Here is a 57,671-nt window from a genome sequence, read left to right on the forward strand (position 1 = left end):
GCGGCGGGCCCGGGCAACCGCGAGCACGACTGGCGGACCACGAATCGGCTGCTGCGCGACTATCCCGGCGCGGTGGGGATCAAGACCGGATCCACCGACGCCGCGGGCACCTGCCTGCTGTTCGAGACGGTCAGGGGCGGGCTGCCGCTGATCGGCGTGGTCCTGCACAGCTCCCCGACCAGCGGCGTCGTCGCGGAGGCCGACGCCGCCCACATGCTGAACTGGGTCTACGACCCGATCCTGAGCGCGCTGCCGATACCGCAGTAGCGGCGACGAGGTGCGCGCAGCGGCACGCCGCCTCCGCACACCTCGTTCCGGGCGCCGGGTTTCCTCTACAGCCGGTACTCCCGCAGCAGGCCCTTGCTGATGATGGTCTTCTGGATCTCGCTGGTGCCTTCGCCGATGAGCAGGAACGGGGCCTCGCGCATGAGGCGCTCGATCTCGTATTCCTTGGAGTAGCCGTAGCCGCCGTGGATGCGGAAGGCCTCGCGGGTGACGTCGGCGCAGTATTCGCTGGCGATGAGTTTCGCCATGCCGGCGGAGATGTCCTGGCGTTCGCCGGAGTCCTTCAGGCGGGCGGCGTTCACCATCATCAGGTGGGCCGCTTCGACTTTGGTGCCCATCTCGGCGAGTTTGAAGGCGATCGCCTGGTGTTCGGCGATCACTTTGCCGAAGGTGCTGCGCTGCTGGGCGTAGGCGATGGCCAGTTCGAAGGAGCGGATGGCGATGCCGCAGGCGCGGGCCGCCACGTTCACCCGGCCGACCTCGACGCCGTCCATCATGTGGCCGAAGCCCTTGCCGGGGGCGCCGCCGAGGACCGCGGTCGCGGGGATGCGGAAGCCGTCGAAGTGCGCGCCGGTGGTGTCGACGCCCTTGTAGCCCATCTTGTCGATCTTGTTCGTGATGGTCAGGCCGGGCAGCACCTCGCCGAATCCGGTGGGCTTCTCCACCAGCAGCGTGGTGAGATTCCGATGTGCCTTCGGCGCGCCTTCGTCGGTGCGCACCAGCAGCGCGGTCAGATTCGAACTCGCGCCGTTGGTCAGCCACATCTTCTCGCCGTCGACGACGTAGTCGTCGCCGTCGCGGCGGGCCCGGGTCTTGATCGCGGCGACATCGGAGCCCAGATCGGGTTCGGACATCGAGAAGGAGCCGCGGACCTCGCCGGTCGCCATGCGCGGCAGGAAGTGCCGCTTCTGGTCCTCGGTGCCGTGCCGGGCGATCATGTGCGCCACGATGAAATGGGTGTTGATCACACCGGACACGCTCATCCAGCCGCGGGCGATCTCCTCGACCGCGAGCGCGTAGGTGAGCAGCGATTCGCCGAGGCCGCCGTACTCCTCGGGAATCGTGATGCCGAACAGGCCCATGTCCCGCATGCCCGCGACGATCTCGGTGGGGTAGGTGTCGGAGTGCTCGAGTTCCTGGGCCTGCGGGATGATCTGCTTGTCCACGAAAGCCCGCACGGTGGCGAGGATCTCGGTCTGCACCTCGGTCAGGCCGTGGGTCTGTGCGAGTCTGGTCATGCGGCAATCCGTTCGAAGATCGCGGCCAGGCCCTGCCCGCCGCCGATGCACATGGTCACCAGGCCGTACCGGGCCTGTCGCCGGGCCATCTCCCGGGTCAGGGTCGCGAGTATCCGGGTGCCGGTGGCTCCGACCGGGTGGCCGAGCGAGATGCCCGAGCCGTGCACGTTGGTGCGCTCGAAATCGGCTGCGCCGAAACCCCATTCGCGGGTGCAGGCCAGGGCCTGGGCGGCGAACGCCTCGTTCAGCTCGATCAGGTCGATGTCGGCCAGGGTCAGGCCCGCGCGTTCGAGCGCGGCGGCGGTCGCCGGCACCGCGCCGATACCCATGATCTTCGGCTGCACGCCCGCCGAACCCCAGGAGACCAGCCGGGCCAGCGGCCGCAGCCCCAGGGCGTCGGCGCGCTCGCGCGAGGTCACCAGACACAGTGCGGCGGCGTCGTTCTGGCCGCTGGCGTTGCCGGCGGTGACGGTCGCGTCGGGATCGTCGTGGCGCAGCATCGGCCGCAGCTTCGCCAGCGTCTGCGCGGTGGTGTCGGCGCGCGGGTGCTCGTCGGTGTCCACCACCGTCTCACCCTTGCGGCCGCGCACGGTGACCGGCACGATCTCCTCGGCGAAGATCCCGTTCTGCTGCGCGGCGACGGCGCGCTGGTGCGAGGTCGCCGACAGTTCGTCCTGCTCGGCCCGGGAGATGCCGTAGTCGCGGCGCAGGTTCTCCGCGGTCTCGATCATGCCGCCGGGCACCGGATAGTCACGGCCACCGGCGGTCACCCGTCCACGCGCCAGGCCGTCCTGTAGCGTGACGCCCGAACCCTTGATGCCCCAGCGCATTTCGGTGCTGTAGAAGGCCACGTTGCTCATCGACTCCAGGCCGCCGGCGATCACGGCCTCGCTCAGGCCGGCCGCGACCTGCAGCCCCGCCTGCACCACCGACTGCAAGCCGGAACCGCAGCGCCGGTCCACCTGCATACCCGGAACCGTCACCGGCAGACCGGCATTCAATCCGACCACGCGGCCGATCGCGGGGGCGTCGCTGTTCGGGTAGCACTGGCCCAGGATCACGTCGTCGATGATCGACGGGTCGATGGCGGTGCGGGACAACAGCTCCCGCAGCACCGTCTCGCCCAGGTCGACCGCCGTGCAGTCCCGGAACACGCCGCCGTAGCGGCCGATCGGGGTTCGCAGCGGCTCACAGATCACCACATCACGCATCACGGGAACCTTCCGTCGATCACTTCGAGTACAAGGCGGGCTGCTGCGCCGCCCTCCGGCACGGTCACTGGCCGGCTCCTTCCGTATGAGTGGGATGCGGTGCGGCCACGCCGAATTCGGCCAGGACCGCGTCGGTGTCCCGGCCCAGTGCCGGGATGTCGCCCATGACGAGTTCCACGTCCGCGAAGGTCATCGGCGGCAGCAGCGCCTCGACGGGCCCGGATTCGGTGCCCACCGTCCGCCAGCGATCGCGGGCGGCGAGTTGCGGATGCGCGACGACGTCGGTGACGGTGTTGATCCGAGCGGCGGGGACACCGGCCGCGTTCAGGCGTTCGATCAGTGCCTCGGTGGTCCACTGCCGGGTGAGGCCGGCGACGACCGCCTCACAGTCGGCGCGGTGCGCGACGCGGTCCGGATTGGTCCGGAAGCGCGGGTCGTCGACATATCCGGGCGCGCCGAGCACCTCGGACATCAGTGCGCGCCAGCCGCGTTCGTTCTGCACGCCGATGAGCACCTCACCGGAGGCGGTGGGGAAGCCGCCGTAGGGCGCGATCGAGGCGTGGCCGAGCCCCATCCGCGGCACCTCCACCCCGGCGTACATCTGCATGTAGAGGGCGTGGCCCATCCATTCGACCGCCGCGTCGAACATGGAGACGTCGACGGTGGCGCCGGCGCCGGTCCGCTCCCGCCGCAGCAGCGCCGATGTGATCGACAGCGCGGTGTAGAGCCCGGCGGCGATATCCGCGTTGGGCACACCGGTTTTCGCGCGGTGCTCGGCGGTGCCGGTGACCGCGATCATGCCCGCCTCGGCCTGCACCAGCATGTCGTACGCCTTGTGCTCGCGTTTCGGCCCGGAGGTGCCGTAACCGGAGATGTTCGCGACGATCAGGCCGGGCCGGGTGGCGCGCAGGGTCGCCGCGTCCAGGCCCAGGCGCTCCACCACGCCGGGGGCGCAGTTCTGCACGAAGACGTCGGCGGCGTCCAGCAGGGTGTGCACGATCTGTTGTCCGCGTTCGGTTTTCAGGTCGACGCAGACCGACTCCTTGCCACGGTTGAGCCATACGAAATGCGAGGCCAGACCGTGCACCGCGGTGTCGTACCCGCGGGCGAAGTCCCCGCCGTCGGGGCGCTCCAGCTTGATCACCCGGGCGCCGAGATCGGCCAGATGCCGGGTCGCCATGGGAGCGGCGACGGCCTGCTCCAGGGCGACCACGAGACATCCGGCCAGGGGCAGTGCTTCGCCGGTCACGACAGCTCTTTCCGGCGACGGGCGATCAGCCCGCCGCCGATGATCAGGCGCTGGATCTCGCTGGTGCCCTCGTAGAGTCGCAGCAACCGGACCTCGCGGTAGATGCGTTCCACCGCCACCCCGCGCATGTAGCCGGTGCCGCCGTGGATCTGCACCGCGAGATCGGCCACCCGCCCGGCCATCTCGGTGCAGAACAGCTTCGCCACCGACGGTGGGATCCGGGTGTCGGCGCCGGACACGTACGCGTCGGCGGCGTCGCGGACCAGCGCGCGACCGGCCTGGATCTGGGTGTGCTGGTCGGCGATCATCGCCTGTACCAGTTGATGATTCCCGATCGGCACGCCACCCTGGGTGCTCACCGCGGCGTAGTCGACCGATTCGTCGAGCGCGCGCTGGGCGGCGCCGACGGCCAGCGCCGCGATGTGCACACGGCCGCGGGCCAGCGAGCTCATCGCCGCCTTGTACCCGACCTGTTCCGAACCGCCGACGAGCGCGTCGGCGGGCACCCGCACGGCATCGAGGTACACCTCGGCCGTCCACGCGCCCTCCTGGCCCATCTTCGCGTCCTTCGGGCCGACCGTCAGGCCGGGTGTGCCGGCGGGCACCAGGAACACCGCGATGCCGGGATCGCCGTCCTGGGCCGGGCGGGTGCGGGCGAACACGATGAACAGGCCGGCGAGCGGGGCGTTGGTGATGAACCGTTTGCTCCCGTCGAGCACCCAGTCGTCGCCGTCGCGGCGCGCGGTGGTGCGCAGCCCGGCGGGGTTGGAGCCGGCGCCGGGCTCGGTGAGCGCGAACGAGGCGACCACCTCACCGGAGGCGATCTTCTCCAGCCACTGCGCGCGCTGCACGTCGGTGCCGTAGTTCACCAGCACCTGCCCGGCGATGCCGTTGTTGGTGCCGAACATGGACCGCAGTGCCAGCGAGGTGTAGCCGAATTCCATCGCCAGTTCCACGTCCTGGCGCAGGTCGAGCCCGAGCCCGCCCCAGCGCTGCGGGATGGCGTAGCCGAACAGGCCCATGTCCGCCGCGGCGCGGCGGATGTCGTCCGGGACGGCGTCCGCCGCCATGATCTCCGCCTCGCGCGGCACCACGTACTCGCGGACGAACCGGCGCACCGCGGCGAGGATGTCGGCGAAGTCGTCATCGGTCACGTGGTCGTCGGCGACCTGCATCTCAGCCATGTCCAGTATCTTCGGCCGGAATCTGATGCAAATCAAATACCGAATACGGGCCGATTATTGCAGAAATGGATATAGTCCGCTGATGGAGGTCGCACAGTTGGAGGCGTTCCGCACGGTCGCCGAGGAACTGCACTTCGGGCGCGCCGCGGCCCGCATCCACGTCGCGCAGCCCTACCTGAGCCGGCAGATCCGCGCCCTCGAGGCCGACCTCGGCGCACCCCTGTTCGACCGCACCACCCGCCGCGTCGAACTGACACCCGCCGGGCAGGCGCTCGCGGACGCGGTGGGGGAGTTGCTCGATCTCGATGCCGCGGTGCGGGCCGCCGTCCTCGCCGCGCACCGCGGCGAGCACGGGCGGATCCGGTGCAGTTTCGCCGGTCCGTCCTCACAGGGCATGATCGGGCGCCTGGCCCGCGCGGTCCGGGAACGTCACGAGCACATCGACCTCGTCTTCCGGGCGGGCCGATACGGGACGAGCGTCGTCCAGGACCTGCTCGGCGGCACCACCGACCTGGTGATCGCCCGGCTCGATCACCCCTACACCGGGATCGCCAACCGCCCGATCGGCCACGAGCGCGGCGTGCTGGCGGTGCCGTCCGACCACCCGCTGGCCGGCGCCGGGGCCGTCGCCTTCGCCGATCTGCGCGAGGAGGCCTTCGTCACGCTGCCGGAGTCGGTGGGCTCGATCGTCCGCGACCAGTTCGTGGCGCTGTGCCGCCGCAACGGGTTCGTGCCGAACATCGTTCAGGCCGCCCCCGATTCGTGGACGGCCATGGCGCTGGTCGCCGCCGGTGTCGGCCTGCACTACACCACCGACGCCGCGAGCGAGAACGTCTCCCTGGACGGGGTGCGGATCGTGCCGATCGCCGACGAGCCCGAGCCGATCTTCGTCCATCTCGCCTGGCGGGCCGACGACCGCAGCCCGCTGCTCGCCCGGGTCCTGGAGATCTCCGAAGACACCCTCCCGACCTGCGATCGACCGAGCCGTGGCTGAGCCAGGGCTGCCGTCAGGCGCGTCCGGGGCTTCCCACCAGCGCCGCGGTGAGGCGCAGATGATGGTCGGCCGCCTCGTGCGGCCACGGTGCGTGATCGGGACGAATGTCGTTGTGCTCCCACCGATCCAGCAGTGACCGCTCGGTCGCCGGGTCGAAGGCCTCCTCGCGGCGCAGGGCCGTCCATTCGCGCAGCGCGGCCTCGAAGACCGAGGTGGAGGCGAAGCGGGGGACCTCGGTGCCCGCCTCGCCGCCGAAGCGGACGACCAGCAGATCCTCGTGGGCGCGGGAGCGGATCAGCTGAGCGGCGAGGTGGTGCGCTCCCAGCCTGGGATCGGTGCCGCCCGTGCCGCCGCCGAGGTGACCGGCGCTCGCGTCGGTGTCGTGGATCATGATGTCGATCGGGCCCGCCAGCCACGACGCGGTTTTCGAGAACATATCGACGGAAGCGATATCCGTGAGATCGAGTTGCGCGCCGAATACCGCGGCGCCCCGCGCGCGCAGACCTTCGGCGGCGTGTTCGGCCGCTGCCGCCCGCGGTGCGCCGGCGACGACGACATGACCCGCGAGGGCGAATTGTGCCGCGGTGTCCCAGGCCTTCCCGGGGCGAACGGTGGTGACCACCACGGTGACTTGTTCGCCGTCGGCCGGCGGGATCGTGGATATTGCCATCGTGAACCACCTTGTCGTCGAGCACCAACTGGTGTGGGCGAGGGCCGGGTCGTGAATTCGATTGATTCGTATCGAGGAGCCGTCGCTCACCCGGCGGTGCTGCCGGGTCGAGCCTAACACGCCGGACGGCGAGCGCTCCCGAAATCAGTGCTAGATTATGGTTCTGGAAGTTGACGGTTTGTGTTGCACCGGAAGCCGACTCGAAACCGTAAGGCGCTCGGCGGATTCACGATTGGGAGGACGATCTGTCAGGCAGCAGCGGTCGCGAGGCTTCGGCCAGGACGCAGACGGCCGGGCCGGCGCAGGCCCGTACGTCGTCACAACGTGCACGTCGCGCCCGGATCGTGGCGTCGGCGATACGGCTCCTCACGGAGCGCGAATACGATCAGATTCAGATTCGCGAGGTCGCCGACGACGCGGAGGTGGCGTTGGCGACCGTTTATCGATACTTTCCGTCGAAAGAGTTGTTGTACGCCCACGCACTGGTGATGTGGGGCAATGAATTCGAGGCGGAGGTGCTCGGGCGCGATCGGAACCGCGGCGACGATTCGGCCCGTGTGAAGGCGGTGCTCCGCCGTACCGCCCGCGCCTATGCGCGCTATCCGAACTTCTACAAGCTGACGACTTTGCTCGAGGTCACCACCGATACGTCCGCGCGGGAAATATTCGAGGGTTACTCGGGGCAATTCGAACAGATCGTCGGCGGCGTGCTGCTGGATACCGTCGGTCGTGATCGGGAGATCATCGTGATGCTGGCGACGTCGATGCTGGGTGGTCAATTGCGCCAGTGGTCACGGGGAAAGAGCAATTTGCCCGCCGTGCTCCGCACCCTCGACGACGCGGTGACCATCATCTTCGAAGGACGGTGACGGTCCGGCTATTTCTCGTGCCGAGGATGAGGATGCTGCTGGTGTCGTACCGGCGGAGCTGCGGCGATCCGGCGACCCGGGGCGCGGGCGCCCCCAGCGCCATCCTGGCCGCGGCCCCCTGGAACATGTTGACCTGGGCGAATCCGACGACCGACCGATGCGAGAGGGTGACCGCCTTCGCCCGGCCGGTGGTGCCGCTGGTGAACAGGATCAGTCCGGGATCGTCCTCGGCGATGCCGGCGAGTTCCGGTACCGCTCCGTCGAATCGCCGCGTCGGTGGTCCGAAGTCGTTGTCCAGGTTCAGGATTCGGAAATTCCGGCCGGATCCGGCGAGGCGCTCCAGCCGGGGCCCGTCGCCGATCACCAGCAGACGGTGCCGGAACACCGTGACCGGGTGGCCGTTCACGGTCTCGAGGCCGAGTTCGAATCTGCCGCCGGGGCCGGTCAGCGCCGCGCCGATCCGTTCCCTGTCCATGGTCGTCATCGAACCTCCAGTGGAGGTTTTCGGCGACCATGACCCCGAAGCAGCCGAGATCGCCGAGCTTCCGCCACAACTGCGGACTGGTGGGACCGTCCCGCTCGGCCGCCGCGCGGACGGTCTCCAGCGGACATTCGGAGTCGGAGGAGCCGGACCACCACCTCGAGCGTCATGCGCTGCTCGTCGGTGGCCTCCGGGAAGAGGCCGATGCTCATGGCTGTGTGCGTTCCTGCTCGATCGCGCCGTCAGAACCCGATGAAGACCGGATCCCGCCGCTCCCGGAACGCGGCGATCCCCTCGTGCATGTCCTTCGTGGTGAACGCGATGTGCTGGGCGCGGGCCTCGTCCTCCACGGCCTGCTCGAAGCTCGCCTGGGAGCTGTGGTCGATCAGGCGCTTGATCAGGCTCAGCGCCGTCGTCGGCGATGAGGCCAGGCGGCGGGCCCACCGATCGCCCTCCTGCTGGAGTTGCTCGGCGGGCACGATCTCGTTGAGCAGCCCCCACTCCATCGCGGTCGCCGCGTCGATCGGATCGCCGAAGAAGGCCAGTTGCTTGGCGCGGCGCACGCCGACCGCGCGGGGCAGCGTCCAGGAGGTGCCGCCGTCGAGCGCCAGGCCGCGCTTGACGAAGATCTCGGAGAACCGGGCCCGATCGCTGGCGAGGATCAGATCACATGCCAGCACCAGGCCCAGCGCCACCCCGACGGCGACGCCGTCGACCACGGCCAGCGTCGGCTTCGGCAGCCGCTGCAATCGGCTGACGATCTCGCCGACCGCCCGCATCTCGTGCAGGATGGGCTGGGTCTCCCGGCCGGTCAGCCCGGTCTGCTTCGCGCCGTTGGCGCCGCCGGAGAGTCCGCCGGACAGGTCGGCGCCCGCGGAGAACGCGCCGCCCGCGCCGGTCAGCACCAGCGCCCGGTCGGCGGGGTTCTTGCTCACCTCGTCCAGGACGTGCTCGAGATCGCGCCAGTTGTTCGCGTTCAGCGCGTTCTTCTTCTCCGGGCGGTTGAAGGTCACCTTCACCACGCCGTCGAACCGCTCGATCAGGGTGTCGCTCATACTGTTTCCCTCTCCGTCCGGCGCTCAGTAGGGCAGTCCGAGCAGATCCAGCGCGTTGGTGCGCATGATCCGGTCGGTCTCGGCGTCGCTGAACCCGTGCAGTTCCGTGGTGAAGTCGAGCGGAGCGGCCAGGCCCTCGCCGTGCGGCCAGTCCGAGCCGAAAAGTACGTGATCGGCGCCGATCAGATCGGCGAGCTTCCGGATGTCCTCCTCGTAATACGGTGTCACCCAGAGGTGTTCGCGGATGACGTCCAGCGGATCCGACGGGAACAGCCACGGGGTCTGGTTCGCCTGCTTCGCCAGCCGCTTGGCCAGCAGTGCCACCCAGTCCGAGCCGTTCTCGATGCTGGCCACCCGCAGCGTGGGGTGGCGGGTGAAGACCCCGTCGACGATCAGGCTGGCCATCGTGTCGTGGATGGCCCGGTCCGCCACCACGATCGAGGCGAGCGCGTTCGGATTGCGGAACGGCACGAACCGATCCGGCGCACCCCAGGCCGAGGCGATGAATCCGTTGTAACCGCTGTCGGACAGGTGGAAGACGACCGCGATGCCGGCCGCGGCGAGCGCGGTCCACACCTTGTCGTAGCTCGGATCCCCGAAGGACTTCGAACGGTTGCCGCCCGCGGGCACCGGCGCGGGCCGCACCGAGACCGCCCGCACGTCGCGGGCGAGCAGCCGCTCGATCTCGGCGACCGCCCCGTCCGGGTCGGCGAACGACAGCATCGGCGCCGCGACGATGCGGCCGCGGTAGGCGTAGCCCCAGTCCTCGTCGAGCCAGCGGTTGAAGGCCGTGACGCTGGCCATGGTGGCCGGAATGTCGTGCTTCAGCGCCTCTTCGACGCCGCAGGCCAGGGTCGGCAGCAGCAGCACCCCGGACAGGCCCTGTTTGTCGATCTCGGCCAGCCGGATGTCGCGATCCTGGTAGGCCGGATTCAGCGGTTCGACCTTGCTGAGGCTGCGCGGGTGCACGCCCTCGGGAATCCGGCCGCGGAACAGCAGGTCCATACAGCCGGGGACGATCACCGGGTCGAAGGTCGGGTTCGGGACGAACTCGAAAAGCCTTCCGCCCGCGAGCAGTTCGGTGTGCGTACCACGCGTGATCACCTCGATGCCGCGGCGGCGATACGCGGGATCGAGATACCGGGTGAAGGCATCGATCTTCTCGTAGTAGTGGTGGTCGCTGTCGAACGGCTGCGCGTAACCCGGCGGCTGCGCGGCGGGGCCGGACTGGTCGGCGGTATCGCGTTCCACGGTGGTCATGGACCTCTTCCCTCAGGATTGCGCCTTTTCCATAACCGTAGTCTGATTCTGGTTATTGCGCGGGTGAATACTCGAAGATGCGGGGACGGCATCGTCGTGAGCGGTCGGCCGGTGATGGTGAGGGGGACCGGAACCCCGGTGAACTCGACACCGGGGGTCCCCCGGCGCGGACAGCTGTTCGATGCGCACGAATCGGCGCTGCCGCGAGCGGCGGCAAATCGGCCCGTAACCCTCACTATCGGTGCTACGGTTCGTATTACCGGATGTCTTTCTGTCCAGTCGGGCCGGTGCGGTGCCGCACCGCTGATCCGCGCATGCGCACGACCGAGGAGTCGCAGTGTCCCAGTCCGCGGCCGATGTCGATTCCGCGACATCGCAATTCACCATCACGGCGGCGGCCGACGCGGTAGCGGCGGTGGTCGGGGAACGAACCCTGGTCGTCCAGGGCGACCGCCGGATCTCCTACGGGCGGATCGCCGAACGGTCGCGGCGGCTGGCGGCCTATCTGCACGCGCAGGGGCTCGGGTGCCGGGTGGAGCGCGCGGATCTCGGCGGCCACGAGGTGGGGCAGGATCTGCTCGGCTTCTACGCCTACAACGGACCGGAATTCGTCGAGGGGCTGCTGGGCGCCTTCCGGGCCCGGGTCGCGCCGTTCAACGTCAACTACCGGTACGTCGAGGGCGAATTGCAGTACCTGTTGCAGGATGCCGGGGCGACCGCGCTGATCTATCACGCGGCCTTCGCGCCGCGGGTGGCGAAGGTATTGCCGGAGCTGCCCGGCATCCGGGTGCTGATCCAGATCGCGGACGAGTCCGGCAACGCCCTGCTGCCGGGTGCGGTCGACTACGAAAGCGTCCTCGCCGCAACCGAACCGGAGCAGTTGCCGCAGCGGCCGAGCCCGGACGATCTGTACGTGCTCTACACCGGCGGCACCACCGGGATGCCGAAGGGTGTGCTGTGGCGGCAGCACGACCTGTTCGTGGCCGCGTGCGGCGCCCGGGACAACACGACCGGGACCCTGGTCGGCTCGTACGCGGAGATCGCGGGCCGCGCGGAGGCCAATCCCGGTGTCGCGCTGATGGTGTTGCCGCCGCTGATCCACGGCGCCGCGCAGTGGGCGGTGCTGACGGCCCTGACGACGGGGCAGACGATCGTCTTCGCGCCGACGGTGGACCACGCCGACGCGCCGGAGATCCTGCGCACCATCGAGCGGGAGCGGGTCGCGGTGGTGATGGTGGTCGGCGACGCGGTCGCGCGGCCGCTGCTGAGCGCGATCGAATCCGCTGCGGCCCGGCCGGATTCGCTGGTGGCGCTGGCCAACGGCGGCGCGGTGCTCAGTCCCGCGATCAAGCAGCGCTTCATCGACGCGCTGCCGGGACTGGTCGTCATCGACGGCGTCGGCTCGTCGGAAACCGGCGCGCAGATGACACATCTGTCGGTCTCGGGACTGGTGTCGTCGGGCACGTTCACCCCCGGTCCGGACACCCGGGTGATCGCGGAGGACCTGTCGGCGGTGCTCGTGCCCGGCCACGACGGCATCGGCTGGCTCGCGCAGCGGGGTTACGCGCCGCTGGGTTACAAGGGCGACAGTGCCAAGACGGCAACGACATTCCCGGTGATCGACGGCGTCCGCTACGCCCTGCCCGGCGACCGGGCGCGGCTGCTGGCCGACGGCGCGGTGGAACTGCTGGGCCGCGACGCGGTCACCATCAATTCCGGCGGGGAGAAGGTGTTCGCCGAGGAGGTCGAGGTGGCGATCTCCTCGCATCCGGCGGTGGCGGACGTGGTCGTCGCGGCCCGGCCCAGCGAACGCTGGGGCCAGGAGGTCGTGGCCGTCGTCGCGCTGCTCGACGGTGCGACCGCCACCGCGGCGGAACTCGTCGACCACGCCGCGCAGCGCCTCGCCCGCTACAAACTGCCCAAGGCCGTCGTCTTCCGGCCGGAGATCCTGCGCAGCCCGGCAGGAAAGGCCGACTACCGCTGGGCCCGCGAGCAGGCTGCCGCGGGCTGAGCGCGTGCCGCCGGTGCCCGGCGGAGCCGATGCTAGCCGGTGGTGGTGTCGGTGCCGTCGGTCAGCAGGCGGCGCAGGCCCGCGGCGTCGACCTTGCCCGTCGAGCCGCGGGGGATGCTGTCGTCGGCGTCGAGCAGCCGCCAGACGGTGGGAACTTTGAACGAGCTCAACACTTTTCGGGCGGCGGTGCGCAGCGACTCGGCGGTGTGGACACCGGTGTCACAGACGACCGCCGCGGCCGTGCGGTCGCCGTGGGCGCCGGGCACATTGGTGACGAACGCCGCCGTGACGCCGTCGAGCCCACGCAGTGCCTGCTCCACCTCGCTCGGATAGACCGTGGCGCCGGCGACTTTGAACATGTCGTCGCAGCGGCCGTGGTAGAAGAGGAATCCGTGGTCGAGATGGCCGAGATCGCCGGTGGAGTAGAAGCCGTCGACGGTGAAGATCTCCTCGCGGCCGCGGCCGCAGATGCCGCGCAGGGTGTGCGGTCCCCGGAGCTGGACGATGCCGACGGTACCGTCGGCGACCGGAATTCCGCTGTCGGGGTCGGTGATCCGCACCGTCGTGCCCGGGAAGGGCTGTCCGCAACTGCCCCAGGCGAATTCCGGCATGTCGGTGTCGGCGCGGTAGCCGCAGTAGGGGCCGAAGGATTCGGTCATGCCGAACAGGTTGGCGCGGCTGCCGGGGCGGGCACGCAGCGCCGGCGGCAGCAGCGCGTCCAGGCTGCCCGGTCGCAGCGCCGACAGGTCGGCCCTGGCGGATTCGGTACTGCGGGCCAGGGTTTCGGCCTGATCGGGCCAGCCGCGGAACAGGGTGACGCGTTCCCGCTGGAGCAGCGCGAGGGTGGTCTCCGGACGCGGGGCGGGCTCGGTCACCAGGGTCGCGCCCGCGATCAGCGCGGACAGGATGCCGCCGCCGAAACCGCCGACCCAGAAGAACGGCATCGGCAGATAGAGGCGGGTGCCGTGGTCGATGCGGCGGGCGTCGAGGCCGGAACGCACGGCGGCCAGCGCGTTCCCGTGCGCGTGGATCACCCCTTTGGGCAGGCCCCGGCTGCCGGAGGTGAACATGATGACCAGGGGGTCCGCGGCGGTGACGGTGGCGGTCAGCGCGTCGGCGACCATGCGGGCGGGAGCCCCGGGCTCGGGACCGGTCAGCGCGTGCACGGGCAGCACCCGGCGCAGTGCGGGCAGTGCGGGGTGGGGGAGTGCGGCGTCGACATCCGGTGGCGCCGCACCGGGAAGTCCCGGGGCTGCGCCGGGTCTCGGCAGTGCCGCGACGGGCTCGGGCAGGTCCAGGGCCGCGCGCAGTTCCTCCGCGTAGCGGTGGCCGCGGAACTCCTCGACCGTGATCAGGTATTGCACGGCGGCCGTGCGTAATTGCGCGACGAGTTCCGGCGGTCGCAGCAGCGTGCTGAGCGGGACCAGCACCGCGCCGATACGGGTCAGTGCGATCGAGATCCGCACCCAGTCGGCGCCGTTGGGCAGGATCAGGGCCACCCGGGTGCCCTTGCCGATGCCCGCCTCGACGGCGTTGGCGGCCAGACGCACTGTGACAGTAGGTAGTTCGGCGTAGTCGACCCGGTCGCCGGGATCGACCACCAGGGCGTGGCCGGCCGGCGCGGTGGCGCGGGCCCGCACCAGGGCGTCGATGGTGGACAGTCCGTCACGGATCATGATGTCGGGAACGGTCATGGGGAATCGAAGACCTCACCGAGTCGCCGGTTGTCGATCTTGCCGCTGGACATCAGCGGGACCTGCGCGGCGGTGAGGCCCACGAGTTTGCGCGGCACCTTGTAGGCCGACAGTTCCGCGCGCAGTCGCCGCCGCAGTTTCTCGGCGTCGAAGGCGCTCGGGTCCGCTACGACGACGGCCGCGGCGACCACCTGCCCGCGTTCGGGGTCGGGCAGGCCGATCACGTGCGCGACCGCGCCGCCGGTCACCGTGGCGATCGCCTTGGCCACTTCGGCGGGGGATACGTTCGCTCCGGCGGTCTTGATCATCGACCCGCCGCGGCCGAGGAAGTACACGAACCCCTCCGCGTCGATCCGCGCCAGATCGCCGGTGTGGAACCAGCCGTCGGGATCGAAACAGTCCTCCCGGCCGCGCTTGTGGTAGCCCTGCATCAGATGTGGCCCGCGGAAACACAATTCGCCGGTCTCGCCGGTCGGCACCGCCGCGCCGGTGTCCGGGTCGACGAGTTTCGCCTCGAAGCCCGGCGCGGGCTTGCCGAACGAGCCACGCCGATGCTCGGGCTGATCGGTCTCGTCGGCGTCGAGCAACACCACACTGCCGGTCTCGGTCATGCCGAGCATGTTGTGCCGCAGTTCCGGATCGGCGGGCCGGCAATCGGCGGGCATGATCGGATAGAGATTGCCGCGCCGCATCGAGGACAAATCCCGGCCCGCGAAACTCGGATGCCGGGCCAGATGAGCGACCCCGGCCGCGAATCCATTGGTGATCGTGGGCTGCTCGGCCTCCAGCAGATCCAGGGTCACGGCATCGTCGGCGGCATTCGAACAGATCAGTGTGCTGCCCGCCAGCAGCGTGGCCAGCAGCGCGAACCCGAACCCGCCGATCCAGCAGAACGGCGAATTGCAGAACAGCCGATCCTCGGCGGACAGCCCGCGAATCGCATTGAGATTGCGCTGATGACCGAGTTGCGCCGCGTGGGTGTGCACGACCCCCTTGGGTGTGCTGGTGGACCCGGAGGTGTAGATGATCGCCAGCGGATCCGATCCGGCGACATCGTCCTCCATCGCGGTCAGCAGCGCCTCGGACACTCCGCCGATCGGCAGTCCGGCGGCATCGGCCGGGCCACGCTCGCCGTCGTCGCCGTGGTCGATCACGATGTGCCGCAATTGTGGTGTCGCGCCGGACAACACGGGCCGCCCGTCGGCCCACCGGTCGGCCGCGACGATCTCGCCGAGCCGCTGCACATAATCGTGCGACCGGAAACGGGAGGCCGCCAACAGGATCCGGATATCGGCGTCGACGAGCTGCTGCCGCAGTTCCCCGGCGGTGGCGAAGGTGGAGAACGGCACGGCCACCGCCCCGATGCGCGCGACCGCCAGTGCCGCGACGACGAAGGCGGGATCGTTGGGGAACAGGATGCCGACATGCGTGCCCTTGCCCGCGCCGAGCGTGATCAGCCCGCGTGCCAGCCGCGCGGAGCGGCGGTCGGCCTCCGCATAGCCGAGCCGCCCGCTGTCACAGATCAGCAGCGGATGATCGCCGCGGTCACGGACACGCTCCCGCAGCACGGCGGCGACGGTGAGCGAGGGTGCGGGAGAATCGGATTCGGGTTCGACGGTCATGGGTGCTCCCGGTCGGGCAGAGCGGCGCGACGGTGGGTGGTGTCGTCGCGGAATCGGATGGTGGTTCAACGGGCATCAGCACCTCCCGGTGGGTATGCGGCGCGGGTCAGGTGTTCGCGGACGGCGGTGAGATCGGCCTTGCCGGACGGGGTACGGGGGATGGCGTCGACCAGTGCGATGGTGGTGGGAATCTCGTAGCGGGCCAGGCGATTGCCGAGGTATTCGCGGAGTTCGTCGGCGTCGGTGGTGGTGTCGGCCCGCAGTTCCACCAGGGCGGCGGGGGTGGCGCCGAGCCGGGGATCGGGAAGGCCGACGACGGCGGCGCCGCGGACGGCGGGGTGGCTCTCCAGGGCAGCGCGGACGTCGTCGGGGCGGACTTTGAAGCCGCCGCGGATGATCGCCTGATCGGCGCGGCCGAGGATCCAGAGGAAGCCGTCGGCGTCGATGCGGGCGAGGTCGGTGGTGCGCATCCAGGTTCCGGCCGGGCCGAGCTGGCCGGGGATCACCTCGAGCAGACCGGGGGTGTCGGCGCCGAGTGGATTGCCGTCGTCGTCGACGACCCGTAGTCGTGCGCCGAGGCTTGCCCGGCCGACACTGCCGCGTTTGGCGGCCCACCAGCGGCGGTGGTCGGGCAGGGTCCAGCCCGCCACCCCGCCGCCGAATTCGGTTGCGGCATAGGAGGTCAGCACGGGGATGCCGAACTTCTCGGAGAAGGCGTCGGCGTCCTCGGGGGCCAGCGGCGCGGTGCCGGAGGTCACCACCCGCACACCGGCGAGGTCGTCGCGGGTCAGCTCGGAGTGCAGGACCATCCGTAGCGCGGTGGGCACCAGGGAGACCGCGCCCGGCCGGTGCCGCCGGACCGCATCGGCCCAGCCTTTCAGCTCGAAGCGGGGCAGCAGGACGAAAGGCCTTGCCTCGCTGATATATTGCAGCACCCGGAACACGCCGCTGATGTGCACCAGCGGCGAATCGACGATCGCGACGCCGGCACGCGGCGCCTCCGGTGCGGTGGCGCGCTCCGGCTCCGCGCCCATCACGCTGCGGGCCAGCATGTCGTAGGTGAGGTCGATGCGTTTCGGCGTCCCGGTGGTCCCGCTGGTCGACATCCGCACCGCGACCTCCGGCCGCTGCGGTACGTCACCCCTGATCGACTCCGCCTCCGCAGTCGGTCCGGGTGGCTCGCCCGGTCCCGGCACCGCGATCGGCCGCGGTGCTTCCACCGGACCGGTGATCGCGACGGTGGTGGTGCCCGCGTGGGGCGCGACGTATTCCGCCAGATCCTCCGGGCTGCCGATGAGTACCGGCAGGGCCAGGTCCGCGATGTCGGTGCGGATGCGGTCGGCGCCGCGGGAGGGGTTGATGGTGACGACGCAGCCGCCGGCGAGCAGGACGCCGAGCAGGGCCGCGACGTGTTCGGGGCGGTTGCGCAGCAGGATGCCGATCGGGGGGCGGCCGGCCGCTGCGGTGAGCGTGGCGACGCGGCGGGCGGCGGCGTCGATTTCCCCCCGGGTGTGCCAGTGGCCGTCGAATTCGACGGCCCCGGCCGTCGGCGCCAGCGCGAGGACGGCAGCGATACGTTGTGCGAGTGGATGTTCCGCGACGAGGGGATCGCCTGCGAAGGTGGGGTCCGGCATCAGCGGATCCTCGGTGGGGTAGGGGTGCGGCGCTGGTCCGGGGTGGTGGCCGCCAGTTGGGCGGTGCCGATCGGGTTGCCCAGCCGGGTGTAGATGAGACCGTGGTCCAGTGCGGCCCGGTACGGCTTGTCCAGTGATTCCCAGATGGCCTTGACCGTGCCCTGGGTGGCGGCCGGGGGTTTCGCGGCGATGGTGGCGGCGATCTCGTGGGCGCGGGACCGGAGTTGCCCGGCCGCGACGACTTCGGTCACCAGGCCGATGCGCAGCGCGGTGGCGGCGCTCACCCGCTCGTCGTTGCCGAGCAGGGCGATGCGCAGGGTGTCGCCGAGTCCGATGCGGCGCATCAGGCCGACGGGTTCCAGTGCCGACACCAGCCCGGCGGAGACGTGCGAGTCGAAGAAGGTGGCGTCCTCGGAGCAGATCACCACGTCGGCCTCGTTGACGAAATAGAACGCGCCCGCGGTGCACATGCCCTGGACGGCGCAGACCACGGGTTTCCACATCTTCTGCCATTTCGGGCTCAGCAGTTCGCCCGGATCCTCGTGGTGCCAGACGTTGTCGGGCTGCCCGTAGGAGCTCTTGATGTCCAGGCCGGCGCTGAACGCCCGGTCACCGGCGGCCCGGAGGACCACCGCGTGCACCGTGTCGTCCGCCTTCACCAGGCGCCAGGCGCGGGCCATCTCCTCGCACATGGTCCGGTCGAACGCGTTGAGCCGGTCGGGCCGGTTCAGGGTGAGGGTGGCGACATGGGCGGCCGGATCGGTCTCCAGCACGATGGTCTCGAACGCGGTCATCGGCACTGCCATTTCGGCGCGCGCTTCTCGACGAAGGCCAGCGGGCCTTCGAGGGCGTCCTCGGTGCGGGTGACCCGTTCGCGGAACGATTCGGCGAGCAGCTCGGCCTCGTGCAGCGGCAGGTCCAGACCCTTCAGGATGGCCAGCCGGGTGCCCCGGACGGCCAGCGGCGCATTGGAATTCACGATCGCGGCGATCTCGTGGGCGCGTTCCAGCAGCCGGTCGTGCTCGACCACCTCGGTGACCATGCCCAGGTCGTAGGCGCGCTGGGCGGACATCCGCTCGTGCTTGCCGGTCAGCGCCATCCGCAGCGCGACGGTGCGCGGCAGCACCCGGGCCAGCCGCACCATCTCGCGCGCGGCGACCAGGCCGATGCTGACGTGCGGGTCGAAGAAGGTGGCCCGGTCCGAGGCGATCACGATGTCGCCGGTGGTGACCCAGTCCAGTCCGGCGCCGCAGCACAGCCCGTTGACCGCCGTCAGCACCGGTTTCGCCATGGTCCGGAACGGTGGGGTGCCCTCCTGCGGGGCCTCCCACTGCTCGTAGGTGGACAGGTACGGCGTCTCGTAGACGACCTTGCCGTCGCCGGGGATGGCCTTCACGTCGGCCCCGGTGCAGAACGCGCGGCCGGTGCCGGTGACGATCAGCAGCCAGACCTCGTCGTCGTGCTCGGCCTCGTCGTAGGCGGCCCGGAGCTCACCGATCATGTGCGGGCTCAACGCGTTCAGCGCCTCGGGCCGATTCAGTGTGATGGTCGCGGTGTGCCCGGCGACCTCGTAACCGATGGTGTCGAACGACATTCATGTCTCCCTTCGCCGTCTGGCTCGAGACGGTGCCGCGGATGAGTGGTGGGGTGCGGCGATTGCTCAGCGGCCCTGGAACTTCGGCGCCCGCCGTTCCGCGAAGGCCGCGACGCCCTCCTTGAAATCTTGTGTCCGGGAGGACAATTCCACGTCGAACAGCTCCTGGGTCATGGACTGCGCGAGGGTGGCGTGCTGTCCGAAGGCGATCGCCTGCTTGGTCAGCCCGTAGGCGACCGTCGGCGCGGCGGCCAGGCGCTCGAGCAACTCCTCGGTGATCCGGTCCAGTTCGGTCGCGGGCGCGCTGGCGTGGATGAGGCCCCACGCGGCGGCCTGGCCGGCGGTCACCTGCTCGCCGAGCAGCAGCATGCGTTTGGCGCGGGCCAGCCCGACCAGCCGGGGCAGCAACCAGGTCGAGCCCGAGTCGGCGCTGAAACCGCGGCGCAGGAACGGCTCCCAGAACACCGCCGCCGCATCGGCCACGGTGAAGTCCGCCGCCAGGGCCAGATTGCAGCCGAGTCCGGTGGCCCAGCCGCGCACGGTGGCGACCACCGGCAGATGCAGCAGGTGCACCAGTTCCACCACCCGGTGCGCGGTGAGCGGGATGGTCCGCAGCAGGGCGCCGGTGCGCGGCCGGTGCTCCCGTTGCGCCGTGCTGCCCGCCAGGTCGACGCCGGAACAGAAGTCGGCGCCGGCGCCGCGAATGTGCACCGCGCGCACCGCCTCATCGCTCGCGGCGGCGGTCAGGATCGCGACGAACGAGTCGACCATCGGCGCACTGAGCGCGTTGTGCCGGTGCGGCCGGTCGATCGTGATGCGCAGGATCGGCCCGTCGTGCTCCGCCGTCACGACGCCGTCGGGGTCGCTGTCTTCACACACTGCGGAGGTCACCTTCTCCCTGCCATCACTGTTACTCATACAGTAGACAATACCGTTAGGCTTTGGAACGGTAGTGATGATCGCGGGAAGTGGGATCGCATGGTGCACGAGGACGGCAACGGCACGGTCGCGGCCCGCGACGAGCCCGGGGACGGGCTGCGATTCGGTGAGCGCCCGCTGACGCAGACACGGGATGCCGCGGGCGCCCTGCGCAGGCTGAGCGGACTGCTGCTGTCGCTGGAACACGAACACCCCGTGGTCGGGCAGTTTCTCGACCGGGCGGCGCAATGGGAGCAGGCGCTGCGCACGGCGGCGCCGCCGGACGGCCGGCCCCGGCTCGGCGACGACGGCCCCGAACGCCGGGTGTATCTGGACCACGCCGCCGATATCGGTGCGTTCAATCCCGCCTTTCCCGAATACGAATTCGACACCCTGGACGCCGGGAGCGCGACCGGCCGGGTGTGCTTCCCGGTCAATTACGAGGGTCCGCCGGGCTCGGTCCACGGCGGCTTCCTCGCGGTGTTCTTCGATTGCGTCGTCCAGCACCACAATTGCGTCGCCGGGCGGGCCGGTAGAACACGGTCACTGCATCTGGCCTACCGCCGGCCGACACCGATCCTGGTCGAACTGCGCTTCGATATCACCCGCACGCTCGGCGAGCGTGGCGTGGATTCCGCCGCCCGGCTGACCCTGCACGACGAACAGCTCTGTAGTGCGACCACCAGCACCGTCGCACTCCCGCCGGAACGCCTGACCGGCGCGCGGTACGGCGCGCGGCGCCCGATCTCCACCGCGGGTCCCGAAACATCCGCCTGATCCCGGCGCACCGCCGACGACCTCCGAGAGGAATTCCCACCGATGAGCCAATCCAGCGCAGCCGACGGCCGAGTGCTGTTCGACCTCGATCCCGATCGCCGGATCGCCACCATCACGTTCAACAATCCGGCCCAGCGCAATTCCTACGACGCGGCGATGCGCGACGAGGTGGCACGGCTGCTGGATGTCGTCGCCGAGGACGACGACATCACGGTGGTCCTGCTGCGGGGGGCCGGGGGAGTGTTCAGCACCGGCGCGGACATGAACAATGCCTACGGCTGGTACGGGGAGGACAAGAGCGACGGCGGCCCGGCGAAGTCACGCCCGAGTCAGCGGCGCCGATTGACCGTGGACCGCAAGACTTTCGACTTCTATCACACTCTGCTGGGCTTTCCGAAGGTGACTGTCGGCGAGATCGGCGGCTACGCCCTCGGCGGTGGCTTCGAGATGGCGTTGATGACCGATATCTCGGTGATCGCGCGCGATACCCGGATCGGGATGCCCGCCACCCGATTCCTCGGTCCCGCGCTGGGGAGCCTGCACATGTTCTTCCATCGGCTCGGCCCGGTGCTGGCCCGCCGGCTGCTGCTCACCGGGGACATCATCGAGGCCGGGACGGTCGAGCGGTTCGGGGTCTTCACCGAGACCTGCGCTGCCGCCGCGGTGACCGCGCGGGCCCGGTACTGGGCGGAGAAGGCGGCGAAGATGCCCGCCGACGGTGTCGTCATCGCGAAGGAGGCGTTCCGGCTGGTGGAGCAGAGCCAGGCGTATCAGGGCGAGGAGGTCGCCAGTTATCTGTTCCACGCCTTCGGCACGAATTTGCAGTTCGCCCCGGGGGAGTTCAATTTCGTGAAGACGCGCGCCGCGCACGGCACCAAGGAGGCATTCCGCCTGCGCGACGAGCACTTCCACGTCCCCGAACCCGGGCTGGAATGACGGAACGGCCCCGCGGCCGCTGGCTCCGGGGACCGGACCGCCCGGCACGCGCCGGGAGCCGGCCCCGAGATCCCGAGGGTCAGCCCGTGGGCGCGATCCGATCGGCCGGCGCCGGGTCGCGATCCGGCGCCGGGGCACCGATCCGCCGCGCGCCCGAGCCGGCGGCGATCAATCGGCCGGCGTGGTCGAGGATGTAGTCCAGGCCGACCTCGAAGTTGTGGTCGTCGGGCATGCCGCCGCCCCGCCCGCCGGCCAGCGCCGCGGCGAGCAGCGGGGTGGTCGCCGGATCGATGACGGCGCTGTCGTGGTGACCGCTGCCGGGAGATCCGTTGAGCGCCTGGTTCCTGTCGTGCAGCCGGCGCAGCACCACCGAGCCGCGGACGTGCAACTGCACGGCCGAGAACGTATCGCAGGCGTCGCCGAGCGAGAGTCCGAGATCGACCAGTGTCGTGATGACCTGCTCGGTCACCTGCGCGCCGACCCGGACCAGATGCGGGCTGCGCGCGGACCGGATCAGGAGGAGATCGCACAGGACCGGATTCGCCAGGAAGGCGCGCCGCATCCGGCAGGCGTGCCCGCGCAGCGTCTCCCGCCAGTCGCCGCCGTCCTCGAGGGTCGTCTCGAAGACGTACCGGTGCAGTGCGCGCTCGGCCATCGCGTCCAGCAGATCGTCCTTCTTGTGGAAGTACCAGTAGATGCTCGTGACGCCGATACCGAGATGCCGTCCCAGCATCGGCATGCTCAGCCCGTCGAGCGACACCTGCGCCGCGAGCTCGAATGCGCCCTCGAGGATGTCCTCCGGGTTGAGGGAGCCTCGCACGCGGCGCCGCCGCGTCGTGGTGGTCCGCCGTCCGGTCATCACCCGCGCCTCCCCTCCGCAGTCGTTCCGGCCTGTCCGACACTCGGTTTCGATCTTCGGTAGACCTTACCACGGTACTTACAGTAGATGATCCGGTATGAGTTCCTCCCGGTACTCGCGGAGTGCCCGGACCCTTGCGCGATGTGCTATGGATAGATATACAGTAATGGCATCTGTGACGCTTGTCGCCGGTCGTTCGGCGGGTCTCGGAGAAGGGACAGTGATGAGCACGCTCACCTATCGGGCGATCGACGTCGACAACCACTACTACGAACCCGCCGGGGCCGGGGTCCCCGTCGCCTTCCACCTCGGCGACAGCGGCTATCGCACGATCGCCGGAATGTGGGGCGGGAAGGACACTTTCGAGGCGTTCGGCGGCTCCACCCCGCTGGAGAAGATCCTCGTCGACGATCGCGCCGTCCACGACACGATGGCCTCGATGATCGTGGACGGCGTCTTCGACCGCAATCCCGGTCTGCGGGTGGCCGGCATCGAGAACGGCTCCGACCGGCCGCACGGCGAAGGTCTCGGGCAGCCGATGGAATACGTCCGCGAACTGGGCGGCTTCGATGCCGCCGGCCTCCGGAGGATCATGCGCGGCAACGCCGTCGAACTGCTGGGCCGGCCATGACCGAATGGACCCTCGGCCAGGTCCTGGACGCGATCGCCGCGGCGGTACCCGATCGGGTGATGACCGTCTGCGGCGACCGCCGGGCCACCTTCGCCGACACCGTCTCGAACACCCGGCGTTTCGCCGATCAGCTGGCGACACGGGGATTCGGGGTGCGGACGCCGCGCGCTCGGCTCGAGCGCTGGGAATGCGGCCAGGACCGGGTCGCGATGATCATGCGCAACGATCGCTACACCGACGTCATGCTGGGCTGCCTGAAGGCCCGCACGGTCCCGGTCAACGTCAACCACTACTACACCGCTCGCGAGATCCGGGAACTGCTGGACTACGTCGGGCCCCGAGTCATCGTGTACCACCGCGGATTCGGCGAGAAGGTCGCCGAGGTGGCGGCCGGGATGGATCTCGATCTGCTGATCTCGGTCGAGGACGGCAGCGGGGTGGACGAACTGCCCGGCGCGGTGTCCTACGACGATCTGCTGGCCCTCGGCGATCCGGATCGGGTGATCGAACCGGATCCCGACGACCTGATCATGATGTGCACCGGCGGCACCACCGGCCGTCCCAAGGGTGTGCTGTGGCGGCAGAGCGACATGTACGTGTCCGCGATGCGCGGCAGCGATCACGACAGCGCGGAACCGTTGCACGCCTTGGCCCGTGCCACCGGGCAGGTGTGGCTGGCGGCCTCGCCGCTGCTGCACGCCGCCGGGACGTGGACGGTGCTGGGCGGGGTGCTGACCGGGCAGACGGTGGTGCTCTACGACGACCGCGACAAGTTCGACGCGCGCAAGGCCCTCACCACCGCGGCGCGCGCGCGGGCGACGATGATGACCATCGTCGGCGACGCCTTCGCCGGTCCACTGGTGGACGAATTGCGTTCCGGCGACTATGAACTGGCCACCCTGACCTCGATCGGCACCGGTGGCGCGGCCACGAACCCGGAGCACAAGCGCGCGCTGATCGAACTGCTGCCGCAGGTGACCATCGTGGAGGGCTACGGGTCGTCGGAGACCGGCGGCATGGCCTTCGGCCACAGCAGCCGGGACCGGCAGATCGAGACGTTCGCGCTGATGCCCGGTGGCGTCGCGGTCTCCGCGGACCGCACCCGGTTCCTGGCGCCCGGCGACACCGAGATCGGCTGGGCGGCAAGGGTCGGGCGGGTGCCGCTGGGGTATCTCGACGATCGGGCGGCCACCGAGCGGACCTTCCCGGTGATCGACGGCGTGCGCATGGCCGTCCCCGGCGACCGGGCCACCGTCGACGCCGACGGCAGCCTCCGGCTGCTCGGGCGGGACTCGCTGGTCGTCAACACCGGCGGCGAGAAGGTCTTCGTCGAGGAGGTCGAGGAGATCCTGCGGGCGCACAAGGGAATTCGCGACGCCCTGGTGGTCGGCCGGGCCAGCGAGCGCTGGGGGCAGGAAGTCGTCGCGCTGGTCTGCGCCCGCGACTTCCCGGTCCCGACCGCCGGCGAACTGCGGGCGGCGTGCCGTGCGATGCTCGCCGGATACAAGGTTCCCAAGCGGTTCATCTTCGTCGGCGCGATCGCGCGGCTCGGCAACGGCAAACCGGACTACCGCTGGGCGGGGCAGCGCGCCGCCGCGGACATCGGCACGGACAACGGAGAATCATGAATCACCGGGTAATCGATTGTCTGGTCAACGTGCATTTCGGCGAGATGGAACAACCGAAATGGATGCAGGCGGTCCGCGAGGATTATTTCAAGGGCCCGGCCGCGATGTACGAGCAGGTCGATCTCGAGCGGTTGCTCGACGAGATGGACGAGCAGGGGGTGGAGCGGGCGATCCTGATGGATTCGCTGGCCAAACCCTCGGTGACCGCGCGGAAATTCGTCGAGGCCCGGCCGGACCGCTTCTCGCTGAGCATCGGCGGCATGAATCTGCTGCGTCCCATGGCCTCGCTGCGGGAGCTGACCGCGGCCGTGCGCGACCTCCCGGTCTCGTATGCCGTGGTGGGACCGAGCTTCTGGGGTGACGGGATGTATCCGCCCAGCGACGCGGTCTACTACCCGCTCTACACCAAATGCGCCGAACTGGGCCTGCCGCTGTGTCTCAACACCGGTCTCCCGGGCCCGCCGCTGCCCGGTGAGGTGCAGAATCCGATCCACCTGGACCGGGTCTGCGTGCGCTTCCCCGAACTGAAACTGTGCATGATGCACGGCGCCGACCCGTGGTGGGACGTGGCCGTCCGGCTGCTGATCAAATACCGGAACCTGCGGCTGATGACCTCGGCGTGGTCACCGAAGCGGCTGCCGGAGAGCCTGTTGCACTACATGCGCACCCGCGGCAAGGACAGGGTCATCTTCGGTTCCGATTGGCCGGTGCTGTCGCAGCGCCGGGTGGTTCCGGAGGCGCTGGCGCTGGATCTGCCCGGCGACGTGCGCGACAACTATCTGTACCGCAACGCGAAGGACTTCTTCTTCGGCGAACGATCCGCCGATGCGTGACATGTCACCGCTCGGCCGGAGAAAGGAGAACGGCATGGACCGCTACGAATTGCGGCGGCTGGACTACAGCCTGTCGGAGGACCAGACCGAGGTGCAGGCGGTCTACGCGAAATTCTTCGCCACCCGGTCCCCGATCGATGTCGTCCGGGCCGCGGAGCCGACCGGTTTCGACCGGAACCTCTGGGATCAGCTGTGTGCCACCGGCGCGACCTCGATGGCGCTGCCGGAGTCCGTCGGCGGCGACGGGGCCACGCTGGTGGACCTGGTGCTGGTGGCCGAGGAGCTCGGCCGCACGTCGGCCCCCGTGCCGTGGATCGAACACGTCTGTGCCACAAGGCTTCTGGCTCGGCTGGGTGCGCTGACCGATGCCCCGGACCTGGTGTCCGGGCGCCGCATCGCCACTGTCGACGCGTGCCTGGACGTCGCGGCCGGGCCCCGGCTGATCCCCGCCGCCGCGGTCGCCGACGAGATCGTCGCCCGGCACGGCGGGGACATCGTGTGGCTGACCCCGGACACCCGGCCGGACCCGGTCGCCAATCTGGGCCGGTTGCCGCTGGCGTGGATCGATCCCGCGGCGGGAGCGCGGGTCGTCGCGTCCGGCGACGCGGCCGCGGCGCACTACGCCACCGCACTCGACGAATGGCGGTTGCTGACGGCGGCGGCGCTGGTCGGCCTGGTCGACGAGACCACCCGGATCGCCGCCGAATTCGCCACCACCCGCTACACCCTGGGCGTCCCGATCTCGACGTTGCAAGGGATTTCGCATCCGCTGGCGAACAACGCCATCGTCGTGCGGTCCGGCCGGGCGCTGTCCCGGCGCGCGGCCTGGTTCCTGGAGTTCGAGCCGGGTGTGCGCGACGAACTCGCCTCGGCGGCTTTCGTTTTCATGGCCGAGGAGGCCGCGAGGGCGGCGACCGTGGCGGTGCACATCCAGGGCGGTCTGGGTGTGGCGGCGGAGTCCGCGGCGTCGGGCCATCTGGTCCGGGCCCGGGGCTGGCCGCTGGCCGGCGGCGACCCGGCCGCCAGCGCGCGGCGGGCGGCGATCCTGCTCGCCGGCCATGTCTCGGGCTCGTCCCGCCCGGCCCCGGTCTAGATCGGAGAACATCATGGATTTCTCGACAGTGCAACTGTCCGAAGAGGATTCGGCCTTCCTCGCGCGCGCTCGGGCGATCCTGGCCGAACACGTCACCGACGAGGTGCGCCGCCGCGACCGCGAGACCGGCGACAATTTCGACGAGGGCGTCCATCTGGCGCTGGGGGCCGGCGGCTGGCTCGCCGCCGAATTCGACGACACCCTGACGCGGGTCCAGCGGCGGCTGTGGCAGTTGGAGCGCCGCCGGGTGCACGTGCCCTGGGTCACCTGGGGCACCACCCAGATCGTCGCGGCCTCGGTGCGCCGGCACGGATCGCCGCAGTTGCAGGCGGAGGTGCTGCCCGGGGTGCGCGACGGTTCGGTCCGGCTGTGCCTGGGCTACACCGAACCCGAGGGCGGCTCCGATGTCGCGACCTGCAAGACCCGCGCGGTCCGCGACGGCGACGACTGGGTGATCAACGGCGCCAAGATGTTCACCACCGGCGCGCACAACTGCCGGTACGTCTTCCTCATCACCAACACCGACCCCACCGCGCGGAAACACAAGAGCCTCACCATGTTCCTGGTGCCGCTGGACACCCCGGGCATCGAGATCCAAGGTATCCGCACCGTCGACGGCGACCGCACCAACATCGTCTACTACAGCGACGTCCGGGTCCCGGACCGGTACCGGCTCGGTGAGGTGAACGACGGCTGGAACGTGCTGCGCGCCCCGCTGGACGAGGAGCACGGCAATGTCGCCGCCGAGACCGACGGCCTGGCCGACGTGTCCATCCTGGGGCATCAGGGCTGGCACATGCTGACCACGATCGACAAGGCCGCCGCGATCCTGTCCGAGCCGGGGGCGGACGGGCGGTGCCGGATCGACGACGCGTCGGTGGCGATGCGGCTGGGCCGCAGCCTCGCCCGCGCGGAGGCGGCGCTGGGCACGCCGGGCATCTTCGGCCGGGTCGCGGTCGCGCAGACGATGCGCGACATCGCGCCGGATCTGATGGACATCCTGGGCCCCACCGCGCTGCTGCCGGCCGACACCGCCGGTTCCGCCGATGACGGTGCCGCCGAATACCTGTACCGCTGGGCGCCGCTGTGCGGCATCTACGGCGGCACGCTCGAGGTGTTCCGGAACATGATCGCGCAGCACGTCCTCGGACTCGGCAAACCGAACTATTCCCCGCCCAGGGTCGCGGCGCGCCGAGACCCTGCCCACGCAAGGACAGAATCACCATGAGCGCTGATCTCGTGCTGTACGACGTCGCCGACGCCGTCGCGACCATCACCCTGAACCGGCCGGAACTGGCCAACGCCCAGAACATGCCGCTGCTGGACGAACTGGACGCGGCCTGGACGCGCGCGGACCGCGATCCGGAGGTGCGGGTGATCGTGTTGCGCGGCAACGGGAAACACTTCTCCTCCGGCCACGACATCGACCCGAGGACCTGGAACACGCGGGACGCCGGGGCGAAGTGGCTGGTGTCGGAGGTCTACGAATCCGAGACCCGCCGCTTCCTGGAGTATTCGCTGAAGTGGCGCAACATCGCCAAGCCGTCGATCGCCGCGGTGCGGGGCGTCTGCATCGCCGGTGGGCTGCTGCTGGCCTGGCCCTGTGATCTGATCGTCGCCGCCGACAACGCCACGTTCTCCGATCCGGTGCTGGCGATGGGCATCGGCGGCGTCGAATACCACGGCCACACCTGGGAACTCGGCGCGCGGCTGGCGAAGGAGATCCTGTTCACCGGCCGGTCCATCGATGCCGAGGAGGCGCACCGGGTCGGCATGGTGAACCGGGTGGTGCCCCGCGCCGACCTGGAATCCGCGACCCGGCAGCTGGCGGCCGAGATCGCGACCAGACATCCCTTCGCACTGCGGATGGCCAAGCACGCGGTCAACCAGACCCTCGACATCCAGGGCTTCACGGCCGCGGTGCGGGCGGTCTTCGACATCCACCAGCTCGGCCACGCGCACGCCATCTCCGAGACCGGGCTGCCGGTGCTCATCGCCCTGGAGGGGATGAAGAAGCAGGTTTCCGAGTAGGCGCCCGATTCGGGCCCGGCGGCCCGGCGGCCTTCGTATCCTCGTCCATGACGGCTCCGGGAGGTTCTCGGGTACTCGGAAGGACGGATGAGCCGTGGACCATGGTGGCGACCGGCGGGTGCTGCGCCTCGTCGACGAGACCGGCGAGCGGGCCGGATCCGATGACGATCCGGACCCGGCCGACGGGTGCGGGCCGATCCATCCGATCCCGGCGGACCTGGTGGGCCGGATCGTCGCGGGACTGGCCATCAGCGCCGAACTGCTTCGCGGCGACCGGCCGGCGCGCCGGCGAGATCCGGTCGCGACGCCGGACCGCACGTTGACCCTGATCGTCGAGTGGGGCATCTCGCTGGCCTGGTCGAACCGCCGGGCCACCACGTTCGCCGACGAGGCGCTGATCGATCGCACGATCAGCGCGCTGCGGTCCGGTATCGCCTGCGTCGGTCCCGGCGCCCGGACGGAGTATCCGGGCGATCCGGTCCAGCTGCACGACACGCTCACCGAAACGGTCTCCGCGCTCGCGGAGCCGCTGTGGCGGACACAACCGTTGTAGCGGAACATGATTCGCGGTCCCGCCGGTCAGCGGGAGTGCCCGGTGGCCGCTTTGATCCGGGTCTGGAAGGTCTCGAGCTTCTGTGTGGCGGTGACGGTCTTGTGGCTGCGTGCCCGGATGCTCACGTCGTGACCGGCCGCGGCGGCCCGCAGCGCGCCGACGGTGGCCTGCTCGCGCGGGATGTGCTGGAACGGATCGAAGGAGTACCAGCGCATGGCGTTGCGGTGGGTCATCTTGTCGATCTCGTCGTCGGGCACGTTCTCGGCGGTCAGGACCTGCTCGAGCACCTCCGGGGCATCCGGCCACATCGAATCGCTGTGCGGATAGTCCATCTCCCAGGCGATGTTGTCGATGCCGATCTCGTGCCGCAGCCGGACCCCGACCGGATCGCTGATGAAGCAGGTCAGGAAGTGGTCGCGGAACACCTGCGACGGCAGCTTGCCGCCGAAATCCTGTGCGGTCCAAGCCGAATGCATCTCGAAGGTGCGATCGACGCGCTCCAGGAAGTAGGGGATCCAGCCGGTGCCGCCCTCGGACAGCGCGATCTGGAGATCCGGATAGTCCTTGACCGGCCGGGACCACAGCAGGTCCGCCGCCGCCTGCACGATGTTCAGCGGTTGCAGGGTGATCATCACGTCCGGCGGTGAGTCGACCGTGGGGATCGACAGCCGTCCCGACGAGCCGATGTGGATGCTGAGCACGGTATCGGTCTCGATCAGCGCCTCCCACAACGGATTCCAGTACGGCTGGTGGAAACTGGGGTACCCCAGCGCCGCCGGGTTCTCGCTGAAGGTCAGCGAGTGCACACCCTTGGCGGCACAGCGGCGCACCTCGGCGGCACAGGCGTCGGCGTCCCAGCTCACCGGCAGCGCCATCGGGATGAACCGGCCCGGGTAGGCGCCGCACCACTCGTCGATGTGCCAGTCGTTGTAGGCGCGGACCAGCGCCAGCGAGAACTCGGGATCGTCGGTGGCGAACAGCCGGGCCGCGAAGCCGGGGAACGACGGGAAGTTCATCGAGGCCAGGACCCCGCCGGCGTTCATGTCCTTGATCCGCTCGTGGACGTCGAAGCAGCCCGGCCGGATCTCGTCGAGCCCGTCGGGTTCGAGCCCGTACTCCTCCTTGGGCCGGCCGGCGACCGCGTTGAGCGCGACGTTGGGCACCGTGACGTCGCGGAACTTCCAGACGTCGGCGCCGTCGTCGGTGTGGATCAGCCGCGGTGCGTCCGCGGCGTACTTCTTCGGCAGGTGGTTCCGGAACATGTCCGGCGGTTCGATGATGTGATCATCGACGCTGATCAGAATCATGTCGTTCTTGTCCACGACGACCCTCCTCGGCAGGGTGCTGCGGTAGTGGCAACGGTAGGTATGACTGTCCGAATGCTCCCGGGGCGGGCGGGTTCTCGCGGCGCTGCCGGGTACTATACGGTAAACTTTACAGTTGGATACACCACCAGACGACGGTTTCCGGAACGCCGCCGCGCGCGGCAGCCGGACAATACAGAGGTTGAGACCATGCCAAGACCTGTCATCGTCGGCGCCGTCCGCACGGCCATCGGGCGATCGTTCAAGGGATCGCTGGTGAACGTCGCGCCGGAGACGCTCGCGGCCGCCGTGGTGCCGGAGGTGGTGCGCCGGGCGGGTATCGACCCGGCCGTGATCGACGACATCATCCTCGCCGAATCGCATTACGGCGGTGGCGATCTCGCTCGGCACGCGGCGGTCGACAGTGGCTGGTTCCACGTCCCCGGGCAGGCGGTGAACCGGCACTGCGCCGGTAGTCTCACCGCGATCGCCGACGCGGCCGCGTACATCGCCGCGGGCTGGGAACGGGTGTTCGTCGCCGGTGGCGTGCAGTCGCTGTCGATGACGCCGCTGATGAAGATGCGCGTCCCCGGGCCGGAACTCACCTTCGCCGAGCCGTGGATCCCGCCGAGTCACCCCGAGACGCCCGATGCGCCGACCAAGGACATGTCGATCACCGTCGGCTGGAATACCGCGCAGGCGGCGGGCATTTCGCGGCAGGAGATGGACGCGTGGGCGGTGCGGTCGCATCAGCGCGCCGTCGCGGCGATCGATGCCGGGAAGTTCCTCGACGAGATCCTGCCGCTGAAGGTGCAGCAGCCGGACGGGTCGGTTCTCGATTTCGCGGTGGACGAGCATCCGCGCCGGGACACCACCCTCGAGCGGCTGGCCGGGCTGAAGGTGCTGCATCCCGAGATCGAGGGCTTCTCCATCACCGCCGGGAACAGCAGTGGCACCAACGATGCCGCCGCGGCGGTAGTGGTCGTGGACGACGGGTTCGCCGCCGCGGAGAACCTGACGGTGCTGGCCACCGTCCGGGCCGTCGCGAATGCGGCCGTCCCGCCGCGCGATACCGGTCTGGGTGCGGTCGAGGTGATCGGCAAGGTGCTCGACCGTGCGGGATTGTCCCCGTCGGATGTCGCGCTGTGGGAGATCAACGAGGCGTTCGCCTCGGTGCCGATCGCCGCGTCCCGGAAGTACGGCCTGGACGAGGAACTGGTGAACTTCTCCGGCAGCGGGTGCAGCCTCGGCCATCCGATCGCCGCCTCCGGCGCGCGCATGGTGACCACCCTGATCCACGAATTGCGCCGTCGCGGTGGCGGTATCGGCGTCGCGGCGATGTGCGCGGGTGGCGGCCAGGGCGGGGCGCTCGTCCTCGAGGTGTGAATGCAGTGTCGGACATCATTCGGAATGCGAGGAGAGACAGTGGCGTTCGAGGGTGAAGTTGTTCTGGTGACCGGCGGCGCCGGCGGTCTGGGGGCGGCCACGGTGCGGCGCCTGCACGCCGCGGGCGCGAGCGTCGTGATCGCCGATCTCGCCGACGACAAGGCGAGCGCGCTCGCCGCGGAGCTGGGGGAGCGGGCGGTCTACGTGCGCACCGACGTGCTGAACGAGGATGCGGTGGAACAGGCGCTGGCAGCGGCCGATTCGCTGGGCACGCTGCGGTACGCGGTGATCGCGCACGGTGGTTTCGGCGTGCTGGAGAAGGTGGTCAACCGGGACGGCAGCCCGGCCACTCTGAAGGGTTTCGGCGACACCGTCTCGTTGTATCTGACCGGCACCTACAATGTGCTGCGGCTGGCGGCGGCGAAGATCGCGAAGCTGGCGCCGAAGGCCGACGGGGAACGCGGCGCGATCGTGATGACCAGTTCCATCGCCGGATACGAGGGGCAGATGGGGCAGTCGGCGTACTCGGCGGCGAAGGGCGGCGTGATCGCGCTGACGCTCAGTGGCGCCCGGGATCTGAGCACCGTCAAGATCCGGCTCAACAGCATCGCGCCGGGCACCATGCGGACCCCGCTGATGGAGCTCATCGGTGCGGAGGGGTTGTCGAGATTCGCTGCGACCGTGCCGTTCCCGAAGCGGCTCGGCGCCCCGGACGAATACGCCGACCTGGCCGAGCATCTGCTGCGCAACACCTACATCAACGGCGAGGTCGTGCGCATCGACGGCGCCCAGCGCTTCCAGCCGAAGTAGACCGCGACCTTGGAAAGCCCCCGGCGAAGCGAATTCGCGGCCGGGGGCTTTCCCGGCCCGTTGTCACCGCAGCCGCGGCGACATGCGCTTGATGCCGTGCACGAAATCGCTGTGCACGTACTCCGGTTCGCCGGCGACGACCGCGGGCAGCCGGGTGACCAGCTCCCGGAACATGTGCCGTAACTCCATGCGGGCCAGGTTCTATTCCGAGGCAGAAGTGCGCTCCGCCACCGCTGCGCGCTGTTCGGATTCCATCTGAACCACCCCCCGGGGACATCGTCGAAATCCGGGTCAGGACATGCGGTAGCGGATCGGCAGATGTTTGAGACCGCCGACGAAGGTCGTCGCGATCAGTTGCGGTGTCCCGTCGTAGTCGAGGGAGGTCAGCCGCGGCAGCAGCAGCCGGAAGAAGCTGCCGACCTCCATCCGGGCCAGGGGAGCGCCCAGGCAGAAGTGCACGCCGTGTCCGAATGCCAGCTGCCGGTTGGGATTACGGCCCACGTCGAAGCGGAACGGATGCTCGAAGACCGCCTCGTCGCGGTTGGCCGACACATACGACAGCAGCACCGATTCGCCCGCGGCGATCGGGACCCCGCCGACGGTGGTGTCCTCGGCCGCGGTGCGCATGAACGCCTTCACCGGGGTGACCCAGCGGATCATCTCCTCGGTCGCCTTCGGCATCAGATCGAGGTCGGCGCACAGGCGTTCGCGCTGCTCCGGAAAGTCGATCAGGGCCTGGAGCCCACCGGCGATGGTGGCGCTGGTGGTGTCGTGGCCGGCGGTGGCGATGATGACGTAGTACGACATGGTGTCGATATCCGACAGCGGCTCGCCGTCGATGCGGGCGTTGGCGATCGCCGACGCCAGATCGCCGGTGGGATGCTCGCGCCGCGCGGCGGTCAGCGCGCGGAAGTATTCGAACATCTCCAGCAGCGCGGACATGGTGTCGTCGTCGGTGAGCGGCTTGCGCTGGAGCTCTTCGTCGTTGGAGCCGATGAGCTCCTGGGTGAGCTTCAGCATGAAGGGGAAGTCGGCCTCCGGCACACCGAGCAGCGACATGATGACGTACAGCGGGAAGTTCTTGGCGATCGCCTGGACGAAATCGCAGGAGCCGCCGGCGGCGAACATCTGCTCGACGTGCTGCGCCGCGAGTTCGTCGATGCGGTCCTGCACGGCCTTCAGCGCCGCCGGCCGGAACCAGTCGGTCGCGATGGCGCGCACCACGCGATGCTGCGGGTCGTCCATGTGGATCAGGGTGCGCACGCCTGCGCCGATCTGCATCTCCTCGGCCTGCGCGGTGAGCAGGACCGGACGCGGCCAGTTGGTGAACACGGTGTTCGCGCGCGAGATCGCGCTGATGTCCGCATGTCTGGTGACGGCCCAGAACGGGTGGTACCCGGGCACGTCGACGCGGGTGATCGGCCGTTCGGCGCGCAGCCCCGTCAGCACCTCGTGCAACCGGGCCTCGTCGGTGTACGCACGGGGGTCGGCCAGCATCGCCGCGGCGTTCTCGTCGGTCGGCAGGGCCACGGTGACCTCCTGGATGGCGTTGTCGCACAGGTCGATATCGGATGCGGGACCGCGCGGTCCGACCGGCGCGGGCGCGCGGCGACTCGGCACGACCGTGTGTTGGGGTATTAACTGTAACACTTACCGTATGAGGCACGGAAGAGTCGACCCGCACGCGGCGGACGTCGGCGCGAGGTGTGGCCGGCGCCCGGCCCGAACGAAAACCACCGACCGGGAAGGCCTTCCGGTCGGTGGTGGTGTGGCGGGCCGCCGGTGGCGGCCGGGGACTCAGCGGCTGGTGGCCGCCTTCCGCGGGCGGCGGGCGGGCGCCGCGTGCTCGGTGGTCTCGGCGGCGGGCGCGGCCTTCTTCGCGGGCCGCTTGGCGGCGGCGCGCCGGGCCGGCGGCTTCGCGGCCGCGGCCTCGATGAGGGCCGCGGCGTGATCGAGAATGCACGTCAGGCCGTATTCGAAGTTGTGGTCGTCCGGTGCGCCGGACCTGCGCCCGCCCGCGGTCGCCTGTGCGAGCAGCGGGGTCGTCTCCGGTTCGAAGATCAGCTTGTCGTAGTAGGCGTTCGCCTCGCCGTCCAGTTCCTTGTTCTTGTCGTAGAGCCGTTGCAGTACCACCGAACCCCGGACGAGCAGATGAACGGCCGAATACGCGTCGAAGGCTTCCTCCAGCGGCAATCCGGCGTGGACGAGGCTGGCCACGACCGCCTCGCTCATATCGGCGCCCAGGCGGCCGGCCCGTGAACTCATGGCCGCGCGAATCAGCACCAGATCGCACAGAATCGGATCGTCGAGGAATGCCTGCCGCATCGTCCGGGCGTGCTCGGTGAGAGTGGCGCGCCAATCACCGGTTTCGACGAAAGGCGTCTCGAATGCGTATTTGTGCAATGCCCGGTCGGTCATGGCATTGAGCAGATCGTCCTTCTTGCGGAAGTACCAGTAGATGCTGGTGACACCCACGCCGAGATGCTTTCCCAGCAGGGGCATGCTCAAACCGTCGATCGAGACCTCTTCGGCGAGTTCGAAGGCGCCCTCGATGATGTCCTCCGGATTGAGGGAGCCGCGCTCACGCCTCGGCCGCTTCTCCGCGGTCCCCTGCTTCGCCATGCCCGCTCGCACCTCCAGAATCCATCTCTGCGTCCCGGTCGCCCGAGTTACGTTCGCCGTCTGTGATATTCGATAGCCTGCCGATCGCGAATGTGATCGCGAACATACGCGACCCGATTTCGCTGAAATCGACACGGTAGATCGTACCACGGGCATTACTGTCGTCGTGTTCCCCGGGCGGCCCGTGCGCTATTCCGGCGCATTTCCGGTGCCGCCGTCGGGGGCCGGATTCCCGCTTCGCGCAATGGGTCCGGCGAGTGTATTCACGGTCCGGCGACAATGGCGGATCCGGGGGCGGCGATGGATCGGTCACCGGTATCCGGCCGGGCGATCCGGTGCTCGGCGGCGCGGAGTCGCCGTTCGTGGCGGGCTCGCCGGGCGGCGCCGCGGCCCTCGGCCGGCCGGGTGTGCCGGCGCCGGAGCGGGCATGGGCGGCGAACACCTCCGGGCCGGGCCGGATTCGGCCGGCCGCCGCTGCGAACTTTCCTCTCATTACTGTAATGCATGCGGTAGGTGAGACTGTAGTCTTGTGCCGGACGGTCGGCGCACCCGCTTCGGATGCCGCCGCGTCCGGAAGGGGCACCATGAGCAGTTCCGATGTTCCGGTGCGGCCGCGCGCCGCCACCCCGTCCGGCGGCGGCGCCGATCCGGATGCGGAGTTCGCCGCCGAACTGGCCGGGCACCTCGCGGCCTACGGCGAGCGGCCCTGTATCGAGTTCGAGCGCCGCTGGTACTCCGGTGCGGAGGTGATCGGTTGTGTGCGTGCGATTTCGGCGGAGCTGGATCGGCTCGGGGTGGCGCGGACCGACCGGGTGGGCATCGTGGTCCGCAACCGGGTGCCGCACGCCGCGGCGGTTTTCGCCTGCATCGTCGACGGCCGGTCGGTCACGATGATCAATTCCTATCAGTCGGTGACCGGGATCGCCCGGGACGTGGCGGAATTGCGGCCGGCCGTCGTGATCGCCGACGCGCGGGAGTGGGAGGAGCCGCTGTGCGCGGCGTGCGCCGAGGCGGGCAGCGCCGGGATCGCGGTGTCGGCCGCGGATCTCGGCGCCGAAGCGGTGGTGCCGCGCGGTGATCGCGAGACCGCCGGTGCGGCAGCCGGATCCGGGCTCTACATCCTGACCAGCGGCACGACTGGTCCGCCGAAACGGGTCCGGATTCCCCTCTCGGCCCTGCGGCACACCGTGGCGACGATGACCGCGGGCCGGGATCCGGCGCCGGAGGATCCGCCGGAACTGGTCTACTGGCCGTTCGGCAGCGTGGGCATCTGCCAGTTGCTCGCCGGTCCGTTCCTCGCCAAACGGATGGTGCTGTTCGAGCGTTTCACCGTCGATGAATGGGTGCGGGCGATCAAGACCTATCGGGTCCGGACGGCGGGGGTGCAGCCGACGATCCTGCGGATGGTGTTGCAGGCGAACGTCCCTCGTGCGGATCTCGCCTCGCTGGAGTACCTGCCCGGTGGTTCCGGTCCGCTGGAGCCCGGACTGCGCGCGGAATTCGAGGCCAGGTACGGCATCCCGTTGCTGTGGGCCTACGGCGCCACCGAATTCGGCGGCTCGGTGTGCGCCTGGACGCTGGACACCCATCGCCGCTACGGTGCGGCGAAGCCGGACAGCGTCGGCCGGCCGTTGCCGGGGGTGGAGGTCCGGGTCGTGGATCCGGAGACGGGCGCGGCGGTCGGCGCGGGGGAGCGGGGCGTGCTGACCGCGCGGGTCGCGGCGCTGGGCCCGGAGTTCGTCCGGACCACCGATCTGGCGTCGGTGGACGCCGACGGTTTCGTGACGATCCACGGCCGGGCCGACGGTGCGATCAATCGCGGCGGCTTCAAGATCCTGCCCGAACGCGTGCGCGCGGTCTTGCTGGGGCACAGCGCGATTCGCGACGCCTGCGTGGTCGGCGTGCCCGATTCGCGACTGGGACAGGTGCCGTTCGCCGTGGTGGAGCTGCGGCACGGGCACCCCGCGCCCAGCGAGGCGGAATTGCAGGATCTGGTGCGCGAGGCGTTGCCCAGTCACCATGTGCCGGTCGCCGTCGACGTGGTCGACGCCCTCCCGCGCAATGCGGCGATGAAACCGAAGGTGCCCGAGGTCGTCGCGCTCTACGGCGAGCGGGGTGAGCGCTCGCCGTGAGCCGGCTCAGGCGGTGGCCGCCGGGGCCAGTAATTCCAGGGCGCCGATGTCGAGCACGTGCGCGCAGTGCCGGTGCAGGGTCGTCATGAACAGCCGGTCCCCGCGGTCGGTGCGTTCGACGACCATCGAGGCGGCGATCGCGGTGATCACACCGGTGAAGCTCTGATACCGGATCGTCTCGCGGATCTGCGCGTCGGTGTACGGCGAATCCGGTCCGACCGAGGTGCGATAGAGGTCGATGAGTTCGTCGTAGTGCGCCCGGCGATCCTCGATCGACATCGCCCCGCCCAGGAAATTGGCGAGATCGGACATCACCGGGCCCCGCATGACGCCCTGCCAATCCACCACCGTCAGTGGGCGTTCCGCGTCCGGGGAGCCGAAAAGCAGGTTGTCCAGCCGATAGTCGGCGTGCACGAGCCCGATCGGGAACGTGGTGCGCGCGCTACGGTAGCTGTCGAACGAGCCGACCACCGCGTCGCAGACCGAGCGCTGCGGCGCGGTCAGGTGCTCGCCGTAGCGATCCAGGAACATCGTGTACAGCTGGGCCAGCAGGTCCTGGTTCAGCATCGACCCGCGGTCGAGCCAGTCGGCGTCGGTCAGCCCGGGATGCTCCAGGACGATCGCGTGCAGGCGGCCGAGTTCGCCGACCGCGAGCCGGGCCTGTTCGATGGTCGCGCCCCGGATCTCGTCACCGGGCGCCGAGGCGACGGCGTCACCGATCAGCAGATCGAATGCGCCTGTGGCACTGTCGAATGCGGCGTGGTAGCAGACCGGTATCGGCCCGGCGGCGAGATGCGGGGCGAGTTCGCGATAGAAGCGGACCTCGCACTCGTACAGGCCCAGCGCGATGCCGGTCCGCCGGCTGGTGGGGTCGCCGGCGGCCACCTTCAGGATGACCGTCCGGGGCCCGGAGGCGCCGGGCGCGTAGTCGACGCTCACCCGATAGCAGTCGCTGACCTGCCCGGTGCCGATGCGCTCGGATCGGAAGCCGGTGACGGTTCCCGCACGCAGTGTCGCCGACAGCCGGTCGGCGGTGAGATCGGCGGGGGCTTCGATGACGGCATCGTCCGAATGGTCCTGCATCCAAGCACGGTAACGCCGGGGACCGCCGCGCAGCGGCGGATCGAGAAAATTACTGTTGTAGTTACAGGAAGGTATCCCGGTTCTGCTGTGGTCCGAGCCCGCTGCGGCAATGTGCATTACTGTAAGATACTCAGTATCTATGTCGGTATGCGGGAGGTGTGACACGTGAAGGTACCTTTCACCTGGAAGGTCACCGGCTGGTTCCAGATCGGCTGGTCACCCGAATTCCCGGTGGGTGAGGTCCGGCCGCTGCGGTACTTCGGCACGGATCTGGTCGCCTACCGTGACGAATCCGGCGAGATGCACGTGCTGACCGGCCACTGCCGTCACCTCGGCGCCCACATCGGTCACGGCGGCAAGGTCGTCGGCGACTGCGTGGAATGCCCCTTCCACGGCTGGCGCTGGGGCCCGGACGGGACCAACCGCCACATCCCCGGCGAGGACCGGGTCGATCGCGGTCTGAGACTACGCGTGTACCCGGTGCTGGAACAGCACGGCTGTGTCTTCCTGTGGCATCAGCCGCACGGTGAGCCGCCGCGCTGGCCGATGCCCGACATCTTCGAACTCTTTCCCGAGGTGGGGGTCTCGCCCACCGGCTACTACCGGCCGTATCCGGAATTCTCCCGGCTGGCGGAGAAGGAGCCGGTGCACCCCCAGGTGGTGCTGGAGAACGGCCCCGACAGCGCGCATTTCCGCTACGTCCACCGCGCGACGGTGACACCGCGGATGCTCGACTACCGGGCGGACAACGAGTCCTGGACGTTCCACACCGGCTGGCCCGACGTCCGCAGCGACGATCCCGACGCCATGGCGCTGAAGATCCGCGGCCACATCTTCGGCCTCGGTGGCTCGATCAGCGCCTTCGACGGCGCCTCGAAACACCGGCTCATCCTCTCGTCGACCCCGGTCGACGACGGCGCCTGCAATCTGTTCTATTCGATCTGGTGGCCCCGGCTGCCCGGCGACGACTCGGACGTCCCGCCGCCGGAGGTGATCGAACGGGTGGAGAAGGAATTCCTGATCACCGTCTGGGACGACCTGAGCATCTGGCGGTACCAGGAGTACGTGGAGCACCCGCCGCTGTCGCCGGTCGACCGGAAACCCTATATGGACCTGCGGAAGTGGGCCCTCCAGTTCTACGATGTCCCGGCGGGGGAGGATCGGCCGTGACTCCCCGGCGGGTTCGGCGGTGACGCCGAGGCGCGGGGCGGCCCGATCCACCACTTCGGGCCCCTGGACACGGCGCCCTCGGGTGAACAGCTGAGCCGCAGTCGGTGCCGGGCCGAGTACACCGGCGGCATGCTCACCCCCGAAGTGCTCGATCTGATCACGCAGCAGTACAAGCTCACCCGGCTCTCCGATCACAGTGTGACGGGCAGGGATTCGAGCCGGCGGAAGAACACGCTGTGCCGCCACCGGAGCGTGCCGATCGGCCACCCGGCGCCGACGGTCTTCGGTCTTTCGTGGAATGAACGTCGGCGCCGATTGGTAACGGCCACAACAATGTCGCGATGACGTGCGCGGGGATGCGCGGGTGTTCTTCACTCCGGATCGGAGCTTTCTCATCCGGGGCAGGAGTCGACATGGTGGGATACTCGCGGCGGACGGGGATCGTGCTGCTGGCCGTTGCGCTTTTCCTGGCCTGCGGAGGGATCGGTGCACGGGCCGATCCCGCACCGGCGGACACCTCGCAAATCGGGGAGATCCGGCCGGGTCCCGGCCGGCAGACGCAGCTCGAGGTGTATTCGGCGGCGATGGGGCGATCGGTGAATATGACGTTGTTGCGGGCCGCGGATCCGGACACACCCGCGCCGACGCTGTATCTGCTCAACGGTTCCAGCGGCGGATCGGACGGCAATTGGATCGACCACACCGATCTGGCCGAGTTCTTCGCCGGTAAACAGGTGAACGTCGTCGTGCTCATGGACGGCGCGGGTAGTTATTTCACTGATTGGCGCGCCGACGATCCGGTGCTCGGCAAGCAGCGCTGGGCCACCTTTCTGACCCGGGAGTTGCCGCCGATCGTGGACGAGGAATTCGACGGCACCGGCGCCGACGCCATTGCCGGGGTATCGATGGCGGGCACCTCGGTATTCCAATTGGCGCTCGCCGCACCGGGTTTCTACCGGGCCATCGGCTCCTACAGCGGATGCGCGCGGACCAGCGATCCCACCGGACAGGCCATCGTCGGCGCCGTGGTCACCACGCAGCGCGGGACGGTCGCCGACATGTGGGGGCCGCCGGGCGATCCGGACTGGGCGGCCAACGATCCGTATCTGCACGTGGACAAGCTGCGTGGCACCGCCATCTACGTGTCCGCCGGAAACGGGACGCCGGGGCACAACGAGAATCTCGGGTACACCCGCGGTGACGCGATCCAACTGCTCTACCAGTTCGTGTTCGGGGTCCCGCTGGAGGCGATCGCGGACATGTGCACCCGGCAGTTGCAGGATCGGTTGCGGGCGGCCGGAATTCCCGCGACCTTCGATCTGCGGCCCACCGGCACCCACTCCTGGGGCTACTGGCAGGACGACCTGCACAGGTCCTGGCCGATGTTCGAGGAGGCCCTCCGATGACGCGGCGAGAGGCAGCGGTGGCGCTCGGTTCCTTCGGGGCGTGCCTGATCTCGGTGTTCATGCAGATGATCGACGTCACGATCGTCACCACCGCACTGCCGGTCGTGACCGAGGACGTGGGGGCGTCGCAGTCCCAGCAGTTGTGGGTGGTGGCCGGTTACTCGCTGGCCTTCGCGTGCGTACTGCTGACCGCGGCCCGGCTCGGCGCGATCGCCGGTCGGCGGCGGATGTTCCTGTGGTCCGCCGCGGGCTTCGCGGCGGCCTCGCTGTGGTGTGGAATGTCCACCAGCGCTTCGGAACTGGTGCTCGCCCGGATCGTCCAGGGGGTCGCGGGGGCGGGGATGGCGGCGCAGACCATCGCGGTCATCACCGCCTCCTTCCGGCGTGATCATCAGCCGTATGCGTTCGCCGCCTACGGCGCCACCGCGGGTTTCGCGGGCATGCTCGGGCCGGTGCTGGGCGGCGTGCTGATCACCGTGAATCCGTTCGGGCTGGGCTGGCACGTCATCTTCCTGATGAATCTGCCGCTCGGCGTGCTGGCCGTCGGGCTGGCCTGGCGGTATCTGCGGATCGGGCCGGCGGCGCAGCGTCCGCCGCTGGATCTGCGCGGTTCCGTGATCGCCACGGCCGCCTTGTTTCTGCTGCTGATCGCGCTGTCGGACAGTCAGCAGTCGGGCTGGCGGCCGGTGCACTGGGGGTGCGCGGCGGCCGCGCTGGCGCTCGGCGGGCTGTTCGTGGTCCACGAGCGGCTGACCCGGCGCGCCGGCGGGATGGCGCTGGTGCGGCTGGATCTGTTCGGCGACAAGGGTTTCGCGGTCGGCTCGGTGCTGGTGGCGATCTTCTTCGGGTTGTTCACCGCCTTCGTGTTCACCGTGTCGATCCTGTTGCAGGTGGTGCTGCACTTCTCGGTGCTGCGGACCGGAATCGCCATGACCCCCTTCGCCATCGGGGCCGGGGCCGGGGCGCTGCTGTCGCCGAGGCTGGTGAACCGCTTCGGTGTGCGCGCACTCGCGGCCGGGGTGGTGGGCTTCGGCGGCTGGGTCGCGGTGGGGGTGGGATACCTCTACGTCGAGTCCGGGGCCGTGAATCTGGCGCTGGTCACGGCCCCGGTGTTCCTGGCCGGATTCGGGGTCGGGGTGTTCGGCGTCCCGTTGCAGCCGATCATGCTGGCGGGCCTGGACGACGACGCGATGGGTGAGGCGTCGGGTCTGTTGCCGACCGTCGAGCAGATCGGCAATTCGGTCGGGCTCGCGGTGCTCAGCGCGCTGTTCTTCCGCGCGCACACGCTGACCGGCAGCATGACCATGCTGAGTGCGATCGCCGTCGCCGCGCTCGGCCTCGGCGCGCTCACCCTGGCGTTGCCCGACCGCCGCGCGGTGGCCGGATCGACCCCGTGGAGCCGGGCCGCGACGGCGTGACGCCGCCGGCGCTCAGCGCGGTGAGCCGACTGCCGACTCTGCCAATTCCGCACGCGGCGAATCGGTTTCGGAGACGGGAAGTTCCCGGCGGCAGGCCCGGCGGCGCCCGGCGGGCGTCCACCAGCAGGCCGCGCCCAGCAGCCGCATCAGCGCCGGCATCAGCAGCAGCCGCAGGATCACGGCATCGATGAACAGCGCGGTGGCCATGCCGATCGCGATGTACTGCATCATCACCAGATCCGACAGCGCGAACGCCCCGCACACGACGATCAGGACGAGGGCGGCGGCGGTGATGATCCAGCCGGTGCGCGCGACGCCGAGGCGCACCGCCTCGGTATCGGACACGCCGCCGGCCCGCGCCTCGTGGATCCGGGCCAGCAGGAACACCTGGTAATCGGTGGACAGCCCATAGATCACCGAAATGATCAGCACCAGCACGAGTGCCATGATCGGCTGCGGGGTGAAGTGCAGCAGCCCGGCCCCGTGCCCGTCGGCGAAGATCCAGGTGAGCACGCCGAGCGTGGAGCCGAGCTCGAGCAGATTCAGCAGTCCGGCCTGCAACGGAAGTAGCGGTGAGCCGAAGGCCAGCATCAGCAGCGCGGTGGTGACCAGGAAGACCAGTGCGACGACCCACGGCATCCGGTGCCGCAGCGCGGCCACACTGTCGCGTTCCACCGCGGACTGGCCGCCGACCAGCACGATCGTGCCGTTCGGCGTCGGCATGGACCGCAGGTAGCCGATGGTCTCCTCGGCGTCGTGCGCGTCCTGGAGCACCGTCGACGTGGTGAAAACGCCCAGCTGCCACGGGGAGTGGAAGGGTTCGGGGAACGGGGCCTTCAGGCCGGGGGCCCGGTTCGCCGTCGCCAGCACCGTGCCGATGTCGCTGTCGTCGTGGGTGATCATCACGATGTCGATCGGATCGGTCTGGCGCAGTGGGAAGATGGCGTCGAAGTGCTGTTGCGCGGTGCGCGCCGGATGTTCCGGTGGCAGAAAGCGTTCGGAGATACCGCCGAAGCCGACGTCGCGCACCGGGGCGATGAGCACCACCAGGATCGCCAGGACCGGCACCACCGCCACGATCGGCCGGCGCATCACCGCGCCGGCGATCCGGCCCCACGGATTGTCGCGTTGCTCGGCGGCCGCCCGGCGAGCGTGGAATCGGTTGAATCCCAGCCAGTTCACCCGCCGGCCCAGGATCGCGAGCAGGGCCGGCAGCACGGTCACCGAGACCGCTGCCGCCAGTGCCACCGTCACCATCGCGCCCACGGCGAACGACCGCAGGAATCCGTGCGGGAGAATCAGGATCGCGCCCGCGGCGGCCACCACGACGGTCGCCGAGAACGCCACCGTGCGACCGGCGGTCGCCACCGCGGCCCGCGCCGCGTCCGGCACCTCGCGGCCCGCGGCCAGCTCCTCCCGGAACCGGCTCACGATGAACAGCCCGTAGTCGATGGCCAGACCCAGGCCGATCATCGAAACAACTGGCGAGACAAAGGAATTCACCTGCATGAAGGTGGTCAGGAAGCGGACCACGCCCCACGCGCCGATGACGGTCAGCCCGCCGACGGCCAGCGGTAGCGCCGCGGCGACCACGCCGCCGAACAGGAAGAACAACAGTACCGCCACGGCGGGAATCGCGAACAATTCCATCCGCCGCTGATCCTGCGCCATGGTGTCGTTGAGGGCGAGCGCGACCGGGGCCCGGCCGGCGACCTCCATGTCCACGCCCGGCAGCGTCAGGGCCCCGGCGACCTTGCGATAGTTGTTCAGCAGGGTGGTGTCGTCGTCGCCGCGGACGGCGACGGAGGCGAAGGCGTAGTCGCGCGCTTCGGTGCCGAACAGTTCCGGCAGGGTCAGCCCGGTGTCGGTGGCCCAGTAGGCGGCGTTGATCTTGTCGATCCGGTCCGGAAAGCGTTGCGGCAGACCGTTGAGGTAGTCGACCGCGGTGGCGGCGAAACGCGGGTCGTCGACGGTCGTTCCGGCGGGTGCGTGGAACAGCAGCAACACGTCGGCGGCGTGGTCGTGGCCGAACGCGTGGTCCCGGATCCGCGCCTCCTGCGCCGATTCCGAGCCGGGATCGTCCCATCCACCGACCCCGAGGCGATCGGCGAGTCCGAGGCCGTAGACGCCGAGCGCGAGCAGGCCGCCGACCACGAGGACGAGGATGCCGAACCGCCGCCGGACGACCAGATTTATCCAGCGCCCGAACTCACCCGACATCGCAGCCCCCAACCGGAAAATGCTGGCCGGCACCCACCGCCGGTCAGGTGAAACGTAGGCAACCACAATCGATTCGGTGGTGTATTGAGGTGATCCCAGCGATGGAATGGGCGCAATCGCCCATCAGACACGCACATTCGAGGAATACCGGGCAATGCCGGGAAAGGCGTGGAGCCCCCTGTAAGTGAGTTCTTACCACAGAATTCACACCCTCAGAGGACTCCACGTGATCGCCTATTCTGCCATGCTCGACGTCCCGCGTGAACTGGTCGACTACGTGTCGCGGCTGCTGGCCGGTGAACGCCGCCGACTCGGCACCCGCCGCGGTACCCGCGCACTGACCCCGTGGAAGCAAGCGGTGTTCGTGCTGGCCTGGATGCGCAAACGCGACGACGTGGCGATTCTCGGCACCGGATTCGGTCTCGGCCGCTCCACCGCGTACCGGTACCGCGACGAAGGCGTGAAAGTCCTTGCCGCCCAAGCACCCGAACTCCGCGAAGCCCTCGAACGAGCCGCCGCCGAAGGCATGGCCTACGTCATCCTCGACGGGAAGATCTTCGAGACCGACCGCGTCGGCGAGAAGACCGTCAGCGTGAAAGACGAGGTCATCGACCTGTGGTACTCCGGGAAAGCCCGCACCCAGGGCGCGAACATCCAAGCGGTATCCAGTCCGCAGGGAATCCCGCTGTGGGTCAGCGACGAAAACCCCGGCTCGATCCACGACATCAACGCCGCCCGGGAACTGGTCTTCGCCGACCTCTACCGGGCCGCAACACATCTGAACCTGCCCACCCTCGCCGACAGCGGCTACGAAGGCGCCGGCATCGGCGTCCACACCCCTGTCAAACAGCCGCCCGGAGAACATCTGCATGTCGACAACCGCGCCTACAACGCCTTGCTCCGTGGCATGCGTGCCCTCGGCGAACGCGGGTTCGCGCTGCTCAGTCAACGCTGGAGGGCGCTGCAGCGCATCACCATCAGCCCCGAACGAGCCGGCGGCCTCGTGAAAGCCGCTCTCGTACTCACACAATTCGAACATCAAATGATCTCATGAAAGTCGCTGGGATCACCTCATTGTTCGGGCCCATTCGAGATTTCACAACCCGATCATGATCACTTTGTGAAGTGTCCCCGAAGTCGGGAAGGCGCGTCGGGTCGGCCGTTAGCATGAGGCCAACGCCAGCGGGCCTGTTCGATGGTCGCCGAAAATCGTTGGCAATCAGACTGATCCGACCGCGGAGGGTGTTCATGTCGGATATTGCAATTGTCGGCATAGGATGCCGATTCGCCGGCGGGATAGACTCACCGGAGAATTTCTGGGAATTCGTGCTGGACAAGCGGGACGGCGTCGTCGACATGCCGTCCGATCGCTGGGACTACCGCCGTTATTACGATCCGGAACCCCGCACGCCCGGCCGCAGCTACACCAAGCGCGGCGCCTTCATGACAACGGATCCGTGGGAGTTCGATCCGGACTTTTTCGGCATTTCGCCCAGAGAGGCCACGGTTCTCGATCCGCAGCAGCGGCTGATGCTCGAGGTCACCTGGGAGGCGCTCGACGACGCCGGGATCGCCCGGCGCGCGGCCGGCGGGCCGGTCGGGGTCTACGTCGGTGGCTTCGTGGTGGACCAGTCGGTCATCGGCGTGGTGGGTCCCGCGTTGTTCCACACCGACATGCACACCCCGGCCAGCGCGTCCTACACCATGCTGTCCAATCGGATCGCATACGCGCTCAACCTGATCGGGCCCGCGCTCACCGTCGACACGGCCTGTTCGTCGTCGCTGGTGGCGTTCCATCTGGCCTGTCAGGCGCTGGACAACGGTGACTGCGAGGTGGCGCTGGCCGGTGGTGTCAATGTGATGTTGCAGCCGGAGACCTTCGTCCTGATGTGCAAGGGCGGCTTTCTCGCCGCCGACGGCCGCTGCAAATCCTTCGACGCCGCCGCGGACGGCTACGGCCGCGGCGAGGGCGCGGGCATGGTGGCGCTGAAGAAGCTCGACGACGCGGTCCGCGACGGCGACCGGATCTACGCCGTGGTCAAGGCGACCGGCGCCAACCAGGACGGCCGCACCACCGCGATCACCGTGCCGAACGTGGATTCCCAGGAGTCGCTGGCCCGTTCGGTGTGTGAACGCGCCGGGCTGGCGCCGGCGGAGATCACCTACGTCGAGGCGCACGGGACCGGCACCCTGGTCGGCGATCCCGTCGAATTGCGAGCGCTGGGAAGGGTTTTCGGCGTTCCGGAGCAGCGGTCGCGGACCCTGGGCGTCGGCTCGGTGAAGTCCACCCTGGGGCACACCGAGGCCGCGGCGGGTATCGCGAGCGTGATCAAGGCCGCGCTGGCCGTCGCGCACCGCACGATCCCGCCGCAGGGCTGGATCGACACGCCCAACCCGGACATCCCCTTCGACGAACTGGGCCTGCACGTCCAGACCGAGGCCGAGCCGCTGCCGGCGGACGCCGCGCCGATGGCGGTGGCGGTCAACGGTTTCGGCTACGGCGGCACCAACGCGCACGCGATCCTGCGGGAATACCGGCCCGCCACCGTCGTCGAACCGGCTTTGGAGCCGAACCACTATGGCGTGCTGCCGATCTCGGCCCGCAGCACCGCCGCGGCGCGCGCGCTGGCGGGGCGGTTCGCCGAACTGATCACCGCGGGCGCGGAACCGCGGCGGCTGGCCGAGGCCGCGTGGACCCGGATGGCGCACCACCAGTTCCGCACCGGCATGCTGCTCGGCGACACCGAGGATCTGGTCCGGGATCTGCACGCCTTCGCCGCCGGCGAGGGCCGCGACGCGGTGCGCACCATCGTGGCGCGGACCACCGAACCGGTGTTCGTGTACTCCGGCATGGGCCCGCAATGGTGGGGAATGGCGCGCGAACTGCTCAGCGGCACAGGCGTGTTCGCCGATACCGCCGCGGAGATCGACGCCGAGTTCCGCAAGGTCGCGGGCTGGTCGATCGTCGAGGAACTACTGAAACCCGAGGACCGGTCACGGGTCACCAGCACCGAGGTCGCGCAGCCGGCCAACTTCCTGGTGCAGGTGGCGCTGACCCGTGAACTCGCGCGGTACGGCATCGTGCCCGCGGCCATCGTCGGCCACAGCGTCGGCGAGGTGTCCGCGGCCTACGTCAGCGGCATGCTCTCGCTGCGCGACGCGGTGCTGGTAGCCTACCACCGGGCCCGCTTGCAGGCCACCACCGCCGGCTCCGGCGGCATGCTCGCCGTGGGCATGTCGTACGAACAGGCCCGCGAACTGGTCGCCGACGACCCCCGCGTCGATATCGCCGCGATCAACAGCGCCACCTCGCTGACCCTCTCCGGTGATGTCGACCGGCTCGAGGAGATCGGCGAGAAGCTCACCGAGGACGGCATTTTCGCGCGTCCGCTGCGGGTCGAGGTGCCGTATCACAGCCGGCTCATGGACCCCATCCTGGACGAACTGCGCGCGGCGCTGGCGACCCTGCAACCGCACGAGCCGACCGTGCCGCTGCTCTCGTCGGTCACCGGTACCCAGGTCATCGGGCCGGACTGGGACGCCGAGTACTGGTGTGCCAATGTGCGGGAGCCGGTGCGCTTCGCCGACGCGATCACCGCGCTGATCGGCGAGCGCCGGGTCTTCCTGGAGGTCGGGCCGCATCCGGTGCTGTCCGGCAACATCCGCGAGACGCTGCTCGCCGCGGACGTCAACGGCACCACGGTGCCGACGCTGGATCGCAAGCAGCGCGACTCCGACAGCCTCCGGCGCACCCTGCTCGGTCTGTACGGCGCGGGCGTGCTGGACCTCGACGCCCTGTTCCCGCCCGAGCGGGCCGCCACCCCGCACGTCCCGCTGCCGCGTTACCCGTGGCAGCGGACCCGGTTGCACTCGGCGCTGCCGCTGTTCGAACAGGCCCGGCTCGGTACCCCCGGCAGTTACGCCATGCTCGGCGATCCGGACGTCGAGGGGCGGCCGGACTGGCTGCTCCAGGTCGGCACCGAACTACTGCCGTGGCTGGCCGATCACGTGGTCAACGGGATCAAGATCATGCCGGGTGCGGCCTATCTGGACGCGGCGCTCAGCGCCACCGCGAAGCGGCTCGGCGCCGAACGTGTCGCGCTGGAACAGGTCCGCTTCGTGGCGCCGCTGATCATGGGCGCACCGGACGTGCCGCTGCTCGCGCTGACCGTGGAGGAGGCCAGCGGCCGCTTCCTGATCCGCTCGCGCTCGGCCACCGGCACCGCGTGGACCCTGCACGCGTCCGGCCGCATGCTCACCGGCAGCCATCAGCGGACCCGGGTCGAGGTCCCGGTGATCTCGGTCGGCGTCGACGTCGATCCGAAGCTGTTCTACAGCGGACTGGCCGCCGCGGGCCTGCAATACGGCCCCTCCTTCCGGCGCGTGCTCAGCGCGCGGGTCGGGAAGGACACGGCCACGGCGATCGTGGACGGCAGCATCGCCGTGGGCTCGGGCCACGCGGCGCATCCGGCCGTCGTCGACGCGGCGATGCAGACCGCGGCGCTGCTGTTCGCCGAATCCCGCATCGACGAGGGCACTCTGGTTCCCGTCGGCGTCGCGGCGGTGCGGCTGGTGGCGCCGCTGCCGGAGCGGATCACCGTGGTCGCCCGCCGCGACCCGAGGGCGCGGCTGCGTGCCGACGTCGATCTGCTCGACGACGAGCACAATCTCGTGATGCGGTTGAGCGGCTTGCAGATCGGCGCGCTCACCCCGGGCCAGGACCCGATGCGCCGGATGGCCGACTTCTTCTACACCGAGACCATGCAGGCCCGCGATCCGCTGGATCCCACTGTGCTGCCGCAGGATTCGGTGAGCACCGTGGTCGTCGCGCTCACCGGCGGCGAGGACCGCGCGCACGCGCTGGTCGCGGCGATCCCGGGCGCGCGGCTGTACTGCGCCGGTGACGAGCCGCAGGCCGCCGAGAACCCGGAACCGGAGCAGAGCGCCCTGGTCGCGACGCTGGCCGCCGCCCGGGCCGACGGCACCGACCGGGTGCACGTCGTCGTCGTGACCGCGGCCGTGGCCGACGATCTCGCCGAACTGTGGACGCTGCGGCGAATCGCGGTGGCCGTCAACGCTTTCGCCTACCCGGAAGGCGCCGGGCAGGAGGGCGGGTTCGAGGACGGGCAGTGTCACGTCACGCTGGTGACCGAACGCGCCTTCGTGATCCCCGGCGACCCCACCCCGGCCGATCCGGCCGCGGCCGCGCTCGCCGGGGCCCACCGGGTGCTGCTCAACGAGCAGACCACGCTGCGCTGGCGGCTGATCGACGTGACCCCCGGTACCGAGATCGCCGATCTGGTCACCGAACTCGCCGTCCCGGGCGCCTTCCGGACCGATGACGCCGACGAGGTCGCCCTGCGCTGCGGCACCCGCTGGACCCCGCAGGTGACCAAACCGCTGCCGGATCGCCTGGAGGAGTTGGACACCGCGGCGCCGCTGACCGACGCTCAGGCCAATTTCGCGCTGGAGCTGCCCCGCACCCGGATGCTGGGCGCGCTGGCCTGGCGGCAGTGCCCGCGCCCGGCGCCGGGCGCCGGACAGGTCGAGGTCCGGATGAAGGTCATCGGCCTGAACTACAAGGACCCGCTGAAGGTCATCGGCCTGCTCGGCGAACGTGAGCTCGCGCCCACCTATTTCGGCACCGTCCCCGGGATGGAGGGCGTCGGCGAGGTGGTGCGGGTCGGCGCGGAGGTCACCGGGATCGCGGTCGGTGACCTGGTCGCGATCGCCGCCAAGGGCATGATGCAGCGCTACGTGCTGGTCCAGCGGGACCGGGCCATCGTGCTGCCGCCGGACGCGGACCCCGGATACTGCACCAGCACCATCGCTTTCGGTACCGCCGAATACGCGCTGCACGATCTGGCCCGGCTGCAACCCGGCGAGACCGTGCTCATCCACGGCGCCGCGGGCGGTGTCGGCACGGCGGCCATCCAGGTCGCCAAGGACCGCGGCGCGCGCATCATCGGCACGGCCAGTACCGACGAACGCCGGGCGCACGTGCTCGAACTCGGCGCCGATCACGCGATCGACTCGCGCTCACTGAATTTCGTGGACGACGTGCTGGCGCTCACCGGCGGCAAGGGCGTCGAGGTCGTGGTGAGCAGCGCGCCGGGGGAGATCCTGCGGCAGAACTTCCACGCCGTCGCCGAATTCGGCCGCATCGTGGAGGTCGGCAAGGCCGACATCTATACCGGTGGCCTGCTGGAGATGTCGAATTTCGACAAGAACGTGGCCTACTTCTCGATGGACCTGGACCGGCTGGTGGCCGCCGATCCGCAGCGGCTGATCAGCCTGCTGCAACGGGTCTACGAGAAGGTGCTCGCCGGTACCTACACGCCGCTGTCGTATCGGCTGTTCGAGACCGACGACGTGGCGAGCGCGTTCGAGGAGACCATCCGCTCGACCGGCCTGAATCGCATTGCGCTGCGGATGGATTCGCCGCTGCCGGCGGTGCGGCCGTATCTGCCCGAGGTCGGGATCGACGCGGACGCGACCTATCTGATCACCGGCGGCTTCGGCGGATTCGGATTGGCCATCGGGCGCTGGCTGTCACTGCGCGGGGCGCGGCGGCTGGTGCTGGTCGGGCGCGGCGGCGCGAGCACCGAGGAGGCACGCCGGCAGCTGGAGGCGTGGCGCGCGACCGGGGTCGAGGTGGTCCAGGAGCTGGCCGACGTCACGGACGCGGCGGCGGTCGCCGCGATCGTCGGGCGGGCGCACAGCGCCGAGCATCCGCTGCGCGGGGTGTTCCACGCGGCGGGCTCGGTCGCCGACAATCGCCTGGACGCCATGACATTCCAGGAGCTGGACGTCGTGTACCGGCCGAAGGTGCACGGCGCCAGGCTGTTGCACGAGGCGGTGGCCGCCGCCGGCATCCGACCGGGCATGTTCGTGCTGTGCTCCTCCGGTGGTTCCATGTACGGCATCTACGGCCAATACAACTACTGCGCCGCCAATGTCGCGGTGGAGACCATGGCCCAGGAATGGGCGAAGGCAGGCGAGCGGGCGGTGTGCGTCGGCTGGGGCCACCTGTCCGGCGCGACCGGCGGCATGGCCGCCGACGAGACGGCGGTGAAATACCTGGATCTGGTGGGCTTCGACCCGATCGATATGGCCGATGCCACCGCCTACCTGGAACAAACACTGCGCCTTGGTGTTTCGCGGGCTGCCATCATCCCCACCGATTGGGCCAAGCTCACCGGCACCTTCCCGCAGCTGACCCGCACCGGTCGCACCATGGCGCTGGCACAGGTCTCCGCCAAGGACACCTCGGAACTGGCCCGGCTGCGGGCCGAGGTGGCCGCGATCGAGGAGAGCAAGCGCGGTTCCTTCGTGGCCCGCAAGATGGCCGAGGAACTCGCCGTGGTCATGGGCGTACCGGTGGAATCCATCGACATGACGGTCCCGGTCCCCGAATTGGGCCTGGATTCGCTGATGGCCGTGGAACTCGGCGCCCGGGTCACCAAGACCCTCGGCATCGACCTGATGTCGTTGCAGATGGGCCGGTCGTTCAGCCTGGAGCAGGCCGGTCCGAAAGTGGCCGAACTGATCCTGGCCGCGGAATCCGCCCAGGGCCGGGCGCCCGTGCCGGTCGCCGAGCCGGCTGCGGCGCCGGTGCCGGTCGGAGCCGCGTCATGACCGGCGGTCGTCGAAACGAGGTGGCGTCATGGTCGATTTCGGCCTGATCGACGAATGGGAGCCGGCGCCGGGCCGGCTGACCAGCTGGGTGGCGTCACCCGAGTCGGTGGCGCGGGCCCGATCCGCGCCGGTGCACCCGGCCCCGCCGTCACATCAGCAGGAGCAGTATCTGCGGCTGGCCGCCCAGCACGCCGCGGCGGAGTTCCGGTACTCGGGCCTGTGCCTGGTGACCGCCGAGATCCCGGCCGGTGACCTGGACCGGGCCGCGATGACCCGGGCGGTCAACGCATTCCTGCTGCGGCACGACACCTTCCGCACCTGGTTCCGGCTCGCGGCGGGCGGTGCGATCGAACGGCATCTGGTGCCCGAGGCGGACGTGGACTTCGTCCCGGTCGAATACGGCTGGGTCGACGATCCGCCCACGGTCCGCGACCACGTGCAGAAGACCACCCCCGGGCCGTTCGACTGGGACTGCTTCACCTTCGGCGTGATAGAGCGCGAGGAGTCGACCACCCTCTACCTCGCGGTCGATCACCTGCACACCGACGGATTCGGCCAGTACCTGTCGGGATTCGATCTCGCGCTGCTCTACGCCCGCGAGGTGTGGGATCAGACGCCGGACGTATTGACCCCCGCGGCGGGCTATCTCGACTACTGCACCGCCGAACGGGCCTACACCGGCCAGATGTCGCTGAATTCCGCCGGAGTTCGCAAGTGGCTGGAGCTGATTCGCGGCAACGGCGGCAGCCTGCCGTCGTTCCCACTGGATCTGGGCAGGCGCGGCGACATCTACAACCGCAGCGCGCACCGCACGGTGACGCTGTTCGACGAGGACACCGCCGCGCGTTTCGAGCGGCGGTGCCGGGCCAACGGCGCGGAATTCGTCGGCGGCGTCTTCGCCGCGGCGGCCCTGGCCGAACACGAACTCGCCGACAGCGACTACTACTTCGGCATGACCCCGGTGACCACCCGCAGCACCGCCGAGCAGCGCGCCTCGGTCGGCTGGTACGTGACCTTGCTGCCGGTGGCGTTCCCGCTGGGTCTGCGCACCTCCTTCGACCGGGTGGTCACGCGCGCGCAGCACGCCTACGAGAACGGGCTGCGCCTGACCGCCACCTCGTTGCAGCGGGTGGTCGAACTGCTGCCCGCCGACTCCGATCTGGACCTGAGTCCGGGCTGGGCCTGCCCGATGATCTCCTACGTCGACGCCCGGGAATTGCTCGGCAACGAGTTCTTCGACACCGCTTCGTGCGGGCTCTACACCAATCGCGCTGCCTCCGAACAGGTGCTGATCTGGATCAACCGGCTGGCGGCGCGGACCACGCTGAGCGTCATCTACCCGGACACCCCGGTGGCGCACGATTCCGTGGAACGCTATGTCGCCCGGCTGGCGGCGGTCTTCGCCGCCGCCGCGGGGGAGGAGGACCGGTGAGCGGCACCGTCTTCCGCGATCCGCGGATACCCGACGGCGAGAAATCCGTGTACGCCGTCGGGATCGGTGACCAGCCGCCCGCGCTGGACCTGGTCAGCGTGATCGGCCACGACCGGCAGGGCTACCTGTCGGTGGTCCAGCTGAGCGCGGGCGACTTCACCGTCACCGTGGAGCAGCACTTCCGGCGCACCGGCGGCCTGCTGCGGGCCGCCGACTATCGCGCCGAAACCCGTTCGGGCGCCACGGTGGTCAGCCGCGAGGAGGCCACCTTCCTCGACGTCTCGCACATGCAGATCGGCGCCGGGATCGCGCCCTTCCCCGCCGATCTGATGCCGCTGGCGGGCGGGCTGACCCTGTTGCGCGGCCTGGACCTCACCGAGGGCGCCGAGGCGGATATCGCGCTGTGGCTGGCCTTCTCGGTGCATCTGCCGGTGAGCGCGAAGGTGGAGCGCCGCACCGTCGTCGACGTCCCGGCCGGCCCGATCGAGTGCTGGCAGGTCCGGTTGCGGCCCCGGCTCACCGGCCTGAACTCGATGCTGGAGAAGATGCTCGGCGGATTCCTGCCGCCGGTGGTCGTGCACCTCGAGGTGGCCCCGCCGCACCGGATGGTCCGGTGCGGCTTCCCGACCGGCCCGATGCCGTGGGATCCGCGCGGGGTGATGGATCTGGTCGGCTGAGGGCCGCGATCAGCCCAGTCCGATGCGAATGTTCTTGATCCGCAGGAATTCGTAGAGGCCGTCCAGACCGCCGGTGCGGCCGTAGCCGCTGTGTTTGTAACCGCCGTAGGGGCCTTGCGGGCTGATGTCGCTGTATTTGTTGACCCACACCGAACCCGCCTCCAGTTGTCGTGAGACGCGATGGGCGCGCGCGAGATTCGTCGTCTGCACGAAGGCGTTGAGGCCGTAGGGGGTGTCGTTGGCGATCCGGATCGCCTCGTCCTCGTCGGTGAATCGCATGACCGACACGACCGGGCCGAAGGTTTCGATCTGGGCCAGGGCGCAACGGTTGTCGACCCCGCCGAACACGGTGGGCTCCAGGTAATAACCGTCGGCCAGGTCGCCGCCGAGCCGATGTCCGCCGGTGAGCAGTTCGCCCGCGCCGGCGCCGACGGCGTCGTCGATCGCGGCGAGGATGCGATCGGCGGCCTGAGCGCTCACGACGGGCCCGACCGCCACGGCAGGATCGTAGGGATCGCCGACCTTCGCGGATTCGACCACCGCGAGGAACTTCTCCAGGAACGCGTCGTAGACCGAATCGTGGACCAGGATGCGGCTGGCGCAGGCGCAGCTCTGCCCGGATTGGGTGAGCGGTCCCTGATGGGCCGACAGCTGTGCCGCGAGATCGAGATCGGCGTCGGCGAAGATGATGTTGGCCGACTTGCCGCCGAGTTCGGCGACCACCGGGGTCAGATTCGCCGCGGCGGTGCGGATGATCGTGCGGGCCGTCTCGACGCCGCCGGTGAAGTGGATCTTGCCGATGCCGGGATGGCGCACGAGCGCGTCGCCGGTCTCGGCGTGGCCGGTGACCACGTTCACCAGTCCGGGTGGCAGGCCCACCTCGGTGCACAGTTCACCGAAGCGCAGCGGAGCGAACGGCGCCTGCGGGGAGGCCTTGAACACCACGGCGTTGCCCGCGGCCAGCGCGGGCGCCACACACGCGCCCGCGACCACCATCGGCCCGTTCCAGGGTGCGATGACACCCATGACCCCGTAGGGCTCGCGTTCGACCAGATTGACATCCGCCGATCCGGAGACCGGAGTGCTCAGCCCGTGCGGTTTGTCCACGTATCCGGCGAAGTGCCGCAGGAATCGTTCCAGGAGAACGGCATTGCCCGCGAACGACACCGGCACGGCGTAGTCGGCGACGTTGAGCCGGGTGAATTCGGCGGCGCGGGCGGCGACCGCGTCGGCGAGCGCGATCAGCAGGTCGCGGCGGCGGTCGGCGCCGAGGGCCAGCCATTCCCGCTGCGCGAGCCGGCCGGACTCGACGGCCCGGTCGATCTCGGCCCGCCCGGCCAGCGGGACGGTGCCGTTCGGCCGCCCGGTTCCGGGGAAGATGTGCTCGTAGCTGCCTGCCGAGGTCTCGGTGATCCGCTCGCCGGCGATGTGCAGGGCGTCGGGCAGCGACAGCGGCGCAGTGGAGAGGGTCATCAGTGCTCCCGTGCGGTGGAGTCGGTGGCGGCGCGCCATTCCCCGAGGACGCGCGCTTTCTGTTCGGCGACAACCTGATTCAGGTGCGACGCCTTGGGCCATCCGCAGTAGGCGGCGAAGTGCAGTGCCAGCTCGTCCATTTCGGTGAACGAGACCTCCCGGCTCTCGAGCGCGGCGTAGACGTGGGACATGATCGGGGTGGGGGCGTCCTGGAAGGCGACGCAGGCGACGGTGATCAGCCGCCGCTCCTTCATCCCGAGTCCCGGGCGTACCCACATCTCACCGAAGACGAAATTCAGGATGCCCGCGCCCTGGAACGGGTTGTCGCGATCCGGTGCGAAGTCCAGGCGGTTGATCTCCTTGAACGCCGCCACGCCACCGGCGAGGCGCTGTTCGGGATCGGCGGCGGTGGTCAGCGGCAGCAGCGGTGCGGGGGCGGGCACGTCCAGGCCGCGTTCACGGTGGATACGGGCCCACTGCGCGTCGACGATGCCGTTGAATCGCGACGCCTTCGGCCAGCCCGCGTAGACCGCGAAATGCAGGACGGTTTCCCGCATTTCGACGATCGAGAGGTCACCGCTGTTGAGCGCCGCGTACACGTGCTCGATCAGCGGCTGTTCGGCGTCGGCGTCGGCGACGCACGGCAGGGTGACGAAACGGCGGTCCCGGCGGCTCAGTCCCGGCCGCGTCCAGATCTCGGCGAAGACGAAGTCGATCAACCCGTTCGCCGTCGCCGGGCTGGTGTCCGGCGGCGCGTCGAAGGTCATCACATCGCGGAACTCGTGCCGCCCTCGTTCCGAGCGTGCGGCCGGGGCCCGGCCGTTGCCGTTTCGCGTATCCATGTGTTCCGCTGTCATCGCAGTGTCACTCCCGCATCGACTTTCAGTTCGGTGCCGGTCACGTGGCGGGACTCGTCGGACACCAGGTACAGCACCGCGTTGCTGATATCACGGGCCTCGGTCATCGTGATCGGCAGCGCGTTGCCGAACAGGGGCGCGAGGTCGGGCCGCTGCTCGACCAGCAGTGCGTGCAGTGAGGCCGGCGCCATGCCGGTCGCGACCCCGGTCGGATGCACAGTATTGACCCGGATGCTCTGTGCGGCGAGCTCATTGGCCAGGGCCCGGCTCAGCCCGACGACACCGTGCTTGGCGGCGGTGTAGGGCGTGTGCAGCGGGGTGCCCTTCAGCCCGGCCGCCGAACTGATGTTGACCAGGCTGCCGCCGCGCTCGAGCAGATGCGGCAGCGCCGCCGCGCAGGTGTTCCAGGTACCGATCAGGTTCACGTCGACGACGGTGCGCCACTGCTCGGCGGTCGTGGTGTCCCAGGTGCCCGCGGTCAGCACACCGGCATTGGATACCGCGGCGTCCAGGCCGCCCAGCTGCTCGACCGCGTCGTTGACCGCCGCCGCCAGCGCGTCGGCGTCGCGGATGTCGACCACGGCGGTGATCGCCCGCCGGTCGAGTTTCTCGACCAGGCGGGCGGTTTCGGCGAGATCCTCGGGCGAGGACAGCGGGTATTCGAGTTCGGGCAGGGATCGGCAGATGTCGACCAGGACGACGTCGGCGCCTTCCTCGGCGAGCCGGACGGCGT

General features: G+C 69.6%; 47 protein-coding genes and 1 pseudogene (2 of these 48 only partly in view). 24 read left to right on the forward strand and 24 right to left on the reverse strand.

Going from position 1 to position 57,671, the window contains the following annotated elements:
• Positions 1–267 carry the 3' end of a D-alanyl-D-alanine carboxypeptidase family protein gene (locus LBW94_RS30835; protein WP_225058911.1) on the forward strand. It extends 654 nt beyond the left edge of the window, so only the last 267 of its 921 coding nucleotides appear in the window; its start codon lies beyond the left edge, outside the window; it ends in the stop codon at positions 265–267.
• A 65-nt stretch (positions 268–332) separates the two neighbouring features.
• Here the strand turns inward: LBW94_RS30835 and LBW94_RS30840 are convergent, their stop codons facing one another.
• The 4 genes from LBW94_RS30840 to LBW94_RS30855 all read right to left on the reverse strand — a co-directional run bounded on the left by LBW94_RS30840 (position 333) and on the right by LBW94_RS30855 (position 5,158).
• On the reverse strand, positions 333–1,523 hold the full coding sequence (locus LBW94_RS30840) for an acyl-CoA dehydrogenase family protein (protein ID WP_225058910.1): 1,191 nt from the start codon (positions 1,521–1,523) through the stop codon (positions 333–335).
• A complete protein-coding gene (locus LBW94_RS30845) occupies positions 1,520–2,734 on the reverse strand; it encodes an acetyl-CoA C-acetyltransferase (protein WP_225058909.1) in 1,215 nt (404 codons plus the stop codon). Before LBW94_RS30845 ends, LBW94_RS30840 begins: the two co-directional genes overlap by 4 nt.
• A 64-nt stretch (positions 2,735–2,798) precedes the next feature.
• Positions 2,799–3,983: a CaiB/BaiF CoA transferase family protein gene (locus tag LBW94_RS30850; protein ID WP_225058908.1), complete on the reverse strand. Its 1,185-nt coding sequence runs from the start codon at positions 3,981–3,983 to the stop codon at positions 2,799–2,801.
• Positions 3,980–5,158: an acyl-CoA dehydrogenase family protein gene (locus LBW94_RS30855; RefSeq protein ID WP_416276992.1), complete on the reverse strand. Its 1,179-nt coding sequence runs from the start codon at positions 5,156–5,158 to the stop codon at positions 3,980–3,982. The genes LBW94_RS30850 and LBW94_RS30855 overlap by 4 nt, the downstream gene beginning before the upstream one ends.
• Before the next feature lie 91 nt (positions 5,159–5,249).
• Here LBW94_RS30855 and LBW94_RS30860 point away from each other — a divergent pair, with 91 nt between their 5' ends.
• A complete protein-coding gene (locus LBW94_RS30860) occupies positions 5,250–6,161 on the forward strand; it encodes a LysR substrate-binding domain-containing protein (RefSeq protein WP_225058906.1) in 912 nt (303 codons plus the stop codon).
• A gap of 13 nt (positions 6,162–6,174) precedes the next feature.
• On the opposite strand, the gene LBW94_RS30865 is transcribed toward LBW94_RS30860, so the two are convergent.
• Positions 6,175–6,831 carry an SDR family NAD(P)-dependent oxidoreductase gene (locus tag LBW94_RS30865; RefSeq protein ID WP_225058905.1) on the reverse strand — a complete coding sequence of 219 codons (657 nt, stop codon included), beginning with the start codon at positions 6,829–6,831 and terminating at the stop codon, positions 6,175–6,177.
• 344 nt (positions 6,832–7,175) lie between these two features.
• On the opposite strand from LBW94_RS30865, the gene LBW94_RS30870 reads away from it, so the two are divergent.
• Positions 7,176–7,700: a TetR/AcrR family transcriptional regulator gene (locus LBW94_RS30870; protein ID WP_225058904.1), complete on the forward strand. Its 525-nt coding sequence runs from the start codon at positions 7,176–7,178 to the stop codon at positions 7,698–7,700.
• Here LBW94_RS30870 and LBW94_RS30875 read toward each other — a convergent pair.
• The 3 genes from LBW94_RS30875 to LBW94_RS30885 all read right to left on the reverse strand — a co-directional run bounded on the left by LBW94_RS30875 (position 7,681) and on the right by LBW94_RS30885 (position 10,496).
• Positions 7,681–8,184: an AMP-binding protein gene (locus tag LBW94_RS30875; protein ID WP_225058903.1), complete on the reverse strand. Its 504-nt coding sequence runs from the start codon at positions 8,182–8,184 to the stop codon at positions 7,681–7,683. The two genes, LBW94_RS30870 and LBW94_RS30875, sit on opposite strands and share 20 nt — an antisense overlap.
• Before the next feature lie 239 nt (positions 8,185–8,423).
• Entirely contained in the window at positions 8,424–9,236 is an 813-nt protein-coding gene (locus LBW94_RS30880) for an enoyl-CoA hydratase/isomerase family protein (RefSeq protein WP_225058902.1), read from the reverse strand.
• A gap of 24 nt (positions 9,237–9,260) precedes the next feature.
• Positions 9,261–10,496 carry an amidohydrolase family protein gene (locus LBW94_RS30885; RefSeq protein WP_225058901.1) on the reverse strand — a complete coding sequence of 412 codons (1,236 nt, stop codon included), beginning with the start codon at positions 10,494–10,496 and terminating at the stop codon, positions 9,261–9,263.
• Positions 10,497–10,833: 337 nt separating this feature from the next.
• Between LBW94_RS30885 and LBW94_RS30890 the strand changes: the two genes are divergently transcribed.
• The gene (locus LBW94_RS30890) at positions 10,834–12,507 is read left to right on the forward strand and encodes an acyl-CoA synthetase (RefSeq protein WP_225058900.1); all 1,674 of its coding nucleotides are present in this window, start codon (positions 10,834–10,836) and stop codon (positions 12,505–12,507) included.
• A gap of 32 nt (positions 12,508–12,539) precedes the next feature.
• Here LBW94_RS30890 and LBW94_RS30895 read toward each other — a convergent pair whose 3' ends face one another.
• The 6 genes from LBW94_RS30895 to LBW94_RS30920 all read right to left on the reverse strand — a co-directional run bounded on the left by LBW94_RS30895 (position 12,540) and on the right by LBW94_RS30920 (position 19,969).
• On the reverse strand, positions 12,540–14,201 hold the full coding sequence (locus tag LBW94_RS30895) for a class I adenylate-forming enzyme family protein (RefSeq protein WP_225058899.1): 1,662 nt from the start codon (positions 14,199–14,201) through the stop codon (positions 12,540–12,542).
• The gene (locus LBW94_RS30900; RefSeq protein WP_225058898.1) at positions 14,198–15,823 is read right to left on the reverse strand and encodes a class I adenylate-forming enzyme family protein; all 1,626 of its coding nucleotides are present in this window, start codon (positions 15,821–15,823) and stop codon (positions 14,198–14,200) included. The genes LBW94_RS30895 and LBW94_RS30900 overlap by 4 nt, the downstream gene beginning before the upstream one ends.
• Before the next feature lie 65 nt (positions 15,824–15,888).
• Complete coding sequence (locus LBW94_RS30905; RefSeq protein ID WP_225058897.1) at positions 15,889–17,457, reverse strand: class I adenylate-forming enzyme family protein; 1,569 nt, start codon at positions 17,455–17,457, stop codon at positions 15,889–15,891.
• Positions 17,457–18,263, reverse strand: coding sequence for an enoyl-CoA hydratase/isomerase family protein (locus LBW94_RS30910; protein ID WP_225058896.1), 807 nt, complete (start codon positions 18,261–18,263; stop codon positions 17,457–17,459). The genes LBW94_RS30905 and LBW94_RS30910 overlap by 1 nt, the downstream gene beginning before the upstream one ends.
• The gene (locus LBW94_RS30915; protein ID WP_225058895.1) at positions 18,248–19,051 is read right to left on the reverse strand and encodes an enoyl-CoA hydratase/isomerase family protein; all 804 of its coding nucleotides are present in this window, start codon (positions 19,049–19,051) and stop codon (positions 18,248–18,250) included. The genes LBW94_RS30910 and LBW94_RS30915 overlap by 16 nt, the downstream gene beginning before the upstream one ends.
• Before the next feature lie 66 nt (positions 19,052–19,117).
• On the reverse strand, positions 19,118–19,969 hold the full coding sequence (locus LBW94_RS30920; protein WP_225058894.1) for an enoyl-CoA hydratase/isomerase family protein: 852 nt from the start codon (positions 19,967–19,969) through the stop codon (positions 19,118–19,120).
• A gap of 60 nt (positions 19,970–20,029) precedes the next feature.
• Here LBW94_RS30920 and LBW94_RS30925 point away from each other — a divergent pair, with 60 nt between their 5' ends.
• Together LBW94_RS30925 and LBW94_RS30930 are read left to right on the forward strand one after the other, a co-directional pair.
• On the forward strand, positions 20,030–20,746 hold the full coding sequence (locus LBW94_RS30925; RefSeq protein WP_225058893.1) for a PaaI family thioesterase: 717 nt from the start codon (positions 20,030–20,032) through the stop codon (positions 20,744–20,746).
• A 42-nt stretch (positions 20,747–20,788) separates the two neighbouring features.
• A complete protein-coding gene (locus tag LBW94_RS30930) occupies positions 20,789–21,682 on the forward strand; it encodes an enoyl-CoA hydratase/isomerase family protein (RefSeq protein WP_225058892.1) in 894 nt (297 codons plus the stop codon).
• A 79-nt stretch (positions 21,683–21,761) separates the two neighbouring features.
• Here the strand turns inward: LBW94_RS30930 and LBW94_RS30935 are convergent, their stop codons facing one another.
• Positions 21,762–22,541: a TetR/AcrR family transcriptional regulator gene (locus tag LBW94_RS30935; protein ID WP_225058891.1), complete on the reverse strand. Its 780-nt coding sequence runs from the start codon at positions 22,539–22,541 to the stop codon at positions 21,762–21,764.
• A 277-nt stretch (positions 22,542–22,818) separates the two neighbouring features.
• Between LBW94_RS30935 and LBW94_RS30940 the strand changes: the two are divergent.
• The 7 genes and pseudogenes from LBW94_RS30940 to LBW94_RS30970 all read left to right on the forward strand — a co-directional run.
• Positions 22,819–23,172: pseudogene (locus tag LBW94_RS30940) on the forward strand (hypothetical protein); the annotation flags it as partial.
• Complete coding sequence (locus tag LBW94_RS30945) at positions 23,169–24,800, forward strand: AMP-binding protein (protein ID WP_225058890.1); 1,632 nt, start codon at positions 23,169–23,171, stop codon at positions 24,798–24,800. The pseudogene LBW94_RS30940 and the gene LBW94_RS30945, both read left to right, overlap by 4 nt.
• Positions 24,797–25,633: an amidohydrolase family protein gene (locus LBW94_RS30950; RefSeq protein ID WP_225058889.1), complete on the forward strand. Its 837-nt coding sequence runs from the start codon at positions 24,797–24,799 to the stop codon at positions 25,631–25,633. The genes LBW94_RS30945 and LBW94_RS30950 overlap by 4 nt, the downstream gene beginning before the upstream one ends.
• 34 nt (positions 25,634–25,667) lie before the next feature.
• On the forward strand, positions 25,668–26,726 hold the full coding sequence (locus tag LBW94_RS30955) for an acyl-CoA dehydrogenase family protein (protein WP_225058888.1): 1,059 nt from the start codon (positions 25,668–25,670) through the stop codon (positions 26,724–26,726).
• Between the two features lie 13 nt (positions 26,727–26,739).
• Positions 26,740–27,954: an acyl-CoA dehydrogenase family protein gene (locus tag LBW94_RS30960; protein WP_225058887.1), complete on the forward strand. Its 1,215-nt coding sequence runs from the start codon at positions 26,740–26,742 to the stop codon at positions 27,952–27,954.
• Positions 27,951–28,757: an enoyl-CoA hydratase gene (locus LBW94_RS30965; RefSeq protein ID WP_225058886.1), complete on the forward strand. Its 807-nt coding sequence runs from the start codon at positions 27,951–27,953 to the stop codon at positions 28,755–28,757. The genes LBW94_RS30960 and LBW94_RS30965 overlap by 4 nt, the downstream gene beginning before the upstream one ends.
• A gap of 94 nt (positions 28,758–28,851) precedes the next feature.
• The gene (locus tag LBW94_RS30970; RefSeq protein ID WP_225058885.1) at positions 28,852–29,310 is read left to right on the forward strand and encodes a hypothetical protein; all 459 of its coding nucleotides are present in this window, start codon (positions 28,852–28,854) and stop codon (positions 29,308–29,310) included.
• Between the two features lie 26 nt (positions 29,311–29,336).
• Here the strand turns inward: LBW94_RS30970 and LBW94_RS30975 are convergent, their stop codons facing one another.
• The gene (locus LBW94_RS30975) at positions 29,337–30,632 is read right to left on the reverse strand and encodes an amidohydrolase family protein (RefSeq protein WP_225058884.1); all 1,296 of its coding nucleotides are present in this window, start codon (positions 30,630–30,632) and stop codon (positions 29,337–29,339) included.
• Positions 30,633–30,824: 192 nt separating this feature from the next.
• On the opposite strand from LBW94_RS30975, the gene LBW94_RS30980 reads away from it, so the two are divergent.
• Positions 30,825–32,000, forward strand: coding sequence for a thiolase family protein (locus LBW94_RS30980; protein ID WP_225058883.1), 1,176 nt, complete (start codon positions 30,825–30,827; stop codon positions 31,998–32,000).
• 39 nt (positions 32,001–32,039) lie between these two features.
• Entirely contained in the window at positions 32,040–32,810 is a 771-nt protein-coding gene (locus LBW94_RS30985) for an SDR family NAD(P)-dependent oxidoreductase (RefSeq protein WP_225058882.1), read from the forward strand.
• Between the two features lie 63 nt (positions 32,811–32,873).
• Here LBW94_RS30985 and LBW94_RS30990 read toward each other — a convergent pair whose 3' ends face one another.
• The 3 genes from LBW94_RS30990 to LBW94_RS31000 form a co-directional block, all read right to left on the reverse strand.
• Positions 32,874–32,999, reverse strand: coding sequence for a hypothetical protein (locus tag LBW94_RS30990; RefSeq protein ID WP_255634510.1), 126 nt, complete (start codon positions 32,997–32,999; stop codon positions 32,874–32,876).
• A gap of 102 nt (positions 33,000–33,101) precedes the next feature.
• Positions 33,102–34,307 carry a cytochrome P450 gene (locus LBW94_RS30995; RefSeq protein WP_225058998.1) on the reverse strand — a complete coding sequence of 402 codons (1,206 nt, stop codon included), beginning with the start codon at positions 34,305–34,307 and terminating at the stop codon, positions 33,102–33,104.
• Positions 34,308–34,607: 300 nt separating this feature from the next.
• Positions 34,608–35,432, reverse strand: a complete 825-nt coding sequence (locus LBW94_RS31000; protein ID WP_225058881.1) for a TetR/AcrR family transcriptional regulator — start codon at positions 35,430–35,432, stop codon at positions 34,608–34,610.
• Between the two features lie 584 nt (positions 35,433–36,016).
• Between LBW94_RS31000 and LBW94_RS31005 the strand changes: the two genes are divergently transcribed.
• Complete coding sequence (locus LBW94_RS31005; protein ID WP_225058880.1) at positions 36,017–37,564, forward strand: class I adenylate-forming enzyme family protein; 1,548 nt, start codon at positions 36,017–36,019, stop codon at positions 37,562–37,564.
• A gap of 6 nt (positions 37,565–37,570) precedes the next feature.
• On the opposite strand, the gene LBW94_RS31010 is transcribed toward LBW94_RS31005, so the two are convergent.
• The gene (locus LBW94_RS31010) at positions 37,571–38,647 is read right to left on the reverse strand and encodes an ecdysteroid 22-kinase family protein (protein WP_225058879.1); all 1,077 of its coding nucleotides are present in this window, start codon (positions 38,645–38,647) and stop codon (positions 37,571–37,573) included.
• A gap of 165 nt (positions 38,648–38,812) precedes the next feature.
• Between LBW94_RS31010 and LBW94_RS31015 the strand changes: the two genes are divergently transcribed.
• The 4 genes from LBW94_RS31015 to LBW94_RS31030 all read left to right on the forward strand — a co-directional run bounded on the left by LBW94_RS31015 (position 38,813) and on the right by LBW94_RS31030 (position 42,641).
• Complete coding sequence (locus LBW94_RS31015) at positions 38,813–39,817, forward strand: Rieske 2Fe-2S domain-containing protein (protein WP_225058878.1); 1,005 nt, start codon at positions 38,813–38,815, stop codon at positions 39,815–39,817.
• A 129-nt stretch (positions 39,818–39,946) separates the two neighbouring features.
• Positions 39,947–40,162: a hypothetical protein gene (locus LBW94_RS31020; protein ID WP_225058877.1), complete on the forward strand. Its 216-nt coding sequence runs from the start codon at positions 39,947–39,949 to the stop codon at positions 40,160–40,162.
• Between the two features lie 68 nt (positions 40,163–40,230).
• The gene (locus LBW94_RS31025) at positions 40,231–41,223 is read left to right on the forward strand and encodes an alpha/beta hydrolase (protein ID WP_225058876.1); all 993 of its coding nucleotides are present in this window, start codon (positions 40,231–40,233) and stop codon (positions 41,221–41,223) included.
• A complete protein-coding gene (locus LBW94_RS31030; RefSeq protein WP_225058875.1) occupies positions 41,220–42,641 on the forward strand; it encodes an MFS transporter in 1,422 nt (473 codons plus the stop codon). Before LBW94_RS31025 ends, LBW94_RS31030 begins: the two co-directional genes overlap by 4 nt.
• A 12-nt stretch (positions 42,642–42,653) precedes the next feature.
• Here the strand turns inward: LBW94_RS31030 and LBW94_RS31035 are convergent, their stop codons facing one another.
• Positions 42,654–44,861, reverse strand: a complete 2,208-nt coding sequence (locus LBW94_RS31035; RefSeq protein WP_225058874.1) for an MMPL family transporter — start codon at positions 44,859–44,861, stop codon at positions 42,654–42,656.
• A gap of 226 nt (positions 44,862–45,087) precedes the next feature.
• Between LBW94_RS31035 and LBW94_RS31040 the strand changes: the two genes are divergently transcribed.
• From LBW94_RS31040 to LBW94_RS31055, 4 genes are all read left to right on the forward strand, one after another.
• Positions 45,088–45,915 carry a transposase family protein gene (locus LBW94_RS31040; RefSeq protein WP_266269969.1) on the forward strand — a complete coding sequence of 276 codons (828 nt, stop codon included), beginning with the start codon at positions 45,088–45,090 and terminating at the stop codon, positions 45,913–45,915.
• A 194-nt stretch (positions 45,916–46,109) separates the two neighbouring features.
• Entirely contained in the window at positions 46,110–52,499 is a 6,390-nt protein-coding gene (locus LBW94_RS31045; RefSeq protein ID WP_225061921.1) for a type I polyketide synthase, read from the forward strand.
• A 28-nt stretch (positions 52,500–52,527) separates the two neighbouring features.
• Positions 52,528–53,931, forward strand: a complete 1,404-nt coding sequence (locus LBW94_RS31050; RefSeq protein ID WP_225061920.1) for a condensation domain-containing protein — start codon at positions 52,528–52,530, stop codon at positions 53,929–53,931.
• Entirely contained in the window at positions 53,928–54,608 is a 681-nt protein-coding gene (locus LBW94_RS31055) for a hypothetical protein (RefSeq protein ID WP_225061919.1), read from the forward strand. The genes LBW94_RS31050 and LBW94_RS31055 overlap by 4 nt, the downstream gene beginning before the upstream one ends.
• A gap of 9 nt (positions 54,609–54,617) precedes the next feature.
• Here LBW94_RS31055 and LBW94_RS31060 read toward each other — a convergent pair whose 3' ends face one another.
• The 3 genes in view from LBW94_RS31060 to LBW94_RS31070 are tightly spaced (at most 11 nt apart) and all read right to left on the reverse strand, a layout consistent with a single transcriptional unit that may run on beyond the window.
• A complete protein-coding gene (locus LBW94_RS31060; RefSeq protein WP_225061918.1) occupies positions 54,618–56,081 on the reverse strand; it encodes an aldehyde dehydrogenase family protein in 1,464 nt (487 codons plus the stop codon).
• Entirely contained in the window at positions 56,081–56,923 is an 843-nt protein-coding gene (locus tag LBW94_RS31065; RefSeq protein ID WP_225061917.1) for a carboxymuconolactone decarboxylase family protein, read from the reverse strand. Before LBW94_RS31065 ends, LBW94_RS31060 begins: the two co-directional genes overlap by 1 nt.
• A gap of 11 nt (positions 56,924–56,934) precedes the next feature.
• Positions 56,935–57,671, reverse strand: partial view of a mycofactocin-coupled SDR family oxidoreductase gene (locus tag LBW94_RS31070; RefSeq protein ID WP_225061916.1) — the 3' portion only. It continues 85 nt past the right edge of the window; 737 of the gene's 822 nt are visible here — the last part of the coding sequence; its start codon lies off the right edge, out of view; its stop codon occupies positions 56,935–56,937.

Origin of the sequence: Nocardia sp. alder85J, assembly GCF_020176955.2 — a bacterium.
Classification (GTDB): Bacteria; Actinomycetota; Actinomycetes; order Mycobacteriales; family Mycobacteriaceae; genus Nocardia.

Coding starts and splice junctions, on each gene's coding strand:
- LBW94_RS31005 (WP_225058880.1), top strand. CDS start 36,017: ATGAGCAGTTCCGATGTTCCGGTGCGGCCGCGCGCCGCCACCCCGTCC.
- LBW94_RS30955 (WP_225058888.1), top strand. CDS start 25,668: ATGGACCGCTACGAATTGCGGCGGCTGGACTACAGCCTGTCGGAGGAC.
- LBW94_RS30930 (WP_225058892.1), top strand. CDS start 20,789: ATGAGCCAATCCAGCGCAGCCGACGGCCGAGTGCTGTTCGACCTCGAT.
- LBW94_RS30860 (WP_225058906.1), top strand. CDS start 5,250: ATGGAGGTCGCACAGTTGGAGGCGTTCCGCACGGTCGCCGAGGAACTG.
- LBW94_RS30920 (WP_225058894.1), bottom strand. CDS start 19,969: ATGAGTAACAGTGATGGCAGGGAGAAGGTGACCTCCGCAGTGTGTGAA.
- LBW94_RS30965 (WP_225058886.1), top strand. CDS start 27,951: ATGAGCGCTGATCTCGTGCTGTACGACGTCGCCGACGCCGTCGCGACC.
- LBW94_RS30885 (WP_225058901.1), bottom strand. CDS start 10,496: ATGACCACCGTGGAACGCGATACCGCCGACCAGTCCGGCCCCGCCGCG.
- LBW94_RS30995 (WP_225058998.1), bottom strand. CDS start 34,307: ATGCTGGCCGACCCCCGTGCGTACACCGACGAGGCCCGGTTGCACGAG.
- LBW94_RS30950 (WP_225058889.1), top strand. CDS start 24,797: ATGAATCACCGGGTAATCGATTGTCTGGTCAACGTGCATTTCGGCGAG.
- LBW94_RS30900 (WP_225058898.1), bottom strand. CDS start 15,823: ATGACCGTCGAACCCGAATCCGATTCTCCCGCACCCTCGCTCACCGTC.
- LBW94_RS31000 (WP_225058881.1), bottom strand. CDS start 35,432: ATGGCGAAGCAGGGGACCGCGGAGAAGCGGCCGAGGCGTGAGCGCGGC.
- LBW94_RS30875 (WP_225058903.1), bottom strand. CDS start 8,184: ATGACGACCATGGACAGGGAACGGATCGGCGCGGCGCTGACCGGCCCC.
- LBW94_RS31050 (WP_225061920.1), top strand. CDS start 52,528: ATGGTCGATTTCGGCCTGATCGACGAATGGGAGCCGGCGCCGGGCCGG.
- LBW94_RS30925 (WP_225058893.1), top strand. CDS start 20,030: ATGGTGCACGAGGACGGCAACGGCACGGTCGCGGCCCGCGACGAGCCC.
- LBW94_RS31035 (WP_225058874.1), bottom strand. CDS start 44,861: ATGTCGGGTGAGTTCGGGCGCTGGATAAATCTGGTCGTCCGGCGGCGG.
- LBW94_RS31045 (WP_225061921.1), top strand. CDS start 46,110: ATGTCGGATATTGCAATTGTCGGCATAGGATGCCGATTCGCCGGCGGG.
- LBW94_RS30980 (WP_225058883.1), top strand. CDS start 30,825: ATGCCAAGACCTGTCATCGTCGGCGCCGTCCGCACGGCCATCGGGCGA.
- LBW94_RS31010 (WP_225058879.1), bottom strand. CDS start 38,647: ATGCAGGACCATTCGGACGATGCCGTCATCGAAGCCCCCGCCGATCTC.
- LBW94_RS30990 (WP_255634510.1), bottom strand. CDS start 32,999: ATGGAGTTACGGCACATGTTCCGGGAGCTGGTCACCCGGCTGCCCGCG.
- LBW94_RS31025 (WP_225058876.1), top strand. CDS start 40,231: ATGGTGGGATACTCGCGGCGGACGGGGATCGTGCTGCTGGCCGTTGCG.
- LBW94_RS30910 (WP_225058896.1), bottom strand. CDS start 18,263: ATGGCAGTGCCGATGACCGCGTTCGAGACCATCGTGCTGGAGACCGAT.
- LBW94_RS30880 (WP_225058902.1), bottom strand. CDS start 9,236: ATGAGCGACACCCTGATCGAGCGGTTCGACGGCGTGGTGAAGGTGACC.
- LBW94_RS31060 (WP_225061918.1), bottom strand. CDS start 56,081: ATGACCCTCTCCACTGCGCCGCTGTCGCTGCCCGACGCCCTGCACATC.
- LBW94_RS30865 (WP_225058905.1), bottom strand. CDS start 6,831: ATGGCAATATCCACGATCCCGCCGGCCGACGGCGAACAAGTCACCGTG.
- LBW94_RS31065 (WP_225061917.1), bottom strand. CDS start 56,923: ATGGATACGCGAAACGGCAACGGCCGGGCCCCGGCCGCACGCTCGGAA.
- LBW94_RS30905 (WP_225058897.1), bottom strand. CDS start 17,457: ATGCCGGACCCCACCTTCGCAGGCGATCCCCTCGTCGCGGAACATCCA.
- LBW94_RS30855 (WP_416276992.1), bottom strand. CDS start 5,158: ATGCAGGTCGCCGACGACCACGTGACCGATGACGACTTCGCCGACATC.
- LBW94_RS30840 (WP_225058910.1), bottom strand. CDS start 1,523: ATGACCAGACTCGCACAGACCCACGGCCTGACCGAGGTGCAGACCGAG.
- LBW94_RS30845 (WP_225058909.1), bottom strand. CDS start 2,734: ATGCGTGATGTGGTGATCTGTGAGCCGCTGCGAACCCCGATCGGCCGC.
- LBW94_RS31020 (WP_225058877.1), top strand. CDS start 39,947: ATGCTCACCCCCGAAGTGCTCGATCTGATCACGCAGCAGTACAAGCTC.
- LBW94_RS30915 (WP_225058895.1), bottom strand. CDS start 19,051: ATGTCGTTCGACACCATCGGTTACGAGGTCGCCGGGCACACCGCGACC.
- LBW94_RS31030 (WP_225058875.1), top strand. CDS start 41,220: ATGACGCGGCGAGAGGCAGCGGTGGCGCTCGGTTCCTTCGGGGCGTGC.
- LBW94_RS30895 (WP_225058899.1), bottom strand. CDS start 14,201: ATGACCGTTCCCGACATCATGATCCGTGACGGACTGTCCACCATCGAC.
- LBW94_RS30935 (WP_225058891.1), bottom strand. CDS start 22,541: ATGACCGGACGGCGGACCACCACGACGCGGCGGCGCCGCGTGCGAGGC.
- LBW94_RS30945 (WP_225058890.1), top strand. CDS start 23,169: ATGACCGAATGGACCCTCGGCCAGGTCCTGGACGCGATCGCCGCGGCG.
- LBW94_RS30960 (WP_225058887.1), top strand. CDS start 26,740: ATGGATTTCTCGACAGTGCAACTGTCCGAAGAGGATTCGGCCTTCCTC.